Raw genomic sequence first — 57,671 nt, 5'->3', positions numbered from 1 at the left:
GAGAAGTCGCTTCTCTTACTTTTCCTAGAAACTGGTCATACACATCATCGTGAACGTAAACACGCTGGACGGAAATACATACCTGTCCTGCATTGTTAAAACTTTTTTGTGCAACCAATTGTGCCGCTTGATCAATATCGGCATCTTTGTGAACGATCGTTGCAGAATTGTTGCCTAATTCCAATGCGACATCACGTAAACCTGCTTCTTTTCGAATCCGCTCTCCGACTTGGGGACTGCCGGTAAATGTAAACATATTCACATCAGGATTGGATGTCAGCAACGGTCCTACCTCATGGCCTTCTCCTGTAAGTACATTCAGTCTCCCTTTTGGAAGTCCTGCTTCTTCAAAGAGCCTCGTCAATAGCAAAGCAGTAAGCGGCGTCTGCTCGGCGGGTTTTAAAACAACACTGTTCCCAGCCGCCAACGCTGGGCCAACTTTGTGACAGACAAGGTTCAACGGGACATTGAACGGCGTAATGGCTGCAACCACGCCGACAGGATAACGTCGTGTGAAAGCTTTACGATTTTCAGATCCCGGGGCTGCTTCAACAGGGATTTCTTCTCCGTGGATACGTTTTGCTTCCTCCGCTGAATTCTCAAGAGTTAAGGCAGAGCGACCTACTTCTCCTCTTGCTTCATTAATCGGTTTTCCGACTTCCTGAGCAATAATTGCTGCAAACTCTTCGGTGTTGTCTTTCAATAACTGAGCGACTTTCAGTAAAACTTGATAACGGTCATATAAAGAGAAAGGCACTTGAAAAGCTTTTTTAGCGCTTTCAACAGCTTCCTTTACATCTGATTCATTGGTAATGGATGTTTCACCGATTTTTTCTTGGTTGTACTTGTTTAAGACAGGTACGGTATCTTCTTTTATCCGCCATTCGCCGTTGATAAATAAACCGAAAGAATAGTCTGTTGCTACTTTATTCATTACAACAACCTCCTTATATATTATAACGTTACGACCTTTTGTTCACTAATAAATGCTTCCGCACGTCCTGCACTTCCAAAGACATCAATCTTCTCTTTAACTTTTTCCTTCATCCGCTCACGACCAGCTCCCAAAGAGTTAGCCAAGACAATATCTTCTGGATTAGAAGCCAAATAGTCTTGTAACCCTTGCGTGTAAGCCTGGCGAAGTTCCGTGTCTACATTAATTTTGGAGATGCCTAGCTTAATAGCTTGCTGGACTTGTTCATCCGGCACATCCGAACCGCCATGCAGAACGATTGGTCGAGCCACAGCTTCAGATATTTTTTTCAATCGTTCGAATCGCAGGTTTGGTGTCTGTTTGTAAATGCCGTGGGCCGTTCCAATGGATACAGCTAAGTAATCGACATCTGTTTCGTTCACAAAATCAACCGCTTCCTCGGTCGTAGTGATCAACGCATCTTTTTCGTCTACCGTAATATCATCTTCGGTTCCACCAATTTTACCGATCTCCCCTTCACTGCCGATCCCAAGCGCGCGGGCAGCATTGACCACCTGCTTCGTAATTCTTGTATTTTCTTCAAATGACAACCCCGAACCGTCAAACATCACCGATTGAAAACCGGACTGAATGGCTGCCATGGTCTGCTCATACTGACGGCTGTGATCGAGGTGGATACATACAGGAACAGTAAAATCCTTTGCAAAAGAATCGACCATATCTTTCATAGGCTGCAAGCCCAGCGTTTGAATCACCTTCTGTCCAATCTGGATCATCACAGGGGCTTGCTTTTCCTCCGCAGCTTCTAAAATAGCTAAAATGGTTTCCGCATTATGAGCACTAAAGGCTCCGACTCCGTACTTGTTTTCATAGGCATGGGTTAGCAATGTCTTTCCATCCACAAATGGCATAGAGGACCACTCCTTTTATCGTTTAAGTTCAAGACTATAATGATATTGATCGTTACGATATTTCGTTTTCGTATATTCAATCGGTCGTTCATTGACACCGAAACTCAGCCTCGTCATTTCAAGAAGAGCTTCCCCTCCCCTTATTCCGAGGGCATCCGCTTCATCAATGGTTGCATTAATGGCTGCTATTTTTTCGCTGGCTCTGTTCAAATAAATGTTGTAGTTTTCAAGGATTTCGTAGTAACGCGCTTCATCTAAATTATGTTTCATCAGGATCTCGCCGATCTCTTTCGGCCAGCATGTACGCTCAAGGGCCACCGGTACTTCATCCGCTAAACGAATCCGTTCAATTAACAAAATGGGTTCATCGTCTTTGACTTCGAGCATAGACTTTTCGTGATGAAGGTTAGATTTGAACTCCGCCCGGATCAACTTGCTTCGAGGGACTTGCCCGCGTTCCAGAACCTCTTCGGCGAACCCTTTTAATTGACTTAAGTTCCCGCTCAATTTCCTAGGTTTCACGATTGTTCCGCGGCCTTGTTTCTTTTCCACCAAACCTTCCTGCACGAGAATGGATATGGCCTGACGGATCGTTGTGCGGCTGACGTCGAATTCCTTCATCAGTTCCTGTTCCGTCGGAATCAATTTATCTGCTTCCCATTGTCCATTATGAATGCGATCAATGAATAATTCTTTCAATTGTAAGTATAGGGCTAAATCTTTGTTGGGATTAACTTTAGTGTTCACTATATTCGACTCTCCTTTTTGAAAGCGGAGGGTAAGAAGGCCGGTCACCTCCTAACAGTGGAGTCAACCATTGATAATAAGCCTTGAGATTTGTAATGAATTGAGCTGGTAACAGCCTTTCTCCCTCAGCAATCACTTTTTCAAGTTTTACAGGTCTGATCTCCATTGTATAATAATTTGATGCTTCTCGCCCAACTGCGACCATTACTTCATCATACCCTTCCAACACCCATCGCCCACCTTCTCTGCCAAGTTGATAAGCTTCATAGGTATCGATGGGGGATAAAGCCGATGTATCCGCCCTTTGATTCATCCCCAACAGTTCTGCCCTTGTATTCACATTTAACTCTTCACTGATAAATTCACTGATTTCCTTAGAGATCCCTCCGAGAATGGAGCGTCCGTCTACCTGATTGAGTTCAATTTGAGATCCTTGTTCCCACTGAACCCCTTCACTGACCACAACAATCGCGTAACCATAGGAACTCAACGCTTCTTTAACTGTCCGTAATAATGTATCCTTGTTCAAGGGCTGCTCCGGAAGAGCAATATAATGCGGGCCTTCTTCCTCGTACTCTCTCCAAGCTCCTGCAGCGGCGGCTAACCACCCTGCGTTCCTGCCCATCGTTTCCAATACACGCACCTGCTCAAAATTCTTCATGGAATATAAATCCCGGCTCAAATCCTTCGTCGTTTGGGCGATCGATCTCGCTGCACTTGCGAAACCTGGTGCATGATCTGTGCCTCCCAAGTCATTATCCACCGTTTTCGGAAGTCCCAGTACCTGTAGAAAATAACCCTGACATTCGGCTTCTTTTTTCACTTTTAACAAAGCTTCCATCGTTCCATTCCCGCCGATAAATACAAGGGTATCGATTTGGTGCTTCTTCAGGGATCGAACTGCTTCAGCAATCGCTTCATCGTGAAAAGGGTAACGCCCGGATTGTAAACAGGCGCCCGGAACCGATTGATTGTCAAGAACCCAATCAATCACTTCCGAATCACCGTAAAGAAAATTCTCTTCCACCAGACCTTGATAACCTCCTTCAACGAAGGTCAGTTGACACTGTTCTTTTACACTTTCAACAAAACCAGCCAGGGTAGCGTTGATGACAGCTGTCGGTCCTCCTGCCTGCCCTACTGCGACATGTTTCATCAGGTGTCCTCCTCAATCAATCTTTGGTATAGACGATGGTTTCAAGGTCCAGTTGACGCCCAAGTTCCACTAACTCCTCGACGACATCTTCATAAACGAGAGCATAGTGAGGCTCAAAACCTTCCTCCATTAAACTGTACAGCGTGTCATTGATCTCCGTCTCAAGCTCCACTTCTACGGATGTCCCGTTGAAACGTTTCGGTGTATCTAAGGCGTTTCCTCTCATGACAAGCAGACGATACCCATCTGGTGTATAGCTGACGCGGAACATCGTCACTTGACCTGGCTTAAGACCGAATTCCATCGTAAAGCCGAGTTTACGGTTTGGATGTACGCCCGGCTGCGCTCCCTGGTCAGGGTGAGCAAGAGAGTAGGCACCTGCGCCGCAATGCCAGAAGACGACTGAATTACTCGCTTCATTCACATGAACCATATCTCCTAAGTAAGGCGCTTTTCCTCCACTCAGTTGCTGCAAAATAAACATGGAAACAGATCCATGGATATCTGATTCACAAGAAGAAACGATCCCGTCTTCGGTAAATTGGGAAAGGGTCGAACAGGCGGCTGCTCCTAATTCATTGAAAAACTCCGGCCAGCAGCGGATGGCGAGTCCTGAAAGGTTTTCTTGATTAACGACAGACTCGACATAAGTCGTGAACTGAGCAAAACGCTGAACGGTTTCATCATTTCTGTTCAAGCCGATGACTTGCTGCTGTGCTCGGTCAATTGCATGCTCCCATTCGCCTTCTGCTAGTTTCTTAGATTCTTCAAAAGCTTTCATCAAGTCGACACTTTTGACCTCAACCCCAAGTTGCTTCTGGAGCATCTCTTCGTCGGTCCCTGAGAAGAAGAAACCAGGAGGGTGTTCTCCAATGACACCGATTTTGAACTGCTTCAAATCTTGAATCATCTGCTGAACTTTTAAGTATTTTTTTAAACGCCCGCGAATTTGAGCCTCTTCTGGATTACCAAAAAGGAAAGAAAAAGGATGTTTCGCACATTTCAACACGTGACTGGTGCTGTTTCCACCTGTTAGGGAGTTTAAGCGCAACCGTCCATTAATGCTCGGTTCACGAATGGACCACACCATCACAGGCGCATCTACTTGCTTAATCAGCGTTTCTACAAACTCACCATCAGCGAACGTGACACTTTGATAGATGGAAACGCCGATGTCATCCTTAGCAATCGCTTTCAAAAAGTCATTCAAGTCATCGGGTGAAGTAAGGATCTCCTCCGGTTCAATTACTTCAATTCCTAACTCGTTCAACATCTCCGAACTCTTTTTCCTTTGGATTTCTCCTGCTTCTAAATCAAATGTTTTTCTCCCGATTGGAAGATACAATACTTTCATGCTCATTGATCCGTCCCACCTTTTTCTCTATTTGAAAACATCATACCATACATACCTACCTTTAAACAAAGGTTATTACCTTTGTTTTATTGAGCAGGCGTATATTTTTCTCGAATCTTCTCAAAGAGATCAGCGTATTCAGATCCTTTTTTATAAAAAACAGGAGGTTGACCGATAGGAGCGGATACTTCTACATTCCCACCGTCAAATACTTCCCCACTCCAGAGGTGAACCCATGTTTCATTCGGAAGATACACATTCCACTGACTCGCTGATTCCTCGTAGACAGGGGCAACCAGTACATCTTCACCCAACATGTATTGGTATTGAAGATCATACGTCAGCGCGTCATCTTCAAATTCCATAAACAACGGTCTCTGAACCGGAATCCCTTTTTCCGCATTTTCTTTCACAAGATCTTTCAAATAAGGAGCCAATGTCACATGAACATCTGTCATACGTATAAACGCATTCATCGTTTCTTCATCGTGATCATACTGGTGACTATCGGTCGGACGATTTCCTTCATGACTTCTCATCACAGGCGTGAAAGCAGCAAGTTCAACCCAGCGAAGCAGCAACTCTTTGGAACGCTTGTTTCCATGCAAACTTGTGTATCCACCGATGTCACTGTGGTGAAGTCCATTACCGACAAGGCCCGCTGACAGTACAGCAGGAATAACAGACGCAATTCCATCATCCAAGTCCCAGTTAACACTTTGATCTCCCGCCCACAATAAACGGCAATATTTTTGACTTCCTGTGTAGCCTGCACGCATGAAATAGACAATGTCATCTGTTTTACCAGCTTCATCGACAGCTTCGAAATTCACTTTCGCCCACAGCATCGGCCAGGCATTGTGCATAAGCATCGCTGGCTCACCATTGTGAAGCTTGGCATCGGTCGGTAAGTATTCTCCGAAATCAGCCATCCAGCCATCTAAACCGAAATCAATCATATATTTTTGAATGACGCCCTTATACCATTCAAAGGCTGCCGGGTTTGTAAGGTCGACGATCCCGCACTCAAACTCACCGAAGTCGACTAAATAAATCTCATCTTGTTGATTAAGGACAAAATAATGGTTCGCAGCCGCTTCTTTATACAGTTCTCCATCTAATATCAAATATGGATTGATATAGCCTAAGAAGCGAATGCCTTGTTCCTTCCATTCTTTCAGCTTTTGATCCAGCTTAGGATACTCGTTTTCATCCCACTGCCAATTCCAGTTCAAGCGGCGCCCAAAAGAAGTCACTCTTTTCCCTTGCCAATCTTGAGCCCAGACAGCCCCTACTTTCATGCCCTTATCACGTGCAGCATCGATTTTCTTTTGTACCTCATCCGTGCCCCCTTGCATTCCGAGCCAGATTCCATCATACGTCCATTCAGGAAGCTCAGGCTGTCTGCCTAGGTGCTGAGTCAGTCGAGAAACCAACTCTTTGATACTTTCTCCCGTTTCAAACATGATTTGTGACGGGACTTCCCACACTTGGAGCTCATGATAATGATCTTTTCGAAAATCAAAATCTGCATAGGCTGTTGTATCGACATGACAGAAATACTTCTTGGAGGACAAGAATGTCGGCTGTGGGTAGTTCGTGTGATAATAGTCGCCCCCAGCCTTATCATGAACGTCTGCTAGAAAAGTGGTATATGTCTTTTTGTTCCGGCCCACACCTGGCTCAGAGGTCCATAATGGGAAATGCTTGCCTCGCAAATTCAAATGAGACATCTGCTCCCCACATCCATATACATTTTCTGTGGAATCAGCGGCGATACGGACCCAAAAGCGATTGAAAGCTTCTCGATCTCCTGAAAAATTAAGTTTCAGATTTTGATTTTCATAGCTGAAAGCTACAGATAGAGTTTCAGAATCCATCGAAGTCCGTTTAAAGTCGATGCGGAAACCCTGGTGACTTTCTTCTATGACTTCAAAGCTTTTCAGTCCGAAGCGTTCCACTACATAATCTTCGATATCATAATTTCCTCGGTACATCTCAATTTTTTCTTCTCCTTGACCGACAAATAAACACGGGGAAGTCGGTGTATGCTCAAGGATCTTTCTTCCATCGAGCACAACCTCGAACGTATTGTCCTGATATTGAATGGATAGCCCTTGTTTTTGTTTCGTTTGCATAGATAAAATCCTCCTTGAAATTTATAGGTTAGCCGCTTTTTTCATGTGCTCTTCGACGACACGATCATATTTCTTTTCCCATTTCTTCATAGCAAAGACCAGCGCAACAGAAGTTAAACCAATCAACACACCAGAAGCGATCCAGAACCATTGAGAAACCACCGCATCCGGGTAAGCAAGCCCGATTGGCGAGAAGACAATGTAAGTAAATCCAATCAAACTTAACAGAATGATCGCTGTCGGAATCGCATACTTCCATGGAACCATGTCGACTTTAGGAGCATGCTTGAACGAATATGGTTTAGACAATGGACGAATATATCCGACCACCAACATAATACCGACTTCAATAACGAAAAGGATGGCAGAAATGTGGATGAAGTTCATCGTGATTTCAATGCCGAGCATTTGGTTCAATCCCCACACAAGCATGTAATACGTAATGACGTGAAAAATGACAGCGATCTTCGCGCCCAATGGCGGAACAAATTTTGATGCAATTCCTACGAGCACAATCGCGATAATTGGGATGTTAAAGAATCCGGTAAACTTACGAATGATATCCCAGAGACCATCAGGTGCACTCATGAGCATGGGTGAAATAAAGAAGGAAACGAGTGCTAAAATTGTACCGAAATATTTACTTACCCGGATCAACTGTTCATCAGAAGCATCCGGTTTAAAACCAGGTTTGTACACATCTAAAGCGAACATGGTTGCCGCTGAGTTCAAAAGTGAGTTGAAGCTTGAGAAAACCGCCCCTAACAGTACAGCTAGAAACAATCCGGAGAAGATGGTAGGCATCAGATTGGTCACCATTGTTGGGTAAGCCAAATCAACCGTTTGGAAACCTGATCCATATAAATGGAAAGCAATGACCCCTGGGATCATCATTAAAATAGGAACAACCAATTTGTAAAAACCAGAGAACAAAACCCCTTTTTGACCTTCCGCCAGGTTTTTAGCTCCTAGTGCACGTTGAATCACGTACTGGTTCGTCCCCCAATAGAACATGTTCATGAAGATCATCCCAGTGAATATGGCGGAAAACGGAACGGAATCTTCTTTTCCACCAATCGCATTTAACTTGTCTGCATTATCAGTAGCCATCGTCTTGAACCCTTGAAAGAAGTTCCCATCCCCTAATACGAAAAGTCCGATAATAGGAATCATTAACCCAATCACCAGTAAGCCAATTCCATTTAACGTATCAGATACTGCAACCGCTTTCAATCCCCCGAAAATAGCATATATCGCACCGATAATACCGATCACCCAGATAACCAGCCAAACCGATGACTCAAATGAAATACCTAAGAGACCAGGAACATCAAAGAGCTTCAGCACAGCAAGTGCGCCTGAATAAAGAACCGAAGGAATGGTGACAAACGCATACCCGAGCATAAACAGAACCACTATGTAACGTCTGACGCCATCATCAAATCGTGTACTTAAAAACTCAGGAAGCGTGGAAAAGGCACCACCTAAGTATTTAGGAAGCAGGATCAATGCCATAATGATGACAGCAATCGGTGCCGTCACTTCCCAGGCCATGTTGGACAAGTTCGTCCGATAAGCCTGTCCGTTCAAACCAATTAATTGCTCTGCAGACAAGTTCGTCAGCAGCAAACTACCAGCAATAAACCCACCAGTTAGTCCACGACCGGCAAGGAAATACCCATCGGAATCATTCACCTGTCCTTTCGCCTTACGATAGGACACCCATCCGACCAATCCCATAAACAAGATACACGTGATCAATGTAAATAGAATACTCATGTTTGACTTCCTCCTTCTTCATCGTTCAAATATTGTACAAAAACGTTGGGACCTTTAATCCCAATATGAGCGCCTTGATCTACAAACCTTTGATGTTCCTCATGGGCAAGGAGCCACTTATTTCTCATAAAGAGTAAGGGGTCTTCCCCTTTTTCTTCTTCCTTCAAAGGGGTGTTGGTGCCTTTAGGTAGAATGACAATACATTTGAATCCCTCTTTTGTCACTTTACACGGCGCCAGGTGAAGGGTGGTTTGGAACATTTCAATGGCGTATCCTCTTGTAATATAAAACGCTTTCAAATGATCTGTAGAAAAAGTCCCCTTCTCCATGTCATTCAAGTGTCCTAGAAGCAAGACCATATCTGTTGCAGCAACATTAATTTCACTGCCCTTATGAAATTCCAGTCCACCTAAATTGGAATTGTTCCCATTGCAGTAGCCGATTTGAATTTCCATCCCACCGTAATACCTGCTTTCAATGGAACCTTTCACATCACTGAACTCCAAAGCAGGTTCAGAAGGTACATAAACATTCCCACTTTCAGGAACCGGAAAATCCTCAATCGAATGAATGAGCTTTTCACCAGGAAAACTTTCAAGTATTCGGCCAAAATTCTTAAAGGAACTGTCCTCCACATGTCGAATATCTAGAGAAACATTCATCTTTTGCAATTGCTGCAGCATATCATCCCTCCACTTTAAAGATATCTACCTTTATTAAAACGTAGGTATCTTTGTTGTTATTCATTGTACTGGAAGCGCATTCAATCTGGCAAGAGGAAATTTTTATTACATCAAACAAAAGCGCTTAGAACAGCGATTTGATCATACTTTAGAACTCAATAAAATTTTTAATTTTCTAAAAAGTATTGAAATATTTTGAAGCCATCCATATAATGTTAGACAATGAAAGCGTTATCAATAGAGGAGGTGCGAAATAAAAGGTTATAACGTTATTAATTAAGGTAGCAATGTTAGTATGTAAAAACAAAAGGGGGACGAATTAGTGAATGTTAAGCATATGATGCTTGCCGTTTTTATCCTAATGACAGTGGTTCTTGGGGCTTGTTCATCTGAAAGCTCTGGTGAATCTGATAGTGCTGATGGAAGTAAAACGATCAGTTTCATTCATTGGCGTGGAGAAGATAAAGAGGTTTTCGATAAGCTCATTGAAAAGTTTGAAAAGGAAAATGAAGGAATTAAAGTGGATATGACCATATACCCGTCAGAACAATATCAATCCACAGCGCAGACATTAATTCGAGATGGAGAAGTCGGCGATGTATTTACATCCTTTCCAGGTTCTCAATTCGAAATCATGGATAAAGCAGGATTGATGACAGATTTGTCCGGAGAGGAATTTGTCTCTAATTTTAATGAGAGTTTGCTTGAAGCTGGTCAGAAAGACGGAAAACAATGGGCCGTTCCTTATCAGCTTGTGTTTAACCAGCCTGTGTATAATAAGGGGATCTTTGAAGAGTTGGGAATTGAAATCCCTGAAAGCTGGGAAGAATTTTTGGCTATGAATGAGACCTTGAAAGAGAATGGATACTCGCCAATGGCTTTCCCTGGTGCGGATATTGGTCCAGGGCAATTAATGAACAGTATGATGATGAATAATGCAACGGATGAAGATATCTTTACACAATTAGAAAATGGAGAGACAAAGTTGACCGACGAGTGGTGGGTCAAAACACTAAGTCAATTCAAAGAATTAGCTGACAAGGGTTATTTCCAGGATGATTCCCTTGGAACGAAACACGACGGAGCAATCGCACTTATGGCTCAAGAAAAAGCAGCGATGCTCGGAAGTGGTTCTTATGCCATGGCTAGTATTAAAGAACAGAATCCAGACATGGAGCTTGGACTTCTGGCACCGATCACGGTTCCTGCAGATGAAGCGGTATATGAAGGGATCCACACCACGACATTCATGTTAGCTGTTAATAAAAACTCTGACACGAAAGACGAAGCGAAGAAATTCATTGAGTTTCTAAGTCAGCCTGAAAATGCCAGTACTTATGCAAATGAAACGGGTCAGCATTTAACCGTTAATGATGTGAATTATGAATCAGAAGTGTTGAAGAACACGGCCGATTGGATGGACAAAGACACACGCTTCCAGCCTCGCTACTTAATTAATAGTGCGGACATTGAAAAAGCAGTCATCGCTTCCATTCAATCTGTCATCGGAGGGACATCCCCTGAAGATGCTGCGGCCGAAGCACAAAAAGTGGTCGACCAATTTGTAGAATAACCATGATTCCTTATAGGGGAAGAAAGCGCCGTTCATGAAAATAGACGCTTTCTTCTTCTATTTATGACTAAGGAGGCACTTATGAAAGCTGGAAAATCCATTTACCTATTTGTCGTTCCAGGACTGATCCTGTATTTGATCTTTTTTATTTACCCCACGATAAGTGCTCTTTTCTATTCCTTCACGAACTGGGATGGATTATCTACAGAGTACGATTTTGTCGGCGTCAGCAATTACGTTGAAATTTTCACGGCTGATGCGATCTTCCGTAAATCTTTAGTGAATAATATTGAATTCATGCTGTTTGTCGTAATCTTTCAAACCTTGTTTTCTTTAGTATTCGCCCTGTTTTTAACGAAGAACTCTAAACGCAGTGTATTTTTAAGGGCCCTTTACTTTTTTCCGACGATTCTATCTTCCGTTTCCGTTGCTTTTATCTGGTCGTATATGTATGACCCGAACCTTGGACTCATCAACACGGTCATGCAAGCCATCAACTTGGATTCACTTGCTTTGAATTGGATAGGGAATGAGGATATCGCCATTTACTCCATTTCCGCAGTTCAAGTCTGGTTCCATACAGGGCAGATGCTGATTATTTTTGTCGCCGGACTGCAGGGGATCCCGAAAGATTTATATGAGGTCGCCAAAATGGAAGGAGCAAACAAGTGGCAGACGTTCAAGAAAGTCACCTGGCCTCTTGTTGCACCTGCGGCTACGATTGTTGTCGCATATACAACGATTCAATCGTTTAAGGCCTTCGATTTGATTTTTGCCATGACCAGGGGCGGCCCGAACTATTCTACAGAAATCTTAGCGACACTTATTTACAATACGGCTTTTCGGAGCTACCGCTTCGGATATGCATCAGCTGAATCTGTCATTTTCATGATTGTCATTGCTATTATCACGATTGTTCAAATGAGAGTCTTACGATCAAAAGCCACGTAAAAAGGAGGGAAAGAACCTATGGATCGATTAGGAAAAAGAGTGCTGTTGATCATTTATGCAGCCATTATCATCATTCCCATGTTGACCGTCTTCTTTTCTACATTTAAAACAACATCACAAATGTATGAGAATCCCATAGGCCTGCCTGAATCATTCAACTTCTCCAATTATGTACAAATTTTCAATGAGACGGCTATGGCTACATATTTCAAAAATAGTGTCATCGTTACCCTTGTATCCGTAACGTTCACATTGTTTTTTGCCAGTTTAATTGCCTATGCCATTACAAGAATGAACAAGTGGATGGGAGGATTACTTTTTGGATTGTTCACTCTCGGTATGATGGTACCGGCACAGGTGAATATGATTCCACTCTACTCACTGATTTACCGATTAGACTTAACTAATACGCTCAGTGGTTTGATGATTGTCAATATATCCGTGACTTTACCAGTGGCTGTCTTCATTTTGACAGGATTTATGAAGACCATCCCGAAAGAGTTGTTTGAAGCTTGTACCATTGATGGAGCGAACAATTGGCAAGTGTACCGCAGAATTGCCCTGCCGTTATCTTTGCCTTCTTTATCCGCAACAGCCATCTTCCTATTTGTCATGCATTGGAATGACTTGTTGTATCCTTTGCTATTCATTACGAAAGACGAATACAAAACCCTGCCTCTCGCTCTATTAGAATTCCAAGGGCAGTATATGACGAACTTCCCGATGTTGTTTACTGGTGTCATGATCGCTTCAGCACCCATGATTATTGCTTATGTATTCCTGCAGAGGTACTTCATAGCTGGAATGACAGCTGGATCAGTGAAAGGATAAGGGGCTGTTACAATGACTATTTCAATTGGATTGATTGGTGCTGGTAATCGTTCGAAATCCTTACTTCATGCAATGAAACAAACCGGTGAGTTCTCAGTCGCTGCCTATGTAGATAAAGAACCAAAAACGTTTGTTGAACACCTCTACTCTAATGCACATTTTTATCAAAAAGAAGAAGATCTGTATAGCAATGAGAAGATAGATGCTGTCGTCATTGCTACACCTAACGACCTTCACGAAGAAAATATTAATAAAGCGATGGAAAACCAGATGGCTATCTTTACAGAAAAGCCGCTGGTTGCTAGATACGGCCACTTCATAGACTTATATAAAAAGATCGGGGCTTACGAGAAAACTTTTGTCATTGGAACAGAACTGAGACACGATCCAGGATTCATTCGCCTAAAAGAACATATAAACCCAAGCGCTGTGCAATCCGTTTGGTGCCACGAGTTCAGACCTTCTTTTCGTGCTGGGAGTGAGAGTTGGCGACTGGAAAGAAGCCGGACCGGAGGAACATTCTTAGAAAAAAACATCCACCACTTTGATCTTATGGTCAATCTTATAAAGTCCCCTCCTCGTGCTGTATTCGCGAAAGGAGACCATCCTGGAGAGATGATAGAAAACGGTTGGGTTATTGTAGAATTCGAGAACGGAACCTTTGGAAACTTAGGGGTATCTCTTTCCTATGAACAACACCATCTGGAAGTCGGTGTTCTTCAGAAAGACAATAAATTTATATACTATCCCAACGAGCAAAAACTGATCTCAGGGAACACAGAAAACGCTCCCCTTTTTCACCTTGGTGGAATTGAACAGACAGGTTTTGATCATCCAGGTGAAGTAGAACAGATGAAAGAATTCGCGCGTCTTATTAAATCGGAGAAATCTATGAATGGAGTTCTAGAGGAAGCTTATTGGAGTCATAGAATAGCGTTTGCCGCTGAGGAGTCTGTTCATACAGGAAAGGAAATTCTGATAGATGTATCTACTTCTTTTAAAGGAGGAAAAGCATGAACGTCATTGATATGCACCACCACATCCTCAACGTCCCGAACTATACGGAGAATTTAATAAAGCAAATGGATCGAATCGGTATTGACCGTGTCTGTTTAAGCGGTCTCGGCCTCCCTTCAGATAATTGGCTTGGAGATCTTTCTCCTACAAATGAAGATGTCAGGAAAGCGATGAAAGACTACCCCGGCCGTGTGATTGGATTCGGAGTGATCCGTTTGGGAGAGTCGACCGTAGAAGACGTGGAACGCTTATATGCCCAAGGCTTTAGAGGAATTAAAACGACCCGCCCATTGCACAACTATGATGACCCCCGCTATGATCCTATCTATGCAAAGATTGAAGAACTTGGCATGCCGGTCCTGTTCCATACAGGCTTCATTCTGCAAACGAAAGTAGATCAGCGGGATGATGTCTCCTCTGCTCGCATGCGGCCGGTCATGTTAGACCGGGTGGCGCGCTCTTTTCCCACCTTGACCATGTTTATCGCTCATTTGGGGATGCCGTGGCACGAGGAGGCAGCTATGATGGCTCGTTTCCACCCCAATGCTTATGTTGATCTATCCGGATCACCGATGGGTTGGAGAAACCGAAAATCTCCTTCTTTCTTTCAGGATTTGTTCTATTGGGAGGGGGCTTTTGATAAACTCGTGTTCGGTTCTGATGTCCACTATGATGACTTGGAAGCTTCCTATAACGACCATAAAAAACTATTTCAGATGCTTAATCTGGATAAAACCACCCAGCAACGCATTTTTTCAGAAAATGTGAATACCATTCTTAACTTATAACTGGAGGGAAAAGATGAAAAAACCAGACGTTTCCTATACTTTGACAGAGGATCCTGACGCTTCAGCCCATCACTTTGCCCGTTATCTTGCTGATTTTATCAAAGAGCAAAACGAAACAAACTTACCTACCAGGCTGATTTTGCCTGTAGGACCAGTTCGGCCATACCCTATTCTGGCCCGCATCATTAATGAGGAAAACATTTCTTTGAAGAACGTCCATATTTTTAACATGGATGAATACCTGGATTGGCAGGGACGTCCTATTGAAGAAGATCACCCGTTCAGTTTCAAAAAGTTCATGAACGAATTTTACAAAAGCCTTAATCCTGCGCTCAGACCCCCGAAAGATCAGTGCCATTTTCCTGACGTGTACAACATTGATGATATAAGCAGCAACATTGAAAAGGTTGGTGGCATCGATCTATGTTTGGGAGGAGTGGGTGTCCATGGGCATGTCGCTTTTAATGAACCTGTCATTTCCCGCTTCCATCAAGTGACCATAGAGGAATTCAAAAACTCTAAAACCCGCATTCTATCCTTAGCGCCTGAAACACAGGTGATGAATAGTATTCGAACCAATGGCGGATGCTTTGATGAATTTCCTCCGATGGCTATCACCTTAGGAATGAAAGATATTCTGAATGCAAGGAAAATCCGGCTTTATTGTGATGGAGGAGCATGGCAGCAAGAAGCCTTTTATCAAGCCATTTACGGGGATGAAGATGTCCGTTATCCGGTCACCTTACTTCAGGACCATGCCGATCTGCAATTCATAGCTACGAAAGAAACCGCTCAAAAAGTTTTAAGTAGGCGATAAGGAAATGATAGAGACCTAAAGAGTGTAGGCTTATAAACCATCACTCTTTAGGTCTCTCGCATTTATACCTTTGTATTTAAATGGACCGATTATCTTTGGTTACGATTCGTATCATGAATATGTATTTCCACAATCTTGAAACCGTGGGAACTAAAATAAATTACGTATTCTTTATATCGTTCATAATCCGTTTTCATTCCATTTTCATCTGTAAACGTAAATGCTTCTCTTGTGGTAACCTTATAAAGGTCATCCCTGACTTTTTGAGAATCGTCAATCACATTTTCCTTAAAATCAAAATGATAACCATTCCCCCTCACATCTTCCATGTATTCTTCTAATTCTATAGCTGCCTCACTCCCATGACCTAAGTAAAAACCAACCAATGTAAAGTCTTCCTTGTTTAATGCCTTTTCATAGTCTTCTCTAAATTGTAAAACGTGCTGTTCAGCTTGTGATATTAACTCTTCCTCCGGCACATCATAAATATCAATTTCTTCAAGAGACTCCTCTTCTTTGTTCTCTAACTCTTTCTCGCCATCCTCTTTTTCCAATTCAAACATAAACTCCATGGAATCCGATGGTAATCGATCTGGTTGTATTTCTTCCGTGCGAAGGACTTTCCCTTCAGTATCTTCGATTTCTGCATGTAGGATGGATGGGAATTCAGAAGGAAAGGGACCTAACTCAGCAAAATCCTTTAGCAAATACCCTGTGTCCTCCCCATTATAAAAAAGAGCAGCTTCCATTTGATTGCTTCGCAGGGTGAACGTATCTAAATCGATTTCCATTTTCACTTCTTTGGGCCCACCTTCAAAAAGCGAGACGATCATTTCCTCTTCATCGATGAACTCTCCAAATTCATTTTCACCTTTCCATCGAATGGTATGACTCCCTGGATAGACCATAGCGATGTCCCTATACTCATCTTCTTCAGTCATAGTGATTTCCTTACCACCATTGACCATTATGGACAACGGAGCGAAGTTCGTTTTCAAATGAAGATCCCGGTGAATGCCTTGAATATTATAGGTTTCATAAAAGCCTAACAGCCATTTGCGCCTTTCAACCATCAATACTTCTCTACCATCCCATCCCCTCAAAACTTCAGCATCTTTATCGGAATGTTCGATAACCTGAATCATTTGGTCCATAACAAAATCCCAATCGCCTTCTCGGATATACTGCAGATATTCCTCTTTATTCACGATCCCGTCCTTTTCTAAGTTGACATGATCAAAGAAACCATGAGCGTCGTCAGCCTCCATACGTTCATCCAGTTTTTCAAGTTTTTTATATGGATCGATTATGTTTGCCACCCACGTGTGGGTCACAAAAAGAACAATGACTACGGTGACCAAAATTCCTATGACCTTTCGTCGATGGGATTGATTCTTATCAGGCACACTTTTTCCTTCAAGTGTTTTTCCACAGTTCGTACAAAACTTAGTGTCGAGAGGAAGCTCATTTCCACACTGTGTACAATACTTCACCTTTCCCCCTCCTTCTCCGATGAAATAAAACAAATTGATTCATTTCTGAAAAAGCATAAACAAAGGAAGAAAAACCTCCCATCGTCCACATGTAAGGGAGGCTTGAAATAAAATCATCCAGCTTTTCTACAAAAGTATCACTACATAAAGAATCCCAGAGGCCCTGATTGAAGATCTCCAATGATCTGATTAATAATACTCACTCCAACAATAAAATAGAAAATAACCATAACGATATTAGTAATGATCAGACCATAAAAAACATCCAATCCAGAATCAGAGGTTTTTTCAGCATTCAAAGTAAACAGTAAAGAGAAGCTCGCTACCATGAATAAAGCCAAGGAAATGAAGAAAAAGAATGTCGCAATGGCACTCAAGGATAATAAAGCAAAGAGGTTGGCTATAAGCAGTCCGGTAATTGGTAAGACGAGTAGAGATCCGTATTTAGCAAGGATAGATAAATAATTGGTTTCCACTTTCATCATCTTCCCTACGGCTAGATGAACCCCAACAAAGACAGCAAAGAAAAGAAGCGCATAAAAGAAGGGCTGAATCACAAAGGACCCGAAAGGAATATCAGGACTAACACCAGTGAAAGAACCTACCCCTCTCGAAACATTGCGGGTCACAAAATATGAAAACAATGGAAAGAGAAAGGCGAATAAAGCCAGGGAAATGATACCGTTGACTTTTTGTCCATCATTGACTTCCTTACAAGTGGAAAACGGTCTTTTCAATGACTGGATAGCAAATTGGTAAAATTGTTTACTCGTATGTTTGGCTTTTTCTACGTATTCATTTTGAGGAGCTGGGGCCGGTACAGAAGCTGCCAGGGTTTGAAGGGCTCGAGTAGATGGTTGAGAATCGCTTTGGATCGTTCCTCCAACAACCTGGGTGCCACACCCACCACAAAATTTTGAATCTGCCTCCACTTGAATTCCGCACTTAGAACAAAACATAAGACCAACCCTTTCTGTTGTATTGGTTCATGCGAGTGAATATTGAGCGCTCCAAAAAATTCCTTTATCCTTAAACATTGTTCCTATCCCATTTTAAAGCTATGTACCAGCTTTAAAAGCTTAACGAGGAGCCGTTCTGTAAACTTTCACACACTTATCAGATGAGAGAACTTGACTGTTTACACTGTCATTTAAAAGGTCGCTACCTGTTTATACCTCACTTCCTTTCCTCCCAGAGAGTAGTAAAGATTTGATGACTGACAGATATCCTTTAACGATGGAGAGGTGTGTTTATTTTTATAAATGTTTGTTTAGGTATGGGTACAAATATATATGTATGGTAAAAAGCAACTGAAAAAGAACCTGTACCCCAATAAAAGTATGTTAGTGACACATGTACAATTCTATAGGTGTACCCTGTTTGCTAATCATCACGAAGCATACAAGACTCTTTCTTTTTTTGTTGAATTCTAGGTATTTGTAAAAATAAGAACAAGAACAGCTCCCCTCTAAATAAGATAAGAAGTGCATGGATCCTAGAACTTTTTTCACGCAACTTAAGGAAGGGGTTAAGAAATGAAAAACTTCTGTAATAACTGTGGTGAAAAGGTAGTAGAAGGAAATCATTACTGTGTAAAATGTGGCAAGAGAGTACTTACCTCACAACCGAAAAAACCACTTCAAAAAGCGAAAGGAAACGCCAGGAAGAAAAGATCCCTTTATGTCTTTGGTCTTATTGGAATCATTTTGATATCAATCATTTCCTACTATGTATGGGAGGCAGCATCTAACAAGGGCACCCATCGACAAGGAGAAGGGGCGGATCAAGAACAAACTGAGGATCAGCAAGTTGAAGAGAATGGTAACATCTCTGAAGAAACAAAGGTGGAGGAAAAGAAAGCAACCGCTCCCACAGTCGAGGATGGTGAGGTTGAAACTAAAAGTTCGAACGAAAATCAAGATTCATTGTCAGTAACGTCTGACAATGACGAACAGAATGAACTCTTCTTCCTATACGAAGAAGAGTTAAATCAGCTGTCCAACGTTCATCCCTACGATCTTGGTGATTGGAAGATTGAAGATAACGAAGACCACATATGGATACACCTACAAGACATTAAAGGGGATGGCTTGAAGGAATTGTATCGGTCCTATGATGCACAGGAATATGAAACTTTAAGAGCATGGGCTCAACATATCTTTTATATAGCTCAAGAAGTGCAAAAGGAGACCGGCATCCATACAAAATTCACTATTGAAACCATGTGTGATTCGCTCGCACCAGAAACCATGTTCTCATCCAATATTCTAGAAACATCTGGTTCCTGTGGATACTCCATTCCTATACTCACCGGAAACACAAAAGAAGACCTTTCTTTATTTCTACATACACTCGTATTCAAAGACGAAGAAGAGATACTAGCAAGGGACTTTGATGTTCCATCTGAGGTAGAAAGCATCCGTGAAAAATACAACCAAATAAAGGAGAACGAACACCTCTATAACGAGTTTGAAGTTAGTGCTGACGTAACCGAATATGAAAACGAAAATGGTGTGCGTAAAAAATTAATCCAAGAAATTTTTAACGGCACAAGGGTCGAATCCTATTATGGTGATGATGGAGAATTGCTTTTCATATTTACTTCTGATCATCAAAACAAGGAAAATCGCTATTACTTCAAAGATGGTCTATTAATCAGGTGGATTGATCCAAGTGGTGATCAAACAGATGCTGGAAATGAGACAGAAGAATATTTAAAACTCAATCACTATTGGCAGTCTGAACTTGAGAAGTGGAAAGAAGACTACTTTTATTGAATGTCAAAAGAAGAGGGAAGGTTAGCGTTACACCCTTCCCTCTTCTACTTCATTCTCTTTTTATATGGATGCACATAACTCACTAAAAACAGACAATAATTTCCCGGGTAATATTTATTTCGTCATCTTTCAATTATCTTTCCATAAAAAAAGCTACTCTGTAAAAGAGCAGCTTAAGAATTATAGTCAAGAATCATTTCACGAACATCCTGCACTTCCTGATCCGGAACTTCTAAATAATAAATTCCATTAATTTTGGTCCCAGTACCTGTCATCTGATAGGTCGAGAGATTTTTTCTTGCCCCGCTATAGTTCTTCATCATATCCTGCATCGTACTGAAGTCCATATTTGTAGAGACATTCTTTCCGATTACATCCATCACTTCACCCATTCTACTGATGGACCCGACATTCATCCCTTTATCGACAATTCCCTGGATGACTTTGCGTTGGCGTTCATTACGCCCGAGGTCACCCTGCGGATCGTCGTACCGCATACGGACATAGCCGAGAGCCTCTTTTCCATTCATGGTCAATTCGCCTTTTTTATAATGGAAGTTATCCTTTCCATACCATTCGATATCGTTTTGGATCGTAATGCCTCCAACAGCATCCACCATTTCTTCCAGCCCTTCCATATTTACCTGAACATAATAGTCGAGATTGATATCAAGGAAATTTTCAACCGTTTGAATGGCCATATCCGCTCCACCGAAAGCATAAGCATGGTTAATTTTATCCAGATTCCCTGCCTGAGGGGAATCACCGACCATTTCAGTCCTTGTATCCCGGGGAATACTGATGATTTGGCTACGATTGTCATTCGGGTCGACAGACAATATCATTAAAGCATCGGAACGCCCGGAATCACCGGCTCTTTCATCAACGCCCATCAGTAGAATGTTTAACGGTTCTCGTTCCTTCGTTTTCTTCTCCGTCAGTTTATGGTCGATCGATGCGACCTCTTTATGCATTTTTGAATCCACCGTGTTCTTCGCACCGCTGTAAAGCGAATAACTATATACCCCTGCAGGGACTAATAATAATACCAATAGAACGAGCGTGACTTTCCACCATCGTGTTTTTCTCTTCTTATGTTTATCCGAACGTTTCATTTACAATTCTCTCCACCTTAATCACTTTTTCCTTCTATTATATAGCGAGAAGGAAATACTTACAATTCTACAATTATAAAATCATCTAAAATCTCCCATACTATAAAAAAGTTTATGGAAGGAAATTCTTTGATGAAAAAAGCGATGATAACAATACTGCCCGTTCTCTATATGATCCTTATTTGGATCCAGTCGAGTCTTTCTATTGAGACGCTTAAGGAGTGGATGTTATGACACTAGGATTTTTTCTAGAAAGCTTACACCTCGTTGAGTTTGCATTTTTGTACATTCTAGTCGTCCTTGCTCTTCAAGTTCATAACCGCTTTTCGAAAACAACTAATCTGCTGGCTGCGATCTTTGCTTCTTTTTACGGATTGATTGATGAAATCCACCAGCTTTTTGTAGACGGGCGGTCGTTTACAATTAATGATTTGATAAAAGATTGGTGTGGAGTATGGATCACTTATTTTGTGGTATATTTAAAGTATTTAAGATGGGCCAAACATTCTCATGGTACAACAGATGACTCCGTTGAAGGTGAATATGCTCTATTCAAGCAAAAACCTTAATTATATTTCATTAAATGAGTTTCTATTTCGCAAGCAAATGAGGAACTGGTTGAGATACTTTCTTCTTACCAAGGACCTTTCTTCTCAAAGTCTCTACCAAAGGTTTTTCCACAATGTTATAAACCATACAGCATGAAGCAGTGACCAAAAAGATGATCATGATCAACCCGAAAAATGGATGGAAGATGTCAAAGAAATTCAACTTCATAAATATCATCAAATATCCTTTAATAAAAGGGCCATGGGCAATGTAAATGGAGTAAGATGCTCCACCCAGATAAGATAAGAAATGCGGGACATTTCTCTTGGTCTTATCCATTTCTGCTATACCATACATAATTAACATGGAACAAAATCCGTACGCTAGGGATAAGGGGATAAAGGTAAGTGAATAAACATTATGGACCCATACCAGGAAATAGCCAGCCAGCCCGAGTACAATACAAAGTCCAGCGTATTTATTTGTGAAATGGATAGAAAGATAAGCTACGAGCGCCCCACAAAAGATTTCCACTATACTAATACTGAAAATACAGCTTGGAAGGAAGGGAAATATATTCATTTCTCCGAGAAGAGTTAACCCAACCAATAAGCCTATGAAAGGTTTCATAATCACTGGTTTATACATATAAGCAAAGAATAAGAGATAAAAGAATACGATGTGTGTCAGTGACCATGCTGAACTTAGTATGGGCTCATTAGTTAATAAGAGAAAAGACTTGAGGGTGACCTCCATACTATAACCTTCTTGGAGCATGGGAAACGCTAAGGGGGCAATTAAAGCTAACGTTGTAAAAATCCAATATAAAGGGAAAATCCTCAAAATTCTTTTGATCAGAAACTGAGTGGCTTTTTCCTTATTTCCAGCATACTTGTTATAAAGGTAATAAATCATGAATCCTGTGACAATAAAAAAGAAATCTACGCCCCCTGTTCGTTCCCATTGGGCTACATTAAACCAATCATACCCAATTTCCTGATAAAAGTTATTGTTCGCATGTCCGATAAGTACAAATAATATAGCAAGAGCTCTGGAGATCTGGATGATCTCCAATTTACCGGAATTGGATTGTTTCATGATCTTCATCTCTCCTATGTTTACTTACTAATAAACCAGGTTCAAGAAGTTCGCGTATGTTTTCTCATCGCACGGACGGAGTAATTCAAAAAATACCATATCGTCGAAGGAAGATTACTACGACCGACTTTCCTGTAAGTATTCCAAGTCTTCCGAGCTGACTTCCACTTGTTGCTGGATAGCGATTCATTACATTTTCTATATAAAGCCAGTTCTTCATTCAATCCATAAGCAGTCACTCCATGAGAGAGAATGGACATCCACAATCCATAATCTTCAGAACAATCTCTATAGAGGGGCATTTGCACCTTACCTAGCTTTTCCTGGTTCAGCACCACTGTCAAAGTTCCAATTGCTGTATTCTTAAGTAAGTCTTTATATGTGATTTGACTAGGCATATGGAAAACAACCTCTGTAGGGTTCCCTCCTTCCTGCATAATCCTATAAGCAGTGTAAGAAAAAGAATAACCATTTTGATGCATGAACAAAATCTGTTTTTCTAGTTTTTGCGGGTGCCATTGGTCATCACTGTCTAAAAAAGCTAGATATCTACCATCTGCAGCTAGGATCGCTTGATTCCTAGCATAAGCAGGCCCACCATTTCTCATTAATTTGATAAGCTTAATCCGTTCATCTTCCAATTGTTTGGCTTCGATAAGTTTTACGGATTGATCTTTAGAGCAGTCATCCACGATAATCATTTCCCAATTCGTGTAAGTTTGAGATTGAACGGATTCAATCGTCTCCGAAATAAAATCCGCTGAATTATACGAAGGAGTAATGACAGAGACTTTCCCCATATTTTTAAAATCCATTTGAACATCTCCCCTTTTAATGAATCGCCCTCTTCTCACCCACACTTTTCATGGAATCTTTCATATCCACGCCTTGTGCCTGTTCACGGTGGAAAACTACTTTCAACGTTAGAATCAATATTTTCCAATCTGACAAAAAGCTATAATTTTTCACATAAGCTAAATCAAAACGTAATTTATCTTCCGCTGAAGTGGTATATTTCGCGTGCACTTGCGCTAAACCCGTAATGCCTGGTTTAACTTCAAGACGATGATGGTAATCTGGAAACTGTTTATTGAATTGCTTCACAAAATATTCTCTTTCTGGTCTGGGACCAATAAGACTCATCTCACCCTTCAAGACATTGAACAATTGCGGGAGTTCGTCTATTCTTGTAGCTCGAATAAATGACCCAATTGGAGTAATTCTTGGATCTCTCACAGTTGCTAAAACCGGGCCTGTTTTATTCTCTGCATCGGCAACCATACTTCGGAACTTATAAATCCAAAAAGGTTTCCCTTTCATTCCTAAACGCTGCTGTTTATATAAAGCAGGGCCCGGGGAAGTCAAAGGGATCAGCCATAATAATAAAATCAGTAGTGGGCTAGTGAGTAGGATTAAACCCATGGAACCAATCACATCCATACCCCTTTTCAGTAATTGTTGGACGGGATGAATATGAAAGGGTTGGATAGAGTAGACGATTGTATCTTCCATCTGATAGGTTTCAGCTCCCTGAATCCCCAATTCATACAGCTCAGGTATAACCAATATTTCCTTCCCATATTTCGTGGCAAGCTGTACCATTTCCACTTTTTCTTTTGCGCTAAAACTAGAATCGATCAACAACGCATCTGTCTCTTCACCGTATTTTGTTAATATATTTTCATCCATTGAATGAGATGAACCATATATCCGATACCAACCTTCATTCTGCTCAAGAAAATGATGCATCTTTGAATCATCGTTTCCAATCAACCAGATCCTTTTTATAGCTCTTTTCCTTATTAAAGACCAGGCTATCAACCTGACGAGTAATAAAAGAAGAGTCTGCAGACTAATAGAAAACATCAAATAGCTTATACCGAAAGTAAACCATGATGTGAAAACGATTCCCAAACTAATGAACAACCCTAAGATGGTCATTGAGAAAACGACAGAATACATAAGATCCTTGACCGATTTCCTCTCCCAGTTCCTATAAGAATCGGAGAATGTAAAAATCATATAGGCTATTCCTAATGCGAGAGGAAGTGATGCAGTGTGAAACGGGGAATCAACGATAGAGCTAGCCTCAAAAAAGTTATAGATTATCCAAAACCCACTAAAGAGCAGACCCATATCAATAAAAATAAAGGGGGCAAAGTTTCCTTTAAACGACTGATTCATCTTATCCCTCTCCTCTCTTGCGTTCCTGCGTCATTACAACTCAATCAAGAATTTAAGTTCTTTATTGAGAACGAATGTACAAAAATCCCCTTCCTATTACTAGGTTTCATAACTTTTTCAAAAGGTTTGGACTTTAACATATAAAGTTTTTTAATCAAATTCAAAGGATGATAATCGATCCGCTTCCCATCGACTAAAGAAATGTTCTCTCTTGCATAAGACATGGTGTGTAATCCGTCTGGATAAAGGCTTCCAGGTGGCTGTTTCAAATGTGAGACTGGTTCTTCCTGAAATTTATCAGGACTTAATTCTTCTACTCTATTAAGAACAATACTCCCACCGTATGTGGCCGAACAGTCTTGCGCTGGCCGGTATAATACATCATTTCGGACAAATGGAGTACCTGCTGGTCTTGCTGAACGGATATCATACTTAACCGGGTTTGCAGCATGCTCTTTCCATGCACCGAGAAGGTGATCTGAATAAAAGATATGAAGCTCATAATTCTCGGTTTGGAGTGATGACGCCCTTGTACAAAACAGCCACCATCTTCCATTCCAATGAATAATAGTAGAATCTACAGCTGCCACCCCTTTCAAGATGGTTTTGACTTCTCTCCATTCTTTAGTCTCATCATCCCATTGATGTAGCGTCACTTTTTTCGATTCTGATGTTTCAGGAATACAGTAGTAGTGATTCCCGTCTTCAACAATATAAGGGTAAGACATATGTGTGGGTAAGTTCATCGTTCCCTTTCTCAGAATATACTTCCCCTTATCTTCCCCTTCGTTCATTAGATGACATTCACTGATAAAGCCTTTTACAACTCTATGATCCACTTCTTCGAATATCAAACGTAACTCTCCATCTGCTTCATAAGCGAATGGATCTGCATAATACAGTTTTTTATCAGGGAATAACCATTCAATTTCTAATGGGTTTTCACTCAAAAAATCTTGCAAGGGTTGCTTCACAATACCAATATTCCAGTACTCGTATCCAAACAAGCGCTTATACCATCTTTTAGCTTGATGTTTTCCTATTCGCAGTGAATATCTTATTCGTTTCATTACTGAGACAGGAGTGTTTTTTTCTATAACGCATTCATGTGAACCAAATGTATATGGTATACCTTTGTTTATTTTCCTACACATCTGAGCTGGCCATTCTAGTATGGCCTGTTCTATTTGTCCCTTATGTTTTTTAGCTGAAAAAAGAATCGTCGGAAGGGAACCCTTTATCAAATTTTGAACTTTTCCGTTGGGAAGTAAACGATCAAAAAAAACTTCCGTATAGGATGATTCTTTCCATAATTCATGAAGAATAGGTCCTCTTTCTTTTAAGTGGCGGAAGGACCACACACCGTACAAGGGTAGATTAAGAAATTCGCCTTCAAATCTTACATCACTTAAATCTAAATAAAAATCCAAATGATAAGCCCTTAAATGTAAGAGGTCCCTTGGCTTTAGTACACCTTTGTCAACTTCACATATTTTGTAACTACAATGAGGGAAAAGATCTTTTATATTGTGGTCTTGGCTTTTATAGGACTGGTTCTTTTCACCAGCATGAACCTTAATTATTAAGGAACACTCAAGACCTTCCATTTCTTTCAGTTTATGAAGTGTTTCATACTTCCACTTTTCTCCTGAAAGTTCATCTATAATAATTCCAAATTTCATATTTTCAACCTTCATATAACCCTCCCCCTCTCTAAACGAAATCTTTTCGTTCTAGATATTCTTGTAGTGTCTCATCTACCATTTTTTTTAAAGAAAACTCTTCTTCCACCCGCCGCCGTGCCTTTATAGATAATTCCCGATGCTTCATCGAATCCCCGAATAACGTCAAAATCTTTTCATAGAATGCATCAGTGGAATGTTCGGAAACAAGATAACCCGTTTGCCCTTCAAGGAGTGCTTCACTTATCCCTCCCCTATCTATGGATATGATGGGGGTACCTACAGCCATCGACTCCAAAACGACCATGGGAAAAACCTCGCGATTTGAAGTGAGCAACATGATATCCATGTCTTCGATAAATTTTTCCGGGTTCTTGATTGAACCAAGCATCTTTACTTTCCCAGATAAACCATACCGTTGAATTAAATTTTCCAACTTGTTCCTTTCCGGTCCGTCTCCACCTATAATAAAATTCACATTTTTCATACCTTTGCACTTCCTGGCAATCTCAATAAAGAATTCAAGGTTTTTTTCTTTAGATAATCTAGCCAACACTCCCACATTGAAGTCCTGATCTTCTTTTTTTTCTCTAAAGATAAATTGCTCTAGATCTACACCGTTATAAATCGTTTTAATGATTTCCTTTCGAACGCCGGATTCTAAGAGCGATTTTTTTTCAAAATTGCTCACAGTAATGATTCGATCGACAAACCCGTTCATTAACGTGGAGAATATTCTTCTGCTTTTCAGTTCCAACCAGGTGATATTGTGCTTTGTGTAGAGAAGTTTAATAGGCTTGCGTGTCATCATCTTCAGAGCAATTCCATAAAGCACCATCCGCAAACTATTCGCATGAATTAAAGAAATACCGTTGAGTTTCACTACTTTTTTCAATCTCAACAAATTTTCATAATGTTTCTCTCTTTTTAATTGAACATAACGATCCAAATGCTGGATTCTATTTTGTAAATCACCTGGACCTGCAGCATAGAAAAACTTGAGATCTGGATGCTCCAGATGATTTTCGAGTTTGCAGAAGTAAATCTCTGCTCCTCCAAAGCTTAATTTATCCGTTAGTAACAAGACATTCATTGGAATCACCCCTATTCATATCATTCATGATACTTTTTGTACCGTTGTCACAGAAGGTGTACTTTCCTGCGCCTTCCTTTTATATCGATTTAAATAGGTCGATAAGATCGCCAAGACCGTAAAAAAAATGTCATTGATGATTACAGATAGAAAGCCCATTTGAAGGACCATACCTATAATTGTTAAAAAAAGATAAGGTTTATGTTTGTGAATTTTACTTTGATACAGTTGATAAACGACAAGTAATAAAAACAAAAGATAAAAGAATATGCCAAAGAGACCCGATTCAGAGAGTATATCCAAGAAGGTGTTGTGTACGGAAAGGTTATCCCCATATTCAAAGGAATTGTATTCCGCAAAGTTGAAGGCACCAATTCCAACGATTTTGTGGGTGGTGAAATATTCCCAGGCTCGCCCCCACAACTCGATCCGACCGCTGCCCCCGTCACTCGTAAAGTCGTTCATTCTCGATTCTAATATGGAAAACAAATCAAATCTCAAATATACGATGGCTATATAGCACGCAAAGGTAACGGATAGGATGACCCCCATCGTCATTTTCAATTGTTTGAAAGGATGGTTAATCATTCCATATAAGACGAAGAGGACCAGCATGACAAGTAACCCTCCTCTAGAAAAAGTGAGGATATTCGTCGTAATACACAAGATCAATCCTGCTTTGTTCAACCATCCTTTTGAATTACATAAATAGTAGGCGAAGAAAACAGTATTATAAAAAACAAAAAAGTTAGGATCTTGGAGTAAGCCAATTAATCTAGGATAGTTGCGATCGATCATCAATCCGAATTGAGATATTCGGATTCCCTCGGTATCAAAAAAGTAGTCGACACTTTTAAGTCCAATCACGTACAAAAGAAGGCTCGCTGTATTGAAGATCAGACCCACATATCCAATACTCTTATCAATGATCGATTGATGGACCCCTTCAAGTATGGATTTCATCACCATGTAACAAGACAAATAGATAAAAGCACCAGCCATTATCCTTATACTTGAGGCAGGATATAGCGAGAATGCGCCTGTAAACGAGTAAATCAGATAGAATGCGAGCATAGCCACTTCATATAATTGCAGATGATAGAACCGGAACTGACCGATCATAATGACAAAATAAAGGAGGGAAAAGATCATATAAGGTTTTAATGAAAACCCTATGTGAACACCATAATTAGCTAAAGTGATCAGCAGGAATAGAAAAAATACAGTCCAATTTCTTTTATGATCCGTTGGCTTTTGAAGGTCCATTTCCCACCCCTCCTGAATGCTTCGGCACTCGTCCTTGTTTGTATTTCAATATCCAATGTTGAGTATAAACGGTGATTTTTCGCCTTAGTTCAGTGTCCAGCAAAGGAAGCAGCAGCACAAGGATGGAATGGAGACTCAGTGCAAGTATGGCATGAAAAGTCTCTAGCCATTCCATAAGAAGTAAGCCAGCAAAAAAGTAGGATAAATAAGGAAATAAGGACTTTTTGAACAGTACCCATCGATTTGGTGAACATAACCAAAAACCTAGAAGAGCCAAAACTTCGATAGCCACTCCAGTAATGGCAGCACCGATAACGCCATAAGAAAGGCTTAAGGTTATATACATGCCTACACCGACGATAACAGTGACAAATTGTATAAATGTACGGAAATTTTGTTTTTCCATCGTTGTTAAACCGTCCGCTAATGCTATGTTTATGGATTGAAGTAAAAGCATAAGTGAAAGAACTTTAAGTGGAAAAGCCGCACCTAACCACTCCGTCCCGAATAAAACCTTGATGACGTATTCAGAAAGGTAAAAAAAAGGAAGAACCATCATCATACCGACCAATGACATGATTTTTGTCTGCGTAATCCGATGGTCAAGGTGTCGTTCCAAGTTCTGATTTTGGAAAGAACGAAATAAAACGGGATAGTAAGCTCCTGCTACAATAAAAGGAATTTGCTGCAAAGCTTGTGGGATTCGATAAGCCACAGCGAACAGTCCCACTGCAGCAATCGGGATCGTTTTCTCAAGAATGATAGGCCCAATATGCGGCAGCAAAACAAACAGGAGGCCCCCCAATGTGAAGGAACCCAGGTTCTTGAAAAGACCTTTATGGAAAGGGTATGAAAACCGAATGGATACGTCCTTCATCACTAAGATCAGACCAAAAATTCCTGCTGTTAAATAAGAGAATCCATATAACGCACACATGATGAGAGGGTTTAACTGGAGCCCCATCCCGATCACCATTGCTGTAACAAGACAAAATGATGAGACCATACGGATCAATCCGTAATATTGCATTTTTTCAATAAGTTGATAGAAAGTCGTTCCTATGCTTTGTAAGGCGACACCAGTGACCATAGGAATAATTAAATAGTAAGCCGTACGAATCAACTCTCCGTTACTTGAGTTGAACATGTGAATGAAGGAGAAACCAATGAAAAAGGTGGCCACAAGAAGAGCCAATCTCATCTTCACATAAGAAGAAATCAGTTCCTGTAATTTCACCTTGGGCTTAGAACCTTCGCGGAGTGTGATATCGCTTAACCCTGCATCTGTAAAGTACCCCATAATCATGGCAAAGGCTAAAGCGACACTGAACACTCCATAATGGTTGGATTGGAGGTAGGAAGCCAAGACAATGAGAGCAGCAGCATTCAAAATACTAGATAGGGCCGTACTGTAAAATAGATGAAGGATATTTGATCCAATGGAATTTTTCTTTTCCTTGTTCACCTGCTCCTCCCCTCCTTCAAAGTTTTCATTTATCCCGTTTGTAGAATGGTGCCGAAGACTTCTCTACCAGACCTTTCAATTGCTTCTACAGTGTTTACTAACTTTTCTTTCTTACTCTTATTTGTTCGAGCTACCAAAATAACACCTTCACAGTACTCGACTAACAATTGAGCATTAGCACTAAATAAAAATGTTGGAGACGTAAATAAAATGAGATCGAACGCCTTCTTACATTCCTCAACGACCCCTTTAATTTTTTCAGGTATCCACATTCCCTGTGGAAATTTTTGGGTACATCCAGTAGTTAAGAGGCATAGGTTAGGGACCTGTGTTTCCCTGATCATATTTTGTACACCTCTCCTTTCTAGAACAGCATTAGCCCAACCCAATTCATTCTTTTTTTGAAAAAAATCATGGAGAGTAGGAGACGATAGATCCGCATCGACCAATAACACTCTCTTACCTTGTTGAGCCATAGCCATAGCTAATTTCGCAGATATCAAAGAGTTTTCCGTATGTTCATCTACTGATGTAAGCATCAACGCTGAAGGTTCGTGTCGGATGAATCGATTCACTCGAATTTGGATCATGCGTATTTGCTGAGTGCTCACATATTGTTCGTTGAGCATTAATCTCTGTTTAATCTTCTCAGACACTGACCTCATTTTTTTTCTCCCCTTCTACGACTTCCATTTTTCTACCTCTCTGGATAGGATTTTCTTCATGTTTCCTCTTTCGTGAAGTTTTCCTTTTCAAATGAAGATCACCAAAGACCAGAATCCCCAATTCCTTTTCTACTTGAGAAACGGTTCGGATTGAATCATCTAAATGTTCCCTCAAAAAAGCGACTCCGATCCCAGCTAATAACCCAATCACTACCCCAATTCCCAAGTTCAGTGTAGTGCTACCGATTTTTTCAGCGGTGGTTCCATTAGGAGAATCGCTTAAGATGTATATATCTTGTACATCAAACAGCTGATTCATCTTGTCTACAGTAGTAACAACGATCATGTTCGCTATTTTTTCTGTATCATCCGGACTACTTCCTCTTACGACAACATTCACAATCTGTGAATTCCTCGTATTCTGTACGACCACCTGTTTTTCTATGTCTTCATAACTGATACTAAATTCGTTGCTTACGTAATTAAGTACGCTGGGGCTTTTAATAAAATCGATGGTAGAGGCAAGCAACATATTAAGTTCTCTCGATTCCGCATATTCAGTCGTTTGTTTGTTCAAATCACCGACAACGATACTCTCCATTGATTCATACGTAGGCTTCATGAAAAATATTGAAACAGCTCCGACTAAAATAAACACGAAAAAGGTGACGATAAAGATTGTAAGGATTCTCTTTTTGAGAACAGAGAAAAAAGCTTTAATATCCATCTGATCTTGCATGACAACCTCCACCTATTCATTAAAGTTTATATCTAATAAGTGTGCACTTGATGACTTTGACAATATTTTATTGTTAATTGAATGCCGTCCGATAGTGTATAAGAGGGTTCCCAATCAAGCCAATGTTTAGCCTCCTGGTTGGAAAGTAAACTATGACGGATATCCCCTGGCCGTTCATCATGAAAAGAAGGCCTCATAGAATCACTTATGTTAAAGTACAGTTCTTCAATAAGTTCTAATATAGAAGTTTTAGTTCCTTGGCTGATATTGAGCGTTTTTCGATCACCATAATGACAGGCGGCTACATTCGCTTTGGCTACATCTTTAACAAAAATAAAATCTCTCGTTTGCAACCCATCTCCGAAAACGGATAAAGCCTCCCCTCTCAAGGCTTGATCGATGAACAAGGCCACTACCCCGGCTTCCCCTTTTGTATTTTGTCTCATTCCATAAACATTGGAATAGCGAAGAATGGTATAGTTCAAACCGAATGTGTTAGAAAACATTTGAATATAGGTTTCTGCATTTCTCTTTGACAGCCCATAAAACGATAAAGGATCTACAGGATGATCCTCCCCTATAGGTAAATATTCCGGTGCACCATAAACAGCTGCTGAAGAAGCAAAAATAAACTTCTTCACTCCATATTTCACGCAGGCTTCTAACAGGTTTACTGTCACCTTGATGTTTTCTTCCGCATCAAACCCTGGATTTTTCATTGAATAAGAAACTGAAACTTGAGCCGCTTGATGAATAACGATGTCCGGCCTTTCCTTGGCAAACACTAAATCCAAGTTATCTTTGAGATCTACGTTATAGTGAATCACACGACCAGAAATGTTCTCTACCCTTCCTGTTGATAGATTGTCTAAAACGATTACATCAAAATTCTGTAGAAGTAATTCATCTACGATGTGTGATCCAATAAAACCAGCCCCACCTGTCACTAATGCTTTCACTAGACTCCACCTGCCTATCCGCATTTTCTTTATAAAGAACCATCAAACGCCCGTTCTTTATAAAGTATATTATGTTCATTATAGAGTGTTTATCTTTAATAGCAAAACTCCAAATCCACCTTATTTGTTCTTGATAAGACACTTTTCGTGGCGAATACTTCCAATACCTCTCTTTTTTTATCTTTTTCGTTCTGTTTAAAGAACAAAAAGAGTGATCAGTTTTACTAAAGGTTCAAACTGATCACTCTTTTATTTAATGTTTTTATTGTTACACCCTCCTGCTCCTACACTTTGGTTTGGAAGAGAGGTATAAAAAGGTGTTCCATATAATAATGATCCATTTCATAATTGTGAAGCTGCTAAGATCAGGGGGTGGACTGTGGATAGTATGAGTTGTTATCCCCTTGATCAACGATATATGTTTCATTCACATTAGAAATCAGACTGTTCCTCATAGACTGAGCGGAGAAATTTACAATCTTAGTTTCCGAGGCATATGATTCCACGTCCCAGATCATTCCTTGAAAGCGGTTATCTGATCCAGACACTTTTAAGACCTCTTCTGTAGCATCTGACAATTGAATTTGAAAGTCAGTAAATTGATTCCCCGACACCTCATTAGGAATAGATTTAGAACTCTCTATGACGATACATTCGACACAATCATCCAACGTAAGATTAATAAAGCGATTGCCATTAACAAAGTTATATTTTCCAGTTGGTGTTTCAGCCTTGATGAAAACTCCTGTTCGAAAACCTACAATTTTTATCGATGAAAAATCGACAAAACTAATAAATTCATTGGAATGGTCAGCTACAAGTGCTATAGCTGTTCCCGTGTTTTCATCACTCGTATTTATAATATTCATCCCCTCAATGCTTGAAGTTTCCCAAGACCAAAAATTTTGTTCGCCATCAAAGTAAAGGACTTCAGAAGAGAAGTTTTTATCAGACACCTCTATGATGCCATTTGTAATTGAGGCATTTTTCATGATTTCAAAAACCCTAAAGTCACCTTGAACTTCTAAAGTGGTGTTCTTTCCTAATTCCAGCTCAATCCCTTGTTTTAAAATAATCCCTTTCTGAAGGATGAATTTTTGATTACCTGTCACCTTAACTTTCCCTAATTCATGTTTCACACCATAATTAATAGCCTCTTGGATAGCCGTTGAATCATCCTTATCGTCGTTTCCTTTGGCACCAAAACCTTCAATATTTATCTCCTCTTTCAGTGAAGCTTTTTCTAAGGATTGTTGTTGATTTTCATATTTTTCGTAAACAAATAGAATACCGAGGATAAGCACAGCTAAAGCAAGCATAAAAACCTTGTAATTCAACGCATACGCTCCTTGAAAAAATATTTGGTAAGTAAGGACCTAGATTGAAGGCTATAGCCTAATAAAAAAGAACCTGTATAAGGCACATAAAAGGTAGTTGGCCAATTGTTTGTTTAATAACAAATAAAGACTGAAAAAACGCAAGCCTCCCTAATAAGAGCTTGCGTTTTTTCATAGCATGAACGACAGGCTTTGCGTGTATAGTTTTTCTTAAACTGAACCATTGCTTTTGAAGGCAGTTCTTCTAAGTACTCCTTCTGATTAAAAAATTCCCAGCCGTTTTTTTGTTCTAATACGCTCAGGTGGATCCGTATAAACCATCTCTCCTTCAAGGACGACGTGAGCATTTTCCATGAATTGATACATGAGATCCGCACCGAACTTTTTCTCAATTTTGCTGTAAGCTTCTTTCATGAAAAATCCACGTTTTTTGGAGTCATGAGCGTTAGAGGCTACAAGGTGAGTCAGATTGAATTCAATCATTTGATAAGAAAATTTTTGAACTTCTTTCCCTAATTTCCCTGCTATACTTGCAGCGGTTACTTGAGTGATAGCACCATTTTTCACAAAGTTATAAAGTTCATTCGGTTGCTGTCGAATCATTTTATTGCGCTCTGGATGAACGAGAACAGGCTTGTAACCAAGCAATTGAATGTCATACATCATCTTTTTAGCATAATGAGGAATCTCATGATTCGGCAATTCGAGAAAAACATAACCACTATTCTTATTGATAGATAGCAATTCCTCCGATTCAAACGCTTCAAGATCTCCATTGAGTCTTATCTCCTGCCCAGGGAGCACGGTCAAATCAATTCCTTGTTGAAAGAGTTCCTCATTCAACTGAATGGTTTTTTGGATGACAAGCGACTTTGGATTACTATACCGTGTATGAAGATGATGTGGAGTAGCAACGACCGTATCGATTCCTTGTTCAACAGCCAATCTGGCCATTTCAACACTTTCCTCCATCGTTTGTGCTCCATCATCTAACCCAGGTAGTATATGACTGTGCAAATCGATCATTTTCATTCCACCTCTTTAGTATTTTTTGTACAAAGATTAAACAGATTACTATTTCCTAACACCTTAGATAATTAGTAAATGATTTCATGCACTTATTAAGTAGCTACTAACCAACAAACAACAGTGTCAAACAAAATAATCCAATAAATTCCATAAAGTTCAACCTCATAAATTTGAGAACTCTGCCGACCGCAATTGAACTACACACAACACTGCATGTATTTTGTTGGTATTTATTCCTTCTCCTGTAGTTCTTTGCATTCTCTCCGGTCGTTCTTTATTAAGAATGGTATAAATTAATTATATAACCTTGGTAAACATATGGAAAACCTCAAATATACCCATATTTCACTTTAGAGAACAGATTTATCATTAAATCTTTAAAATACTCGCAATAACACTATAATAAGTAAATTTTTTCCTCGTTTATTCTTATGAAAGAACACATTTTTTGAAGACCCACCTTTTACTTTCAGCCAACATAGGAGGATTTTCACCTCACGCCTAGAGTTTTAACATCGTTGTTTATGCACGTGAGACGTAAGAACCAATTGTATATATTTTTCATATAATACAGTCTTAAATCTTGACGGCTTTTTAAGGTGAGAATGAACATATCAAATTCTTGTTAAGAGAGCTTTTATAGTAAATAAAAAGGAAAATATTGAAAAGAAGAGGTGTACCAATTGGTGTTTTCCAATGAAGAACTTCAGAATGAGATCAACAATTTGACAAGTGCAATAAACGGGATTGTTTCACTTTTATCCTCAAAACCTGAGGACAGTAACTCGTCAAGTTCCCAACCCGTCTATATTCGAGTATCTGACTTTTCAGGAGTAAGTGATGCAGATAGGTTACAGAAAGCGATTGACTATGCAGAGCAACATTCCATAAAAACCGTATTTTCTGATGATCTAAGTTTTTATTTAGAGAGCACAATTACTATAAAAAAAGGTGTACGTCTATTGTCTGCTTACTCTACGGTTTACATGTTGGGAGCGAATGTGGACGGATTCATCATAGAACAAGATGCTTCCTTTTTAGGTGGAAAAGTTGCTATTGACGTAACTGGATATACAAGAAAAGCCATTTCATTGAATGGATCACAAAAGTTCTACAACACGTGGAACAATACACAGATTGATGATATTACAATACTGAACTGGATGGGGGATAACGGGGGCACTGGGATTTACCTTTACTCAGGAGGAAACGAACACGAAATTTCATTTGTAAACTTCAGCAACATTAAAATCGTAGGCTTTGAAAAAGGAATACATCTTCGCGCAACAAAACCTAGCAGCGGCAGGGCTTGGGTAAACGCGAATAACTTTGACAATATCGCCATCGAAGATTGTGTCCATATGATTGTGCTTGAGGGAAGCGAAACGGTCCCATTTGAAACAACAGGAAATATATTTTCAAACCTTCAAATCCAACCCTCTAATTCTACAAAGAAAATCATTACAGCCAGTGGCCAAGATAACAGATTTACAGGCATGGTATGGGACTTGTTTGAGATTACCCACTCCGGGTCTGTCGTAGATTTCACTGTTAGGTCGTCTTATAATTTCGTCGACTTATCCAGAAATGTGCCCCTGGATCGTGTCAGTGATAAAGGGAGAAAAAACCTTGTCGTTAGTCATGACACCACAATAGTTGAAAAAAGAACGAGTGACCCTCAAAATCCTGTGGTAGGGCAAGTATGGTTAAGAACAGACCTTAACCCAACAACAGATGCTGTTTATCGAGTCATGACCAGCGCAGGGATTATGTACATTCCTATAAAACCAGTTTGATGAATTAGAATCTCTGAGTATAGAATTGGAACAAGTATGTGTCTACAAAGTATCTGTCTGTAATTGAAAGACGTAATTACGAATAGAAATACCATGATGTTACGTCGTTTATCCCATGTATTTATGCCCCAATACTGCTCATTCTTTACCTTCAACTAGCAAATGCTTCTCTAAGTGTCGGTATGCGATTACAGTAATCACCAAACCTGGCGCTTATTGTATCATTACCAACCCTACAAATCTCTATAAGTTCAATCAAAGTATGAAATTCAATTTATGACATTTAATATTAAATTATGTCGGATGATGAACACTCAAGACTACCACGAATGACAAATGGTAGTCTTTTTTTCTTATTTTTCTGAATAATTATCAAATAATATTGATTATTCTCTCTTTTTTGATAAATTAGAAAATGTAGGATAAAAAGGGTTTCTAAAGGAAGGGGTCATTTTATTGAAGAAAACGTCAAAGATTGTAACATCCGCTTTAGCCTTAGCGCTCGCTGTAGGGCCAATGAGCGCCAGTGCTTTCGAAATGCCGACGACCGGTCATGAGAACGTACATAAAACTCATTCACATTCTCAAGGAGGCATGCCTTTCGACGGAGCGATTGCGAATGACGAACGATTGATCGAGATGTTGAAGGAAAGTGGAAAAATCGCGAAAGACGCTTCACCTGCCGAAGCTGAGAAGGACTTGAAGAAGTTCCTGGAATCTAAACAGGCTTCTGCTGAAAAAGCGAAAGGTCAGTTAGATGATGAAAAAGCAGATACCAAGGCAAAACTAGAAAAAGCCATGAAAAATAACAGTCTGACGAATGGGAAGGGAAACAAACTTGGACAAGCAAAAGCTGATGCTCCTGATAGCGTAGAGGAAGAAGCTTATGACGGCGAAATGCGTACCGATAAAGTTCTAGTTCTTCTGATCGACTATCCTGATAAACCTCATAATTCTATGACTGCTGATGAAACAGACATGTATTACGATGGCGAAGATGCGTACTCCCGTGAACATTACCAGGACATGTTATTTGGTGATGGTGGCTGGACTGGTCCAGACGGGAAAAACTATGTATCTATGAAACAATATTATGAACAGCAATCCGGTGGAAGTTATTCTGTCGAAGGTGAAGTTGCTGGCTGGTACACGGCTAGTAAACCAGCGGCTGCCTATGGTGGTAACTACCCAACAGAAGATGATAGTGATGTCAATGCTCGTGGGCTGGTTAAAGAAGCTCTTGAAGCTGCAGCTGCTGATCCAGAAGTAAACCTTGCTGACTATGACAAGTGGGATCGCTATGACCTAGACGGTGACGGAAACTATCTCGAGGCTGATGGATTAGTTGACCACTTGATGGTCATCCACTCTGGAGTTGGTGAAGAAGCTGGCGGAGGTTCCCTAGGTCCTGATGCGATTTGGTCTCACCGCTGGAATCTTGGAGGCGTATTTGCGCTTGAAGGTACAGACGCGACTGTTCCATACTGGGGCGGTGCAATGGCAGCCTTCGATTACACCATTGAGCCTGAAGACGGTGCTGTAGGAGTTATGGCGCACGAATTCGGACATGACCTCGGCCTTCCAGACGAATATGATACACAGTATTCAGGACAAGGGGAGCCGGTCAGCTACTGGTCCATCATGTCAAGCGGAAGCTGGGCAGGTGACATTCCTGGTACAATGCCGACAGGATTCAGTCCTTATGCAAAAGAAATGCTTCAAGCTTCTGCTGTCGTAGACAGTGAAGGTACCGAAGGAAACTGGTTATCCGGAACAGAAATTAATGTTGATGATGTTAACGAAAAAGGCATGGAGTTCCTTTTAGATGAAGCGAATACAAAAGGTACAAAGAATGATGTCGTTAAGGTCAACTTGCCACAAAAAGAAACGGTCATCAACGAACCAGCTAGTGGTGAATATGAGTACTTCTCCGGTAGTGCTGATGAAATTCACAACTATCTAACCACCACAGTCGATCTTACAAATGCTACGAGTGCGGAATTCAATTTCAAGGCATGGTACGATATTGAAACAGATTGGGATTATGCATACGTCACTGTTAACGGGGAACCAATTCCAAGTGATATTACAACAGATACCAACCCGCATGATTCTAACCGCGGTCACGGAATTACAGGAAGTTCTGATGGTTGGATCGACGCTTCCTTCGACCTTTCTGCTTACGCAGGACAAGAAGTTGAAGTTGCCATTGAATACGTGACAGATGCTGCAGTATCAAATCCAGGTCTATACGCTGATGATCTTTCAGTTGTCGTAGACGGGGAAGAAGTTTTATTTGATGATGCAGAAGGTGAAGCAAAGTTCACACTTGACGGCTTCACGAAAGAAGATGGAATTAAACAATCTGAACACTACTATCTTCTTGAATGGCGTAGCCACAACGGTGTCGATGAAGGATTAGCCAACATCCGCCGTGGAGATAGTCTCATGACATTTGATGATGGACTTGTCGTTTGGTACGTGGATAACCAATACTCTGAAAACTGGACTGGCATTCACCCTGGGGATGGTTTTGTCGGCGTTGTCGATGCAGACCAGCGTGTAAACAAATGGAGTGATGGAGCTGTAGCAGGCACACGTTACCAAGTGCACGATGCCGCATTCAGCTTGGATAAGTCAGAGAAAATGTATTTAGACTACACAGATCTTCTTGGTGTAACCATGAAAGATAATTACACGAAGCGCACACCTCTTTTCGATGACAGTGCAGACTACTCCAACCAAGGTCTAGTTGATGCAGGGCGTAATGTTCCTGAGTATGGACTGAAGTTCAGAGTCACTGGTCAAAGTGAAGATGGTACAGTTGGTAAAGTGATGATTTTCAAATAATAGGTTGAACTAAAAAAAGTCATTGAAGAGTGAATCTTCAATGACTTTTTCATTTTACATTACCGAACCACATCATGAAGGTGAGCATTCATAAATTCAAACACCTCATCTTCAGAAAAAGAAGAATGGTCTCCCTTCACCGTGTGCTTTAAGATACTTGAAGCCATTCCGAAATCAAGAATGGACGTCTCATCCAAACCTTCTAGCATTCCATGCAGAATTCCTGCGGCAAAACTGTCTCCACCACCGATTCGGTCCAAAACCTGAATGGAATGTTTCTGACTTTCAATGAACTGATCATTTTTAAATAGAAAACCCTGTAGTTGATGACTCTGTGAATCTATCACTTCTCTGTTCGTACAGGCGAAAAGGGAAATTCCATAATCCTGCGAAGCTTCTCTGAAGTATTTTTTTAATAGACTTGGATGAAAGTTCTCTTCTGGACCTACATTCAAAATATGTGTGAAGTCCTTTTGTCCGGCAAAACAGATATCTACATAAGGAAGAATCTGTTCAAAAGCGAGTTTTGCTTCTTCTTCACTCCACAATTTGCTTCGATAGTTACAATCGAAACTTATGAGGACATTCCTTTTGCGAGCTTCTCTAACCGCCTGAAGAGTGAATTCCTTCAGTGAGGACGAAAGAGCCGGTGTAATACCGGACACATGGAACAATTGACAAGATTCGAAGATAGCGTCCCACTTCCATTCCTGCCCTGCCACTTGCAAAAAGGAAGAGTAGGTGCGATCATACGTCACTTTTGCTGAACGGGGTCCATATCCTTCTTCAACGAAATAGACACCGAGCCGTCCCTCTTCCCTTTTCACCCATTGATCGTTGACGTTCCGCTCCCGAAGGAATTTTCTCACATTTTCTCCCAGGTCATTGTCTGGAACCGCGGATACGAACGTGACCTCATGTCCGAAGTTTGCTAGATTTACAGATGCATTGAGTTCCGCCCCACCGATGGTAGCTTGGAATTCCTTCGTCTCTTTGACTCTTTGAAAACCTGGGGGAGTCATTCGCATCAATGGTTCTCCGAGAGTGACGATTCTACTCATACGAACACCTCTTCAATCGCTTCAATGAACAACTTTGCATTCGCGGTAACTGTTTCAAAATTCCCCTGCTGAGCTGGTCTAGTAATCTCTCCTCCGACTCCTACGTGAACAGCACCGTTTCGGAACCAGTCCTGGATGTTATCAAGATCCACACCGCCTGTAGGCATGATTTCCACTTGAGGGACCGGGCCTTTGACCGCTTTGATATGAGAAGGGGAAAAGGCTTGGCCAGGAAACAGCTTCACGATGGATAAACCAAATTCAAGCGCTTCGATGGTTTCGTTCACGGTCATGCATCCTGGAATATAAGGGACTTGATATCGATTACAAAGCCTGGCCGTTTCTTTACTGAAATTCGGTCCGACGATGTATTCGGCTCCTGAATGAATGGCTAATTTAGCGGTTTCAGAATCAAGGACAGACCCTGCTCCGATGATGATCCCATCATGATTTGAAAAATGCTGGATAACTTTTTCCGCCTGAGGAATAGTGAACGTGAACTCAAGACTTTTGACCCCACCTCTTATACAGGCCTCAGCGGTTTCGATGGCCTGTTCTGGTGAGTTTCCACGAACGACCACGGTTAATTTACTGTTCAGCAATTGTTGATACACATCAAGTTTCTTCATCTTCTTCCCTCCTTATACTCCTGAATAAGCGGAAAAACCGCCATCGACAGGAACTACGATTCCATTCACGAAACTGGATGCTTTTGAGTCGACCAGCCAGAGAATCGTCCCTGCCAGTTCCTCTGCCTCACCGAATCGGTCCATCGGCGTCTGGGTCAGGATTTTATCCGCGCGCTCTGTGTAATCCCCCGCTTCATTAAGCAGAAGGTTTCGGTTTTGATCGGTAAGAAAGAAACCTGGGGCTATGGCGTTGACTCTGATCCCCACTTTAGAAAAATGGACCGCAAGCCACTGGGTGAAGTTGCTGACTGCTGCTTTAGCCCCGCTGTAGGCCGGAATTTTCGTAAGCGGGGTAAAAGCGTTCATGGATGACACATTGATTATGGTACTCCCGTCATTACCTGGCATATCTTTGGCAAACACCTGTGTCGGAACTAAAGTGCCCGAAAAATTCAATCGAAACAGATCATCAACGGCATGGGGAGACAGATCAAAAAAGGACTGCGCCTCTTCCTCATCGCCAGTAAAATACTCGCTGCTCGTCGTTGCTTTCGGATGGTTTCCCCCTGCACCGTTGATCAGAATGTCGATCTTTCCCCATTCTTCATTGATGCTTTTCTTCACTTCTTGGAGACTTTCCGAATCGAGAACATCTACACTGTAACCTCTAACTGTACCCCCGTCTTCTGTAATGGAAGTGACAACCTCATCGATCTTTTCTTGGTTTCGCGCAAGAACGGCGACTTTTGCGCCGCATTGAGCTAAAGTTCGGCTGAGAACGGACCCTAAGACACCACTTCCACCCGTGACGACGGCGACTTTATGATTGAGATCTACTTGAAATGGCAGCTTCATCTTTATCCTCCGTTCTTTGATTCATTTTCCATGTATCGATGATTCCATTTAAATACGTCGCCCCGAGGGCACGATCATACAATCCATACCCGGGCCGTCCTTCTTCTCCCCAGATCATTCTTCCGTGATCAGGGCGTATCGGACCTTCATACCCACAGTCGATAAGTTTTCCTATAATTTCTATCATTGGAAGAGATCCTTCATGAACCGAGTGCGAAGTTTCCTGGAATGAACGCTCCCCTGTCCAACGGATGTTCCGAGCATGGACGAAATGGATACGTCCACGTGCAGCTTCTATGATTTGAAGCAAATCATTCTCCCCTTCAGCTCCGAAAGATCCTGAACAAAACGTCAGTCCATGGTGGGGGCTTTCCACACTTCCAAGAATACGTTCAATATTTTTGCGGTTCGTTACAACTCTTGGTAATCCGAATATGTTCCAAGGCGGATCGTCCGGGTGGATAGCCATATTTACATCTACTTGTTCTGCTACTGGTATGACTTTTTCCAGGAAGTAGATAAGGTTCTCCATGAGTTGCTCTTCACCTATGGTTTGATATTCATCCATAATGGCCTGCAATTCCGTAGACTGATAGGAAAGGTCCCAGCCTGGAAGCGTCAGTTTTCCATCTAAAGGATTTAAGCTTCGAGCGGTTGATTCTTCATAAGCAAGAGAATGGGACCCATCTGGTAGAGGCTCAGTCAAATTGGTTCTCGTCCAGTCGAAGACGGGCATGAAGTTGTAACACACCGTTGAAATGCCAGCTTCACCAAGGTTTCTTAACGTTTGTTGATAGTTGGAAATATAATGATCCCGCGTTGGTCGCCCTAACTTTATATCTTCATGTACGGGTACACTTTCAATGACTGTAAGCTCAAGGCCCTCGGATTCAATCGCATTTTTCAATTCTTTGATTCTCTCCAGCGGCCATACTTCCCCGGCAGGGATATCATAGATAGCTGAAACGATGCCATTCATTTGTGGGATTTGCTTGATTTGTTCGAGCGTGACAGGATCGTCCTCTCCATACCAACGAAAACTCATTTTCATAGAATTACTCCATTCTTCAAACCGAAGTATTCTTTTGCATTATGATAAGAGATATCTTTCACATAAGCTCCCAGCCATTCAATATCTGACGGTACTTTCCCGTCTTGTGCCCATGTACCGAATAGATTGCAGAGAATTCTTCTGAAATACTCGTGCCTGGAGAATGATAAGAAAGAACGTGAATCTGTCAGCATCCCGACAAAATGTTTGATCAGTCCGACATTAGCGAGGATTTTCATTTGATTTTCCATGCCGTCGATATGGTCATTGAACCACCAGGCGGTTCCGAATTGAACTTTTCCAGCCGTGCTTCCGTCCTGATGATTCCCTGCAATCGTCGCCAGCACATAATAATCCTTCGGGTTCAAGCAATAGAGGATCGTTTTAGGAAGACCGCTCCCATATTCAATAGAGTCGAGCATATGGGATAAAGGCTTTGCAAGCGAGCGGTCTCCCGGTGAGTCATACCCCGCATCTCTACCCACACGTTCGAACATTTTCGTATTGTTGTTTCGCATCGCCCCGATATGAAGCTGCATAATCCAACCTTTTTTGTTGTATAGGGAGGCGAGGAATTGAAGCGTGAATGTTTTATACTTCTCCACCTCAACATTTGTCAGGCTCTCTCCACGCATTTTTTTATCAAAAATCCCTGCCACTTCTTGCTCATCCGTTGGTTTATAAAACATCTCATCAATGCCATGATCGGAGGCTTTGCATCCATGATGATCAAAATAATCAACACGTTCAGCTAATCCATCCAGGAAGTCGGAGTACTTTTGAATCTCCGTATTCGTCACTTCACCCAGTTTCTGTACCCAGGCATTGAAATCTTCTTTATCGATTTTCAAGCCAGGATCCGGTCTGAATGATGGAGCGACTTGAAACGGGTGATTTCCATCCTGCAATTCTTTGTGGAATGCCAGGTCATCGGTAGGATCATCCGTCGTACCGACAAACTCGACACGATCTTTTTTCAATAGTTGTTGCGTGGACATCCCACCATTCTGAAGCTTTTCATTTGCCATGTCCCAAATACGATCCGCTGTCTCAGGATTGAGAAAGTCATCGATTCCGAAATACCTTTTCAGTTCCATGTGAGTCCAGTGGAACAGTGGGTTTCCGAGCGTGTTCGGAACTGTTTCAGCCCATGCTTTGAACTTCTCCTTTTCATCCGTATTGCCGGTAATATAATGTTCATCGATGCCATTCGCTCTCATCAGCCGCCATTTATAATGATCGCCACCGAGCCATATATCCGTCAGTGTCTTAAACGTGACATCCTTTGAAATATCATCTGGAGGCAAATGATTATGAAAATCAATGATTGGGAGATCCTTGGCAAAATCATGATAAAGCGTTTTCGCATAATCGTTGGTCAGTAAAAAGTCCTCTGAAATAAAATTACTCATCACTTTCACCTTCCTTTAAAAATTTCACATTCAAGTCCGTATAGAAGTCATCAGACAAACGGACACCGTTTACAACTACCGTACGCGTTTCACTTTCCGGAAAATAGATGCGTACTTTTTCATACAAAGGTTGATAAGAACCCTTCATACTTACATCCACCTGGACGTTTTGGTCATCCGTCACCGTTTTTACGGTCAACCAGCTCGCCACACCCTTTTCATGATCCAGAGATTCTCCATCATCATCATAAAAAGATTTCTCGATTGTGGCAGCGCCTTTGGCCGGGTAAACGAGTAACCCACGTGCATCGTCTTCTTTATGACGGAAGGAAATTTCTCCATCCCTGATTGGGAACACGGCACCTCCATGAGCGAATAAAGGCACTTGATGAAGATCAGCATCCACGGTCAACGTTTGACCACCTTCATGCCATGTTTCAGCGTTCATGTCATACCATCCTCGGTCATTTGCAGGCAAATACACAGTTCTTGTCGTTTGACCTTTTTCCATGACGTTCGCCACTAGTAGATCTTCCCCGACCATGAACTCATCATTTTCCTCGAACGTCTTTTCATCTGTTTCAAAATGATAGAAGGTCGGCATAAGTATCGGCTGCTGCTGTTTATGGGCGTTGTATAAAAGGTGGTAGAAATACGGCATCCATTTGACCCGTTCTTTCATCCAGTGGCGGATGGTTTCAATATATTCCGGATACATCCATGGAACATTGACCGTCTGATCTTCATTCCAGGAATGGATCGTAAAACGCGGGTGGAAAATGCCATTCTGGATCCATCTGATCAGTAATTCAGGTTCCGGTGCTTTTCCTGAAAAACCACCGACGTCATGGCCGAAATTGTAAATGCCGGATAAGCTCAAGCTGAGACCCATCTTCAAGTTATAACGAATCGTTTTCCACGCTGTGTAGTTGTCACCGGACCATGTTTGGACATATCGGTGCATGCCTGGACCACCAGAGCGGGATATGAGATATGGACGACGGTTTTTATCGTATTCCTGTTGAGCTTCCAAAGATGCTTTCATCATAAGGAGCGTTTGAATCGGTTTGATTTTTGATACAGGAAGCGGTTTGCCGAAGCCATGAGCCATAGCCCGTTCATCCCACACTTCGTATTCGTTGTTATCATTCCAAGTGGAATCAATCCCATAGCGTAATAGGGCATCTTTCACCTGATTCTTCCACCATCGGATGGCGGTCGGATTGGTGTAATCCACATAAGATCCAACAGCATCCCAAAATTGCGAAACCTCAGGGGAATCACCGGTATGATCTTTAATGAACAGGTTCTCTTCGGCTGCTTTTTCATATTGAGGATGATCCGTAAGCAGGACCGGTTTGATATTGGCACACACTTGAATGCCATTCTCATGAAAGTATTCGTTCATCCCTTCCGGATCTGGCACTTTGGACCGGTTCCAATGAAAGACATAACGCTTATCTCCGATGGATGTGTAACCGGAAGAGAGCTGGAAGGAATCACATGGAATGTCGTATTGTTTACACGCATCCACAAATTTCTTAAGCTGCTCTTGAGCATCAGGCGCATCGGTATAAGTCATTGTAGAACCCGAGTATCCTAGACTCCATTTCGGTGGAAGGACCATCTTCCCTGTCATCCATGTGTACGTTTCGACGACGTTCTTCACCGATGGACCGAGAATGAAATAATAGTCGAGTGTCCCTGACTTCGCCTGATAATAACGGTATAAGCCATGGTAATTGTCCAGTTCTGCTCCCATATCGAAAATGCTGTCCGAATAGTTGTCGTAATATAGACCGTAAGCCGTACTTATTTTCGGTGATTGAACGATATAGAATGGGATATGTTTATACAATGGGTCGGTTCTTTCTGCGTCATACCCCATCGCATCGATGGTCCTCATCTGGTAACGCTTGTGATGACGGTTCATGTCTCCACTTTTTTCACCTAAACCATAATAACGATCCTCCTGGTCACGCTCCATATAGTGGAACACGCCTTCACCCAGCTGATTCTCAAAATTATAACTTTGGGTCTTTCGGTCACCGGCGACTTTCAACCACTCTCCGTCCCTCTTTTCATACCAATCGATATAAAAGCCATGAAGATGGATTTCAGCCATCAATTTCGAAGTGGAAATCAACACGTGACCATTTTCTTCAACTGCTTCATAAACAGGAAGGGAAAAAGCAGAGACATCTTCCCTTCCCCTTCCTTCAAACGGCACATCATCCATCCCAGGTGCAATGGCCCACGTTTTTCTTTCATCAAGGTCACTTCCTGAATGATGGTGGACCCGGAACACACCCTCTTTTAAAATATATAGTGAAATTTGGTTGCTTTCTGATTCAAAGGTGACACGGTTGTTTCGAGCGTCTGTCCAAGTAAACGATAGCTGAGTAATCATAAGAACTCTCCTTTTTATTTACAAAAGTCCGAACAATTCTGGCAGGGCCAGACTGATCCATGGGATATAAGTCACTAAGAGCAAAGCAATAATTAGAGCAATGAACATACGCGTCAATGGTTTGAGCACCGACTCGATGGAGACATCCGCCACACTACAACCGACGAATAACGCACTACCTACAGGAGGCGTCATAATTCCGATACAGAGGTTGAAGACGAGCACGATTCCGAAATGAACCGGATCCATCCCCAGCTGCATCGCAATCGGAAGGAAAATCGGTGTGAAAATCAGTACGGCTGGCGTCAAGTCCATAAATGTACCGATGATCAGTAGAATAATGTTCATGATCAGAAGAATGATGATCGGATTCTCCGACGCTTGCAGAAGCAGATCACTGATCGCTGTTGGAATCCCTGTGAATGCCATGACCCAGGACATGATTGAAGATGCTCCGACAAGGAATAAAACAATTCCTGTCATGACGACCGTTTCACGAAGAATATCTGGAATGTCTTTCAGCTTGATTTCACGATAGACGGCCGCCAAAATAATCGAATACAAAACCGCAACCGCCGCACCTTCTGTCGCCGTAAAAATACCTGCTACGATACCACCAATAACGATGACAATCAGCAACAAGCTCGGAATCGCATCCAAAACGACTTTGAGACCTTGTTGGAAAGTCGGACGTTCAGCGACAGGATAAGACTGCTTTTTTGCAATAAAATAAGCGACGATCATGATGGCAAGTCCCATTAATATACCTGGCAAATAACCTGCCATAAATAAGGCAGAAATGGACGTTCCACCACTGACCAATGAATAAAGGATCAATACACCACTAGGCGGAATCAATAGCCCCGCAGGTGCAGAAGCAATGTTTACCGCCGCAGAATACGAACGGTCATATCCTTCCTTCGCTTGTAACGGCCCCATCACTCGACCGATGGCAGCAGCTGATGCTACGGCTGAACCTGAAATGGACCCGAAAAGCATATTTCCGACGACATTCGTATGTGCGAGAGAGCCCGGCAGACGCCCGCCAATCAACTTCGCCAAGTTGATCAACCTGATCGCAATTCCGCCATTGTTCATAATACTCCCGGACAGGATGAAGAAGATAACGGCGAGCAACGCAAAACTGTTAATGCCCTGGACCATTTTTTGTGCAGCGGTGAAAACAGCCACATCAAATGGAACGACGCTTAAAGCAGTGATAAATGAAGAAACTCCGATTCCCACGGAGATCGGAACTCCGAATGCCAGCAACAAAAAGAAAACACCGAACAATATGAGTGAAGCCTGTAATGCCATGTCCATCCGTTACCCCTCCTTTCCTGTACTGAGTTCTTCTTGGTACTCTTTCACAAGCAATAATTTATAAATGACGACGAGTACACCACAAATCGGCAGGATTGAATAAACCACACCCATGGGAATATTCAAAATTGGTGTCGTTTGTGTCATCGTAATACTGACAACTTCCATTCCGCCTTTGATCATAATTAAAATCGCAAATGCGAAGATGAACACGTCATTCACAATCCTTACTCCAAGACGGATCTTTCCTTTAAACTTGTTCTTTAAAAAAGTGATAGCTAAATGCTGGTTGGAACCGAACGCATAGGTCGCTCCCAAAATAGCTGTCCATACAAGCAAAAACCTTAGTAGTTCACCAGTCACTGTACTTGGCGCATTAAAGAAGTAACGGCTGACCACCTGCCAGATCGCACCGATGACAAGAACAGCGGTAAACACTGTAGTGACAGCCATGATTGTTCTGTCTAACACCATTTTTATCTTTGCAACCATTTATTTCCCCTCCCTTAACGGGCTTTTCCATCTCTTTTGCAGTGTGTATTGAGCCATCTTCGGCTGACGGTCGCGGGTGAAAATTCCTTTTTTATTCCCGTCCACCCGTACCGTATCCTGCTTGGTCATAAAATCAGCGAAGTTCCAAACTTGTTCACCAACCACTTTTGGAAACTCATCAAAAACATTGTGGTACTTTTCTAAAAACTGCACTTGAAATTCCTCCGAGAACATGACGGCGGGTACCTTATGAAGTCCCGGCATTGTATCGACCCCATATTCCGTAATGACGATCGGCTTGTCGTGCGTCTTCGCCCATCTTTCGAGATAGTTCCTGAGTTCGGCTGTACCTGCCTTCAGATCCCCCGGTGTCGAATACCAGCCAAAATAAACATTCAAACCGATGATATCCACAAGTTTGGATACGAAACATTTCTCCGGTTCAATCAGCATCAAGTTCACATTCATGATCGGCCGGTCGTCGAGCTTCCGAACAAGCTCCACCAAATCCTTGTAATAGACTTCCGCTTCCGGTTCCATCGTCGAAGCTTCATTCGAGAGAGACCACATGATGACAGACGGATGATTACGGTCCCGTTCAATTAATCTTTGAAGCGTATCCAAGTGATACTCCTTCAAGTGGCTGGAAATTTTCCCATTGCTGAAAACGGGCTCCAGATTCCCCGTCGCTGGTACTCCTTGACTCAACAGGCCAACGGCAGACGTTTCATCGATGACTAAAAATCCAAGTTGATCTGCCAATTGCAAAACCTCTTCTGCATAGGGGTAATGAGCGGTTCGGAACGAATTCGCTCCTGTTTCCTTCATTAAATACATGTCTCTTAAATTAGTGACAGGATCATACCCTTTTCCTCTAATGACAGCATCTTCATGCTTTCCGAACCCTTTTAAATAAATAGGGGATCCATTGAGCAACAACTGCTCGTCCTTGACTTCGATTTTTCTGATACCGACATTCAAGTAATAATGATCGAGAATTGTCCCTTCCCCATCCTTGAGGTAGACATCCAACTTGTATAAATAAGGATTATCAGGGCTCCAAGCTTCTGCTTCAGGGACCTGTATTTCTGTGGTAGCTCCATGTCTTTCAGCTATGATTTCTCCCTGATCATCTTTCAAAGAATAATAGACAAAAGCTGATGGTGGACTTTCGGATTCCCCCGTTATTATTCCTGTCTCTCCATTGAAATCGGTACCAATATTAAGCGAATGAATAAACGTTTGTGGTGTCGTATATAGGAAAACAGATCTGTGAATACCTGCATAATTGAAAAAATCGTGCTGCTGGTGCAGGGTCCTTTTGATTTCACCGTCCTCTGTAACTTTTTCTATAACATCCCCGGGAGGAAGCATGTCCCATGTCAATTCATTGTTCACTTTCACAACGATGCGGTTCATCTTTTCTTCATTTACAAAAGGAGTCACATCGGCCTCAAAAGGAAGGAAGCCATTATGACTTTCCGTGACAAAGTGGCCATTCACCCACACCTTAGCATGATGAGCAACTGCTCCGAATCTTAAAATGATCCTTTCTGTCATCCATTCCGAGGGCACATAGGTAGACGTTTCATACCACACATCTCCTAAGAAGTCTCTAATCGCCTCAGAAGTAGTAATATCGTTATAGCTTGAAGGTACGGGCATATGTATCGGGGACGGAATCCCCTGAGATGGCCACCTTTCTCCAACACCTTTTCCGCTCGGGTCCAGCTGGAACTTCCAAACGCCATCCAATGGTTTCTTTTGTCTTTTCTCTGTCATCCTTGGATATAACAAGGTTTCCGCCCCCTTAAAGATGAAGGTGCCCACCTTAATGAGCACCTTTTGTTTTATTCAGTCAAACTCTTGATTTGTTCCATGATCTCTGCAATTCTATTGTCTTGCTTAAATTCTTCGTGCATCGGCTGAACGGCTTCAATGAATGGTTCTTTATCCACATCATTGAACTCGACGCCCATTTCTTTTGCTTCTGCTACAGCTTCTTCCATCGCTTTATTCCAGATTTCCGTATGATATTCAGTAGCTTCTTTAGCTGCTTCTTCGAATGCTGTCTTTTGTTCATCAGAAAGGCTGTCCCATGTCTGCTTACTGATGATTGCGATATCCGGAATCATTGTATGTTCATTGCGTGAGAACGCTTTCGCTACTTCGCCATGTTTACCTGTCGTTAATGCAGTCGGGTTACTTTCCGCTCCATCAACCACTCCCTGTTGCAGCGCTGTGTAAATTTCCCCGTATGGCATCGGCGTCGGTGTTCCGCCCAATAGCTCTACCATTTGAATCGCAGTTGGACTATCCATGACACGAATTTTTAAACCTTCTAGATCGGCAGGTGTTTGAATCGGCGTATCCTTCGTATAAAAGCTACGTGCACCAGAATCAAAGTAAGTAAGGCCTACAAACCCTTTATCTTCAGTAGATTGATAGATTTCCTGCACAACATCAGATTCCATTACTTTTCGATAATGATCTTTACTTTTAAAAATATAAGGTAAAGAGAAAACAGAATACTCATTTGAGAAACTTTCAAGTGCTCCAGCACTTACTTTCGTCATGTCAATTGCGCCACTTTGGAGCTGTTCAAGTACTTCTTTCTCACTGCCTAGAACACCATTGGCAAAGATTTTAACTGTAACCTCACCATTCGTCTTTTCATCTACACCAGAAGCGAATTTTTCAAGAGCTTTGTGAACCGGATGATCTTCACTCAAGTTATGAGCGAGACGCAGTTCCTGACTATCTCCACCAGAACCCCCATCACTTGAAGCTTCAGAATCAGAACTTCCACAACCGGCAAGCATAAGCAATGAACCAATCAACAACAACGACCATAAACCTAACTTTTGCACATGTACCTCTCCCCTCAAATATTTTAAGCGTTTTCAAAACTTTGTTTGTTTACACAACAAACTGTTAATCATATAATAAAGGTAACCAAAATAAATTTCAAGAGTTTTTTGAAAGGGGTTTCAAATGAGCACAGGAGATGCCACTTACATCAAAGCGTTGAACAAACGTATATTATTAGAAAACATCATTGAGCATCAATCCATATCAAGAATTGAACTTTCCAGATTAACCGGACTGAACCGTTCCACCGTATCCTCGCAAATCAATCATATGATGGAAGAGCAATTGATCATCGAACGTCCTTCCGAGGTTTCTTATGGTGGAAGAAAACCGATTCTTCTTCAAATGAATGAAGCGGCAGGTTACACGATCGGAATCGACTTTGATATGCCACAGACTCAAATTCAAATTGCCAACCTGCTTGGTAAACCACTCGCCAATTACCAAGTCCAAACCGAGGATGAGGATGTGTGTAAAAATATCGAGAAAGTGATTGAAAACGTTCATGATGTTCTTAAAAAACATCGTGTGTCCGAGTCGCCTAAAGGGTTAACAGGGATTGGAATAGGCATACACGGCATTGTTAATAACGATCACAACATCGTTTTCACACCAAAAGTCCAGTGGAACAACATCAACATGAAAGAAGCATTTGAAAAGCATTTCGATATCCCGATACACATCGACAACAATGCGAATTTGACCGTTTATGCTGAACAAGTGTACCACTATCCGATGGAGGACCTGTTCAGTATCACCATGTACTCTGGTATCGGTCTTGGTATATTAGAAGGAAATGATATATACAAAGGAAGCCAGGGGTTCGCAGGAGAAATCGGCCACATGATCGTCGAAAGAAACGGCCTACAATGCAGTTGTGGTAATAAGGGCTGCTGGGAACTTTACGCCTCTGAACATGCCTTGAAAAGAACTCTGAAAGCGAAAGGTTACATCAAGCATTCAACAGATGATTTTGACTTAGCTTCTATTAAGGATGAATCCATAATAGAAGAATACCTGGATTACATGGCTGTTGGATTGAATAACATCATTAACATTTTCAATCCCGAAATCGTCATTATCAACAGTGAATTCATGCACCAGCACAGACACTTGCTCATTTCTTTGAAAAAGCGTCTGAACTCAAGAATGAACAACTACCAAGAGATTGTCACTTCATCTTTAGGAAAGGAAGCCTGCTCTCTTGGCGGCGTAGCGATTTCATTAAAAGAATATTACGGAATCAACTCTTTGAACCTTAGTCACTATCCTTATTTTGATAAGGTGGACAAAGCTTCTATTAGTTGAGAAAGACCAGAACATGCAGGGAGCGTATGTTCTGGCTTTTATTTTTACAATTAGATGTAAAGGTCGAGAAGTTGGGTAACTTGGGCGTGAATCAAACTATTCTGATCGACACTTACACTTTTCGTTACCAATCACTCTTCCTGCGCGCGATTCTCACCTTCTATGCGCGTTCCTCAACTTACTACCTGGAATTGAAACCAAAAAAAAGAACGCAAGCCATATTAAAGGCTTGCGCTCTTTCATTACTATTATCCATTAATCCAATCCGTATGGAACGTACCTTCTTTATCAATACGCTGATACGTGTGCGCACCAAAGTAGTCACGTTGTGCTTGCAGCAAGTTCGCTGGAAGCTTGGCTGTACGGTAGCTGTCGTAATAAGCAAGGGCACTTGAGAACGCAGGTACCGGTACACCGTTTTGAATCGCAAGAGCGAGTGTTTCACGAAGCTCTTTTTGATAAGATGTTGCGATGTCCTGGAAGTAAGGATCGAGAAGCAGGTTCGTCAGGTTCTCGTCTTTGTCGTAAGCATCTTTGATTTTCTGCAGGAACTGAGCACGGATGATGCAGCCGCCGCGGAAGTTCATCGCGATGTCGCCGTACTGAAGGTCCCAGCCTTTTTCTTCCGATTGTGCACGCATCTGCGCGAAACCTTGGGCGTAGGAGCAGATCTTACTCATGTACAACGCTTTGCGTAGAGACTCGATGACTTCTTCTTTGTTTCCGTCAAAAGTAACTTCTGGACCAGTCAGGTATTGGCTTGCTTTCTCGCGCTCTTCTTTCATCGCAGAGATGAAGCGCGAGAACACGGACTCTGTGATGATCGGAAGAGGCACTCCAAGGTCAAGGGCACTCTTACTTGTCCATTTTCCTGTTCCTTTTTGACCGGCTGTATCAAGGATTACTTCAACAAGCGGCTTGCCTGTTTCTTCATCCACTTTTGTGAAAATGTCTGCAGTGATCTCGATCAGGTAGCTGTCGAGCTCGCCTTCGTTCCACTCTTTGAAGACTTCGTGAAGTTCTTGTGCAGACAGTCCAAGGACGTTTTTCATGATGAAGTACGCTTCACAGATCAACTGCATGTCACCGTACTCGATGCCGTTGTGAACCATTTTCACGTAGTGGCCGGCACCGCCGCGGCCCATGTAGGCAGCACATGGTGTACCTTCGACGTTCGCAGCGATTGCATCAAAGATCGGCTTCACTTCTGCATACGCTTCCCCTGGCCCGCCTGGCATGATGGAAGGTCCTTTACGCGCTCCTTCTTCCCCGCCGGAGAATCCTGTACCGATGAAGTGGATGCCTTTTTCTTCTAAGTAAGATGCGCGGCGTTCTGTATCTTCGTAGTACGTGTTACCACCGTCGATCAGCATGTCGCCTTCTTCTAGATGAGGGACTAGGCTTTCGATGACTTTGTCTGTCGTTTCGCCTGCTTTGACCATCATCAAGATTTTGCGTGGTTTTTCAAGAGAAGCGGTGAATTCTTCTGCGCTGTAAGCTCCAGAAATATTACCTGTGTTTTCATCATTTCCGACCAGTTCGTCTACACGGTCTGTCCAGTAATCGTAGACAGACACGGTGTAGCCGTTATCCTGAATGTTCAGGGCAAGGTTCGCCCCCATGACTCCTAAACCGATGACTCCGATATTCTGCTTATCCATGTTCCGATCAAATCCTTTCCATTCTATCTATAAAAAGTTCTTACCACCATGTATAGCCGTCTTCGTTCAAGAGCTTCTCAGCTGCTTCCGGCCCTTCAGATCCAGCTTGATAGCCGTGAAGAGGGAGAGCGTCGTTTTCGAATGCTTCCAGGATTGGCTGGACCCACTTCCAGGATAGCTCCACTTCACTCCAATGAGCAAAATACGTAGAATGACCCTGCATGGCATCATTCAACAAGTTTTCATAGGCTTCTGGTTGGGCATCCAGATTTTTAGAGAAGTTGATGTAAGCAGGCTCGAACTTCTCGTTCGAGTCGTCCTTCAAGTTGATGCGCAGCCCGACACTTTCGTTCGGATTGATCTCAATCATCAACAGATTGGAGACCGCACCTGCCGCATCTTCATCCGCGTCGATTTCGTTCTTGAACTCGATAATGATGCGTGTCGATTTTTTCTCGAGACGCTTCCCTGTACGGATGTAAAAAGGAATGCCTTTCCAATAGTTGTTGTCGATATACAAACGAGCAGCGAAGTACGTATCATTGTTGGAGTTCTCCGCTACACCGTCTTCTTCTAAATAACCAGGGATCGGCTCTGCATTCATTTCCCCCGCTTCATATTGTCCACGCACCACGTGCTTGGAGATTTCATCTTCTTCTACAGGGCGTAGGGATTCCATAATTGCTTTTTTCTTTTCTTCAATTTCTTTCGGCGTCAGTTTTGCCGGGTGGTGAAGCGCGGTCATCATCACTAACTGCAGCAAATGGTTCTGTACCATATCACGAATCGCTCCAGCTTTATCATAGTAACCCGCTCTTGTACCAACACCGACGGTCTCACTTGCTGTAATTTGGACATTCGCAATCTGTTCATGACTCCAGAGCGCCTTCAGAATCGGGTTCGGACGAATCAAAGATTCAAGGTTCTGCACCATCGGTTTTCCAAGATAGTGGTCAATACGGAAAATCTCCTCTTCCTGGAAAACTTTTGTCAGCTCTGCGTTCAAATGCCTTGCTGAGTGCAAGTCACTTCCGAATGGCTTTTCAACGATCAGACGCTTCCAACCACTTGTATCCGTGATTCCATTTTCGTGAAGAGATGCCGAGATCGGCTCAATCAACTTCGGTGCAACCGAAAGATAGAACAGACGGTTTTCTGGAATCGAAAGCTCACTTTCTCTTTCTTCAATAAAGGCTTTCAATCCCTGATAAGATTCATCCTTCATCGCATCGAATATAAAGTAACGGAAAGAAGCAAGGAACTCGTCCAAGTTCGATTCGTCTACATCTCTTCTTGAGAAAGATTCCAGAGACTCTTTAATGATGCTATGGAAGTCTTCCTGCGTGTAAGGTCTACGTCCAAGGCCTACGACGGAAAGGGAATTCGGCATTTTTCCCTCAATATATAAATTATAGAGAGCGGGATAGATTTTACGTTTCGCCAAATCACCGCTTGCTCCGAATAAAACAAAGGTCATGTCGTCCATCATTTCTACGGTATCGATTCCATGACTTTTCGTGTTGTGTTGGTCCATGATTCGTGTTACCTCCTGTACTTTTCAGCTTTTATTAGTATAAAGCATGAGCACCAAATATGTAAGTGAACAGGCTTACGCCACGAACACTGTTTTATTGTTTACCTCATCCATGACATTTATGAAATGTGTCTAAAATGTGTAGCTTGCCATGAAAATTATTTTACTGAAAATTCGGCTGTTTTTAAAGAGGCAACAGGAGGCGTACGGTCCGCATCAGGCTTAATTTCAGCGATGTGAGAAACGTGACGCTTTGTATGTCGGCTATACTCTTAGTGTGAGCGTTTTCACTCTTATTTGCAATAGATTGAAAAAATTTTTCATATTATATTTGATTTTTAAGGTCTATTTGGCCCTGGATGATTTGATTTTTTCTCGACTTTGGGTGATATCCTTCTCTATTTGAGCGATTTTCTCTTCACTTTGAGCGATATCTCGATCCATTTGAGTGATTCCTTCTACTTTGAGTGATATATGCCTCCATTTGAGCGATTCTTTCTCAACTTTGAGCGATACCGTCTTGTCTTAAGCCATACGATAAAAAGAAAAAAAGCCGAACGCTCTCCTTTTTAGGAAGCATTCGACTCTTCTTCTGCCTGATCCGCTTGTGCATTTTTTCGATTACGAACTATCGGTACAACGAACGATAGGATACTTACGATGTAAAGTCCGATTGATACGGGGTCGGAGATGAGAATGATCATGTCTCCACCTGCAGCCGTAAGAGACTGTCTTAGGGACTGCTCCATCATGCCACCGAGGATGAAAGCCAAGATGAACGGAGCGGCCGGGAAGCTGAATAGTCTCATTAAATAACCCACGAAACCAAAGATCAGCAATAAATATAAATCAAACGTACTGAAGCTGATGGCATAAACACCAATCAAGCTGAAAATCGCGACTAGCGAGATCAGCATTGGACGTGCGATTTTCAATATTTTTGCAATGTATGGAATCAGTGGTAAATTCAGAATCAACAAGAAGATATTCCCGATGTACATACTTGCAATGATGCCCCAGAAGACTTCCGGGCGATCCGCCATCAAGAGTGGTCCTGGCTGAATACCGAGGACGAGAAATGCGCCTAACATAACAGCTGTTGTTCCGGACCCTGGTATACCAAGACTCAGTAAAGGAACGAAGGCACCACTGGTCGCTGCGTTATTAGCCGTTTCCGGGGCAGACAACCCTTTGATTGATCCTTTACCGAACTCTTTGGGATTTTTGGCGATTTTCTTTTCTGAAATATAACCGATGAAGGAAGCGATTGTTGCACCTGCACCTGGCA

47 protein-coding genes (2 of these 47 cut by a window edge) are annotated in these 57,671 nt (G+C 41.7%); 11 read left to right on the top strand and 36 right to left on the bottom strand.

Going from position 1 to position 57,671, the window contains the following annotated elements; genetic code table 11:
• From BLS23_RS03910 to BLS23_RS03875, 8 genes are all read right to left on the bottom strand, one after another.
• A protein-coding gene (locus tag BLS23_RS03910; protein WP_089651229.1) for an aldehyde dehydrogenase family protein crosses the window boundary here: on the bottom strand, positions 1-934 show its 5' portion. 500 nt of this gene lie to the left of the window's left edge; 934 of the gene's 1,434 nt are visible here — the first part of the coding sequence; its start codon is at positions 932-934; its stop codon lies beyond the left edge, outside the window.
• 20 nt (positions 935-954) lie between these two features.
• Positions 955-1,845, bottom strand: a complete 891-nt coding sequence (locus BLS23_RS03905; protein ID WP_089651228.1) for a class II fructose-bisphosphate aldolase — start codon at positions 1,843-1,845, stop codon at positions 955-957.
• Positions 1,846-1,860: 15 nt separating this feature from the next.
• Positions 1,861-2,592, bottom strand: coding sequence for a GntR family transcriptional regulator (locus tag BLS23_RS03900; protein WP_089651227.1), 732 nt, complete (start codon positions 2,590-2,592; stop codon positions 1,861-1,863).
• The gene (locus tag BLS23_RS03895; RefSeq protein ID WP_089651226.1) at positions 2,582-3,748 is read right to left on the bottom strand and encodes a diphosphate--fructose-6-phosphate 1-phosphotransferase; all 1,167 of its coding nucleotides are present in this window, start codon (positions 3,746-3,748) and stop codon (positions 2,582-2,584) included. The genes BLS23_RS03900 and BLS23_RS03895 overlap by 11 nt, the downstream gene beginning before the upstream one ends.
• Positions 3,749-3,764: 16 nt before the next feature.
• Positions 3,765-5,108 (bottom strand): sulfoquinovose isomerase, encoded by a 1,344-nt coding sequence (gene sftI / locus BLS23_RS03890; RefSeq protein ID WP_089651225.1) that lies wholly within the window; start codon positions 5,106-5,108, stop codon positions 3,765-3,767.
• A gap of 80 nt (positions 5,109-5,188) precedes the next feature.
• A complete protein-coding gene (locus tag BLS23_RS03885; protein ID WP_089651224.1) occupies positions 5,189-7,240 on the bottom strand; it encodes an alpha-glucosidase in 2,052 nt (683 codons plus the stop codon).
• Positions 7,241-7,261: 21 nt separating this feature from the next.
• A complete protein-coding gene (locus BLS23_RS03880; RefSeq protein ID WP_089651223.1) occupies positions 7,262-9,019 on the bottom strand; it encodes a solute:sodium symporter family transporter in 1,758 nt (585 codons plus the stop codon).
• The gene (locus tag BLS23_RS03875) at positions 9,016-9,702 is read right to left on the bottom strand and encodes a DUF4867 family protein (protein WP_089651222.1); all 687 of its coding nucleotides are present in this window, start codon (positions 9,700-9,702) and stop codon (positions 9,016-9,018) included. The genes BLS23_RS03880 and BLS23_RS03875 overlap by 4 nt, the downstream gene beginning before the upstream one ends.
• Before the next feature lie 337 nt (positions 9,703-10,039).
• Here BLS23_RS03875 and BLS23_RS03870 point away from each other — a divergent pair, with 337 nt between their 5' ends.
• The 6 genes from BLS23_RS03870 (at position 10,040) to BLS23_RS03845 (ending at position 15,679) form a co-directional block, all read left to right on the top strand.
• Positions 10,040-11,275 (top strand): ABC transporter substrate-binding protein, encoded by a 1,236-nt coding sequence (locus tag BLS23_RS03870; protein ID WP_089651419.1) that lies wholly within the window; start codon positions 10,040-10,042, stop codon positions 11,273-11,275.
• An 81-nt stretch (positions 11,276-11,356) separates the two neighbouring features.
• Positions 11,357-12,226, top strand: coding sequence for a carbohydrate ABC transporter permease (locus tag BLS23_RS03865; protein WP_089651221.1), 870 nt, complete (start codon positions 11,357-11,359; stop codon positions 12,224-12,226).
• An 18-nt stretch (positions 12,227-12,244) separates the two neighbouring features.
• A complete protein-coding gene (locus tag BLS23_RS03860; RefSeq protein WP_089651220.1) occupies positions 12,245-13,057 on the top strand; it encodes a carbohydrate ABC transporter permease in 813 nt (270 codons plus the stop codon).
• Positions 13,058-13,069: 12 nt separating this feature from the next.
• Positions 13,070-14,074 (top strand): Gfo/Idh/MocA family protein, encoded by a 1,005-nt coding sequence (locus BLS23_RS03855; protein WP_089651219.1) that lies wholly within the window; start codon positions 13,070-13,072, stop codon positions 14,072-14,074.
• Positions 14,071-14,862: an amidohydrolase family protein gene (locus BLS23_RS03850; RefSeq protein WP_089651218.1), complete on the top strand. Its 792-nt coding sequence runs from the start codon at positions 14,071-14,073 to the stop codon at positions 14,860-14,862. Before BLS23_RS03855 ends, BLS23_RS03850 begins: the two co-directional genes overlap by 4 nt.
• 13 nt (positions 14,863-14,875) lie before the next feature.
• A complete protein-coding gene (locus BLS23_RS03845; RefSeq protein ID WP_089651217.1) occupies positions 14,876-15,679 on the top strand; it encodes a sugar phosphate isomerase family in 804 nt (267 codons plus the stop codon).
• A gap of 89 nt (positions 15,680-15,768) precedes the next feature.
• Here BLS23_RS03845 and BLS23_RS03840 read toward each other — a convergent pair whose 3' ends face one another.
• Positions 15,769-17,172 carry a TcaA NTF2-like domain-containing protein gene (locus BLS23_RS03840; RefSeq protein ID WP_089651216.1) on the bottom strand — a complete coding sequence of 468 codons (1,404 nt, stop codon included), beginning with the start codon at positions 17,170-17,172 and terminating at the stop codon, positions 15,769-15,771.
• 140 nt (positions 17,173-17,312) lie between these two features.
• Positions 17,313-18,131, bottom strand: a complete 819-nt coding sequence (locus tag BLS23_RS03835) for a zinc ribbon domain-containing protein (protein ID WP_089651215.1) — start codon at positions 18,129-18,131, stop codon at positions 17,313-17,315.
• Positions 18,132-18,707: 576 nt separating this feature from the next.
• On the opposite strand from BLS23_RS03835, the gene BLS23_RS03830 reads away from it, so the two are divergent.
• Positions 18,708-19,949: a zinc ribbon domain-containing protein gene (locus BLS23_RS03830; protein WP_089651214.1), complete on the top strand. Its 1,242-nt coding sequence runs from the start codon at positions 18,708-18,710 to the stop codon at positions 19,947-19,949.
• Between the two features lie 173 nt (positions 19,950-20,122).
• Here BLS23_RS03830 and BLS23_RS03825 read toward each other — a convergent pair whose 3' ends face one another.
• A complete protein-coding gene (locus BLS23_RS03825) occupies positions 20,123-21,064 on the bottom strand; it encodes an LCP family glycopolymer transferase (RefSeq protein WP_089651213.1) in 942 nt (313 codons plus the stop codon).
• Positions 21,065-21,294: 230 nt separating this feature from the next.
• On the opposite strand from BLS23_RS03825, the gene BLS23_RS03820 reads away from it, so the two are divergent.
• A complete protein-coding gene (locus tag BLS23_RS03820; RefSeq protein ID WP_089651212.1) occupies positions 21,295-21,633 on the top strand; it encodes a VanZ family protein in 339 nt (112 codons plus the stop codon).
• A 22-nt stretch (positions 21,634-21,655) separates the two neighbouring features.
• Here the strand turns inward: BLS23_RS03820 and BLS23_RS03815 are convergent, their stop codons facing one another.
• The 12 genes from BLS23_RS03815 to BLS23_RS03760 all read right to left on the bottom strand — a co-directional run bounded on the left by BLS23_RS03815 (position 21,656) and on the right by BLS23_RS03760 (position 35,127).
• On the bottom strand, positions 21,656-22,711 hold the full coding sequence (locus BLS23_RS03815) for an acyltransferase family protein (protein WP_167356001.1): 1,056 nt from the start codon (positions 22,709-22,711) through the stop codon (positions 21,656-21,658).
• 41 nt (positions 22,712-22,752) lie between these two features.
• Positions 22,753-23,526 carry a glycosyltransferase family 2 protein gene (locus BLS23_RS03810; RefSeq protein ID WP_089651210.1) on the bottom strand — a complete coding sequence of 258 codons (774 nt, stop codon included), beginning with the start codon at positions 23,524-23,526 and terminating at the stop codon, positions 22,753-22,755.
• Between the two features lie 16 nt (positions 23,527-23,542).
• Positions 23,543-24,895 carry a sugar transferase gene (locus tag BLS23_RS03805; RefSeq protein WP_089651209.1) on the bottom strand — a complete coding sequence of 451 codons (1,353 nt, stop codon included), beginning with the start codon at positions 24,893-24,895 and terminating at the stop codon, positions 23,543-23,545.
• Positions 24,896-24,939: 44 nt separating this feature from the next.
• Positions 24,940-26,592: a glucosamine inositolphosphorylceramide transferase family protein gene (locus BLS23_RS03800; protein WP_089651208.1), complete on the bottom strand. Its 1,653-nt coding sequence runs from the start codon at positions 26,590-26,592 to the stop codon at positions 24,940-24,942.
• Positions 26,593-26,608: 16 nt separating this feature from the next.
• Complete coding sequence (locus BLS23_RS03795) at positions 26,609-27,670, bottom strand: glycosyltransferase family 4 protein (RefSeq protein WP_089651207.1); 1,062 nt, start codon at positions 27,668-27,670, stop codon at positions 26,609-26,611.
• 24 nt (positions 27,671-27,694) lie between these two features.
• Complete coding sequence (locus BLS23_RS03790; protein ID WP_089651206.1) at positions 27,695-28,936, bottom strand: O-antigen ligase family protein; 1,242 nt, start codon at positions 28,934-28,936, stop codon at positions 27,695-27,697.
• Complete coding sequence (locus tag BLS23_RS03785; protein WP_167356000.1) at positions 28,908-30,401, bottom strand: oligosaccharide flippase family protein; 1,494 nt, start codon at positions 30,399-30,401, stop codon at positions 28,908-28,910. Before BLS23_RS03785 ends, BLS23_RS03790 begins: the two co-directional genes overlap by 29 nt.
• A gap of 29 nt (positions 30,402-30,430) precedes the next feature.
• Positions 30,431-31,066 (bottom strand): CpsD/CapB family tyrosine-protein kinase, encoded by a 636-nt coding sequence (locus BLS23_RS03780; RefSeq protein WP_089651204.1) that lies wholly within the window; start codon positions 31,064-31,066, stop codon positions 30,431-30,433.
• Positions 31,050-31,805, bottom strand: coding sequence for a YveK family protein (locus BLS23_RS03775; protein ID WP_089651203.1), 756 nt, complete (start codon positions 31,803-31,805; stop codon positions 31,050-31,052). The genes BLS23_RS03780 and BLS23_RS03775 overlap by 17 nt, the downstream gene beginning before the upstream one ends.
• Positions 31,806-31,837: 32 nt before the next feature.
• Entirely contained in the window at positions 31,838-32,764 is a 927-nt protein-coding gene (locus tag BLS23_RS03770; RefSeq protein WP_089651202.1) for an NAD-dependent epimerase/dehydratase family protein, read from the bottom strand.
• 365 nt (positions 32,765-33,129) lie between these two features.
• Positions 33,130-34,101 (bottom strand): pectate lyase family protein, encoded by a 972-nt coding sequence (locus BLS23_RS03765; RefSeq protein WP_089651201.1) that lies wholly within the window; start codon positions 34,099-34,101, stop codon positions 33,130-33,132.
• 261 nt (positions 34,102-34,362) lie between these two features.
• Positions 34,363-35,127, bottom strand: a complete 765-nt coding sequence (locus BLS23_RS03760) for a tyrosine-protein phosphatase (RefSeq protein ID WP_089651200.1) — start codon at positions 35,125-35,127, stop codon at positions 34,363-34,365.
• Positions 35,128-35,813: 686 nt separating this feature from the next.
• On the opposite strand from BLS23_RS03760, the gene BLS23_RS03755 reads away from it, so the two are divergent.
• Both BLS23_RS03755 and BLS23_RS03750 read left to right on the top strand, forming a co-directional pair.
• Entirely contained in the window at positions 35,814-36,926 is a 1,113-nt protein-coding gene (locus tag BLS23_RS03755) for a hypothetical protein (RefSeq protein WP_089651199.1), read from the top strand.
• A 516-nt stretch (positions 36,927-37,442) separates the two neighbouring features.
• Positions 37,443-39,776 carry an immune inhibitor A domain-containing protein gene (locus BLS23_RS03750; protein WP_089651418.1) on the top strand — a complete coding sequence of 778 codons (2,334 nt, stop codon included), beginning with the start codon at positions 37,443-37,445 and terminating at the stop codon, positions 39,774-39,776.
• A 59-nt stretch (positions 39,777-39,835) separates the two neighbouring features.
• Here the strand turns inward: BLS23_RS03750 and BLS23_RS03745 are convergent, their stop codons facing one another.
• The 10 genes from BLS23_RS03745 to BLS23_RS03700 are packed head-to-tail and all read right to left on the bottom strand — an operon-like array spanning position 39,836 to position 51,879.
• Positions 39,836-40,837: a sugar kinase gene (locus tag BLS23_RS03745; RefSeq protein ID WP_089651198.1), complete on the bottom strand. Its 1,002-nt coding sequence runs from the start codon at positions 40,835-40,837 to the stop codon at positions 39,836-39,838.
• A complete protein-coding gene (locus tag BLS23_RS03740) occupies positions 40,834-41,466 on the bottom strand; it encodes a bifunctional 2-keto-4-hydroxyglutarate aldolase/2-keto-3-deoxy-6-phosphogluconate aldolase (protein WP_089651197.1) in 633 nt (210 codons plus the stop codon). Before BLS23_RS03740 ends, BLS23_RS03745 begins: the two co-directional genes overlap by 4 nt.
• A gap of 12 nt (positions 41,467-41,478) precedes the next feature.
• The gene (locus BLS23_RS03735; protein WP_089651196.1) at positions 41,479-42,321 is read right to left on the bottom strand and encodes an SDR family oxidoreductase; all 843 of its coding nucleotides are present in this window, start codon (positions 42,319-42,321) and stop codon (positions 41,479-41,481) included.
• On the bottom strand, positions 42,287-43,372 hold the full coding sequence (locus tag BLS23_RS03730) for a mannonate dehydratase (protein WP_089651195.1): 1,086 nt from the start codon (positions 43,370-43,372) through the stop codon (positions 42,287-42,289). Before BLS23_RS03730 ends, BLS23_RS03735 begins: the two co-directional genes overlap by 35 nt.
• On the bottom strand, positions 43,369-44,784 hold the full coding sequence (gene uxaC / locus BLS23_RS03725; RefSeq protein WP_089651194.1) for a glucuronate isomerase: 1,416 nt from the start codon (positions 44,782-44,784) through the stop codon (positions 43,369-43,371). Before uxaC ends, BLS23_RS03730 begins: the two co-directional genes overlap by 4 nt.
• The gene (locus BLS23_RS03720; RefSeq protein WP_089651193.1) at positions 44,777-47,194 is read right to left on the bottom strand and encodes a glycoside hydrolase family 31 protein; all 2,418 of its coding nucleotides are present in this window, start codon (positions 47,192-47,194) and stop codon (positions 44,777-44,779) included. Before BLS23_RS03720 ends, uxaC begins: the two co-directional genes overlap by 8 nt.
• Before the next feature lie 18 nt (positions 47,195-47,212).
• A complete protein-coding gene (locus tag BLS23_RS03715) occupies positions 47,213-48,511 on the bottom strand; it encodes a TRAP transporter large permease (protein WP_089651417.1) in 1,299 nt (432 codons plus the stop codon).
• A 9-nt stretch (positions 48,512-48,520) separates the two neighbouring features.
• Positions 48,521-49,009, bottom strand: coding sequence for a TRAP transporter small permease (locus BLS23_RS03710; protein WP_089651192.1), 489 nt, complete (start codon positions 49,007-49,009; stop codon positions 48,521-48,523).
• A complete protein-coding gene (gene uidA / locus BLS23_RS03705) occupies positions 49,010-50,806 on the bottom strand; it encodes a beta-glucuronidase (RefSeq protein WP_089651191.1) in 1,797 nt (598 codons plus the stop codon).
• Between the two features lie 53 nt (positions 50,807-50,859).
• A complete protein-coding gene (locus tag BLS23_RS03700) occupies positions 50,860-51,879 on the bottom strand; it encodes a TRAP transporter substrate-binding protein (RefSeq protein WP_244157068.1) in 1,020 nt (339 codons plus the stop codon).
• 124 nt (positions 51,880-52,003) lie between these two features.
• Here BLS23_RS03700 and BLS23_RS03695 point away from each other — a divergent pair, with 124 nt between their 5' ends.
• Entirely contained in the window at positions 52,004-53,188 is a 1,185-nt protein-coding gene (locus BLS23_RS03695) for an ROK family transcriptional regulator (protein WP_089651190.1), read from the top strand.
• 248 nt (positions 53,189-53,436) lie between these two features.
• On the opposite strand, the gene gndA is transcribed toward BLS23_RS03695, so the two are convergent.
• From gndA to BLS23_RS03680, 3 genes are all read right to left on the bottom strand, one after another.
• A complete protein-coding gene (gene gndA, locus BLS23_RS03690; RefSeq protein WP_089651189.1) occupies positions 53,437-54,849 on the bottom strand; it encodes an NADP-dependent phosphogluconate dehydrogenase in 1,413 nt (470 codons plus the stop codon).
• 40 nt (positions 54,850-54,889) lie between these two features.
• A complete protein-coding gene (gene zwf / locus BLS23_RS03685; RefSeq protein WP_089651415.1) occupies positions 54,890-56,335 on the bottom strand; it encodes a glucose-6-phosphate dehydrogenase in 1,446 nt (481 codons plus the stop codon).
• 617 nt (positions 56,336-56,952) lie between these two features.
• Positions 56,953-57,671, bottom strand: the 3' end of a protein-coding gene (locus BLS23_RS03680) for a tripartite tricarboxylate transporter permease (RefSeq protein WP_089651188.1). The gene runs 799 nt beyond the window's last position; 719 of the gene's 1,518 nt are visible here — the last part of the coding sequence; its start codon lies off the right edge, out of view — the gene reads right to left on this strand; it ends in the stop codon at positions 56,953-56,955.

This window comes from Halobacillus aidingensis (genome assembly GCF_900104185.1).
Taxonomy (GTDB): Bacteria; Bacillota; Bacilli; order Bacillales; family Halobacillaceae; genus Halobacillus; species Halobacillus aidingensis.
This window is presented reverse-complemented; position numbering and strand designations above follow the sequence as displayed.

Bases quoted from the DNA above. Each gene is read 5' to 3' on its own strand.
- BLS23_RS03710 (WP_089651192.1), bottom strand. From the start codon at position 49,009: ATGGTTGCAAAGATAAAAATGGTGTTAGACAGAACAATCATGGCTGTC.
- BLS23_RS03845 (WP_089651217.1), top strand. From the start codon at position 14,876: ATGAAAAAACCAGACGTTTCCTATACTTTGACAGAGGATCCTGACGCT.
- BLS23_RS03775 (WP_089651203.1), bottom strand. From the start codon at position 31,805: ATGCAAGATCAGATGGATATTAAAGCTTTTTTCTCTGTTCTCAAAAAG.
- BLS23_RS03870 (WP_089651419.1), top strand. From the start codon at position 10,040: ATGATGCTTGCCGTTTTTATCCTAATGACAGTGGTTCTTGGGGCTTGT.
- BLS23_RS03860 (WP_089651220.1), top strand. From the start codon at position 12,245: ATGGATCGATTAGGAAAAAGAGTGCTGTTGATCATTTATGCAGCCATT.
- BLS23_RS03805 (WP_089651209.1), bottom strand. From the start codon at position 24,895: ATGAATCAGTCGTTTAAAGGAAACTTTGCCCCCTTTATTTTTATTGAT.
- BLS23_RS03745 (WP_089651198.1), bottom strand. From the start codon at position 40,837: ATGAGTAGAATCGTCACTCTCGGAGAACCATTGATGCGAATGACTCCC.
- BLS23_RS03780 (WP_089651204.1), bottom strand. From the start codon at position 31,066: ATGAGGTCAGTGTCTGAGAAGATTAAACAGAGATTAATGCTCAACGAA.
- BLS23_RS03715 (WP_089651417.1), bottom strand. From the start codon at position 48,511: ATGGCATTACAGGCTTCACTCATATTGTTCGGTGTTTTCTTTTTGTTG.
- BLS23_RS03760 (WP_089651200.1), bottom strand. From the start codon at position 35,127: ATGATCGATTTGCACAGTCATATACTACCTGGGTTAGATGATGGAGCA.
- BLS23_RS03815 (WP_167356001.1), bottom strand. From the start codon at position 22,711: ATGAAACAATCCAATTCCGGTAAATTGGAGATCATCCAGATCTCCAGA.
- BLS23_RS03790 (WP_089651206.1), bottom strand. From the start codon at position 28,936: ATGGACCTTCAAAAGCCAACGGATCATAAAAGAAATTGGACTGTATTT.
- sftI (WP_089651225.1), bottom strand. From the start codon at position 5,108: ATGAGCATGAAAGTATTGTATCTTCCAATCGGGAGAAAAACATTTGAT.
- BLS23_RS03835 (WP_089651215.1), bottom strand. From the start codon at position 18,131: ATGTTTTGTTCTAAGTGCGGAATTCAAGTGGAGGCAGATTCAAAATTT.
- gndA (WP_089651189.1), bottom strand. From the start codon at position 54,849: ATGGATAAGCAGAATATCGGAGTCATCGGTTTAGGAGTCATGGGGGCG.
- zwf (WP_089651415.1), bottom strand. From the start codon at position 56,335: ATGGACGACATGACCTTTGTTTTATTCGGAGCAAGCGGTGATTTGGCG.
- BLS23_RS03865 (WP_089651221.1), top strand. From the start codon at position 11,357: ATGAAAGCTGGAAAATCCATTTACCTATTTGTCGTTCCAGGACTGATC.
- BLS23_RS03735 (WP_089651196.1), bottom strand. From the start codon at position 42,321: ATGAAGCTGCCATTTCAAGTAGATCTCAATCATAAAGTCGCCGTCGTC.
- BLS23_RS03885 (WP_089651224.1), bottom strand. From the start codon at position 7,240: ATGCAAACGAAACAAAAACAAGGGCTATCCATTCAATATCAGGACAAT.
- BLS23_RS03750 (WP_089651418.1), top strand. From the start codon at position 37,443: ATGAGCGCCAGTGCTTTCGAAATGCCGACGACCGGTCATGAGAACGTA.
- BLS23_RS03830 (WP_089651214.1), top strand. From the start codon at position 18,708: ATGAAAAACTTCTGTAATAACTGTGGTGAAAAGGTAGTAGAAGGAAAT.
- BLS23_RS03880 (WP_089651223.1), bottom strand. From the start codon at position 9,019: ATGAGTATTCTATTTACATTGATCACGTGTATCTTGTTTATGGGATTG.
- BLS23_RS03795 (WP_089651207.1), bottom strand. From the start codon at position 27,670: ATGAATGTCTTGTTACTAACGGATAAATTAAGCTTTGGAGGAGCAGAG.
- BLS23_RS03720 (WP_089651193.1), bottom strand. From the start codon at position 47,194: ATGATTACTCAGCTATCGTTTACTTGGACAGACGCTCGAAACAACCGT.
- BLS23_RS03905 (WP_089651228.1), bottom strand. From the start codon at position 1,845: ATGCCATTTGTGGATGGAAAGACATTGCTAACCCATGCCTATGAAAAC.
- uxaC (WP_089651194.1), bottom strand. From the start codon at position 44,784: ATGAGTAATTTTATTTCAGAGGACTTTTTACTGACCAACGATTATGCG.
- BLS23_RS03810 (WP_089651210.1), bottom strand. From the start codon at position 23,526: ATGGATTTTAAAAATATGGGGAAAGTCTCTGTCATTACTCCTTCGTAT.
- BLS23_RS03730 (WP_089651195.1), bottom strand. From the start codon at position 43,372: ATGAAAATGAGTTTTCGTTGGTATGGAGAGGACGATCCTGTCACGCTC.
- BLS23_RS03895 (WP_089651226.1), bottom strand. From the start codon at position 3,748: ATGAAACATGTCGCAGTAGGGCAGGCAGGAGGACCGACAGCTGTCATC.
- BLS23_RS03740 (WP_089651197.1), bottom strand. From the start codon at position 41,466: ATGAAGAAACTTGATGTGTATCAACAATTGCTGAACAGTAAATTAACC.
- BLS23_RS03825 (WP_089651213.1), bottom strand. From the start codon at position 21,064: ATGAAACGTTCGGATAAACATAAGAAGAGAAAAACACGATGGTGGAAA.
- BLS23_RS03820 (WP_089651212.1), top strand. From the start codon at position 21,295: ATGACACTAGGATTTTTTCTAGAAAGCTTACACCTCGTTGAGTTTGCA.
- BLS23_RS03855 (WP_089651219.1), top strand. From the start codon at position 13,070: ATGACTATTTCAATTGGATTGATTGGTGCTGGTAATCGTTCGAAATCC.
- BLS23_RS03800 (WP_089651208.1), bottom strand. From the start codon at position 26,592: ATGAAGGTTGAAAATATGAAATTTGGAATTATTATAGATGAACTTTCA.
- BLS23_RS03875 (WP_089651222.1), bottom strand. From the start codon at position 9,702: ATGCTGCAGCAATTGCAAAAGATGAATGTTTCTCTAGATATTCGACAT.
- BLS23_RS03850 (WP_089651218.1), top strand. From the start codon at position 14,071: ATGAACGTCATTGATATGCACCACCACATCCTCAACGTCCCGAACTAT.
- BLS23_RS03695 (WP_089651190.1), top strand. From the start codon at position 52,004: ATGAGCACAGGAGATGCCACTTACATCAAAGCGTTGAACAAACGTATA.